The 57,671-nt window shown below is 36.2% G+C and carries 52 protein-coding genes and 1 other RNA gene (2 of these 53 running past the window's edge); 39 read left to right on the top strand and 14 right to left on the bottom strand.

The features are described 5' to 3' along the window. The 5 genes from FW781_RS02175 to FW781_RS02155 all read left to right on the top strand — a co-directional run. Positions 1-768, top strand: the 3' portion of a protein-coding gene (locus FW781_RS02175; protein WP_149385920.1) for a tetratricopeptide repeat protein. 267 nt of this gene lie to the left of the window's left edge; the window shows 768 of its 1,035 coding nt (coding positions 268-1,035); its start codon lies beyond the left edge, outside the window; its stop codon occupies positions 766-768. A gap of 222 nt (positions 769-990) precedes the next feature. Continuing rightward, on the top strand, positions 991-1,827 hold the full coding sequence (locus FW781_RS02170) for a 1,4-dihydroxy-2-naphthoyl-CoA synthase (protein WP_047429929.1): 837 nt from the start codon (positions 991-993) through the stop codon (positions 1,825-1,827). Between the two features lie 74 nt (positions 1,828-1,901). After that, positions 1,902-2,831: a 1,4-dihydroxy-2-naphthoate octaprenyltransferase gene (gene menA, locus FW781_RS02165; RefSeq protein WP_149385919.1), complete on the top strand. Its 930-nt coding sequence runs from the start codon at positions 1,902-1,904 to the stop codon at positions 2,829-2,831. Positions 2,832-2,848: 17 nt separating this feature from the next. Beyond that, positions 2,849-3,295: an SRPBCC family protein gene (locus FW781_RS02160; protein ID WP_149385918.1), complete on the top strand. Its 447-nt coding sequence runs from the start codon at positions 2,849-2,851 to the stop codon at positions 3,293-3,295. Positions 3,296-3,413: 118 nt separating this feature from the next. After that, on the top strand, positions 3,414-4,100 hold the full coding sequence (locus FW781_RS02155) for a metal-dependent hydrolase (RefSeq protein ID WP_149385917.1): 687 nt from the start codon (positions 3,414-3,416) through the stop codon (positions 4,098-4,100). Positions 4,101-4,216: 116 nt separating this feature from the next. Here FW781_RS02155 and ffs read toward each other — a convergent pair. Further along, positions 4,217-4,314, bottom strand: an RNA gene (ffs, locus tag FW781_RS02150) — signal recognition particle sRNA small type. 132 nt (positions 4,315-4,446) lie between these two features. Here ffs and FW781_RS02145 point away from each other — a divergent pair. The 12 genes from FW781_RS02145 (at position 4,447) to FW781_RS02090 (ending at position 15,630) form a co-directional block, all read left to right on the top strand. Continuing rightward, positions 4,447-5,049 (top strand): DUF4199 domain-containing protein, encoded by a 603-nt coding sequence (locus FW781_RS02145; RefSeq protein WP_149385916.1) that lies wholly within the window; start codon positions 4,447-4,449, stop codon positions 5,047-5,049. 16 nt (positions 5,050-5,065) lie between these two features. Next, positions 5,066-6,016 carry a glycosyltransferase family 2 protein gene (locus tag FW781_RS02140; protein WP_149385915.1) on the top strand — a complete coding sequence of 317 codons (951 nt, stop codon included), beginning with the start codon at positions 5,066-5,068 and terminating at the stop codon, positions 6,014-6,016. Between the two features lie 280 nt (positions 6,017-6,296). Next, the gene (locus FW781_RS02135) at positions 6,297-6,686 is read left to right on the top strand and encodes a lipocalin family protein (RefSeq protein WP_149385914.1); all 390 of its coding nucleotides are present in this window, start codon (positions 6,297-6,299) and stop codon (positions 6,684-6,686) included. A gap of 189 nt (positions 6,687-6,875) precedes the next feature. After that, on the top strand, positions 6,876-7,577 hold the full coding sequence (locus FW781_RS02130; RefSeq protein WP_149385913.1) for a GIN domain-containing protein: 702 nt from the start codon (positions 6,876-6,878) through the stop codon (positions 7,575-7,577). 64 nt (positions 7,578-7,641) lie between these two features. Beyond that, positions 7,642-9,357, top strand: coding sequence for a phospho-sugar mutase (locus tag FW781_RS02125; RefSeq protein ID WP_149385912.1), 1,716 nt, complete (start codon positions 7,642-7,644; stop codon positions 9,355-9,357). A gap of 16 nt (positions 9,358-9,373) precedes the next feature. Beyond that, positions 9,374-10,285 (top strand): tol-pal system YbgF family protein, encoded by a 912-nt coding sequence (locus tag FW781_RS02120; protein ID WP_149385911.1) that lies wholly within the window; start codon positions 9,374-9,376, stop codon positions 10,283-10,285. 22 nt (positions 10,286-10,307) lie between these two features. Further along, a complete protein-coding gene (locus tag FW781_RS02115; protein WP_149385910.1) occupies positions 10,308-11,561 on the top strand; it encodes a pyridoxal phosphate-dependent aminotransferase in 1,254 nt (417 codons plus the stop codon). A gap of 256 nt (positions 11,562-11,817) precedes the next feature. Then, positions 11,818-12,804 (top strand): phosphatase PAP2 family protein, encoded by a 987-nt coding sequence (locus FW781_RS02110; RefSeq protein ID WP_149385909.1) that lies wholly within the window; start codon positions 11,818-11,820, stop codon positions 12,802-12,804. Positions 12,805-12,942: 138 nt separating this feature from the next. Further along, positions 12,943-13,665 (top strand): 3-deoxy-manno-octulosonate cytidylyltransferase, encoded by a 723-nt coding sequence (kdsB, locus tag FW781_RS02105; RefSeq protein ID WP_149385908.1) that lies wholly within the window; start codon positions 12,943-12,945, stop codon positions 13,663-13,665. A 98-nt stretch (positions 13,666-13,763) separates the two neighbouring features. Beyond that, positions 13,764-14,426, top strand: coding sequence for an outer membrane lipoprotein-sorting protein (locus FW781_RS02100; RefSeq protein WP_149385907.1), 663 nt, complete (start codon positions 13,764-13,766; stop codon positions 14,424-14,426). Positions 14,427-14,461: 35 nt separating this feature from the next. Further along, complete coding sequence (locus tag FW781_RS02095; RefSeq protein ID WP_149385906.1) at positions 14,462-15,037, top strand: glutathione peroxidase; 576 nt, start codon at positions 14,462-14,464, stop codon at positions 15,035-15,037. Positions 15,038-15,114: 77 nt separating this feature from the next. Then, positions 15,115-15,630: a VOC family protein gene (locus FW781_RS02090; RefSeq protein ID WP_317133397.1), complete on the top strand. Its 516-nt coding sequence runs from the start codon at positions 15,115-15,117 to the stop codon at positions 15,628-15,630. A 97-nt stretch (positions 15,631-15,727) separates the two neighbouring features. On the opposite strand, the gene FW781_RS02085 is transcribed toward FW781_RS02090, so the two are convergent. Then, positions 15,728-16,384 (bottom strand): NAD(P)H-binding protein, encoded by a 657-nt coding sequence (locus FW781_RS02085; protein ID WP_149385905.1) that lies wholly within the window; start codon positions 16,382-16,384, stop codon positions 15,728-15,730. Between the two features lie 119 nt (positions 16,385-16,503). On the opposite strand from FW781_RS02085, the gene FW781_RS02080 reads away from it, so the two are divergent. Then, complete coding sequence (locus tag FW781_RS02080) at positions 16,504-16,857, top strand: MmcQ/YjbR family DNA-binding protein (RefSeq protein ID WP_149385904.1); 354 nt, start codon at positions 16,504-16,506, stop codon at positions 16,855-16,857. An 83-nt stretch (positions 16,858-16,940) separates the two neighbouring features. Next, positions 16,941-17,432 (top strand): YbaY family lipoprotein, encoded by a 492-nt coding sequence (locus FW781_RS02075; RefSeq protein ID WP_228720121.1) that lies wholly within the window; start codon positions 16,941-16,943, stop codon positions 17,430-17,432. Between the two features lie 16 nt (positions 17,433-17,448). Here FW781_RS02075 and FW781_RS02070 read toward each other — a convergent pair whose 3' ends face one another. Both FW781_RS02070 and FW781_RS02065 read right to left on the bottom strand, forming a co-directional pair. Further along, on the bottom strand, positions 17,449-18,495 hold the full coding sequence (locus FW781_RS02070) for an acyltransferase family protein (RefSeq protein WP_149385903.1): 1,047 nt from the start codon (positions 18,493-18,495) through the stop codon (positions 17,449-17,451). Continuing rightward, positions 18,479-19,405 (bottom strand): bifunctional riboflavin kinase/FAD synthetase, encoded by a 927-nt coding sequence (locus tag FW781_RS02065; RefSeq protein ID WP_149385902.1) that lies wholly within the window; start codon positions 19,403-19,405, stop codon positions 18,479-18,481. Before FW781_RS02065 ends, FW781_RS02070 begins: the two co-directional genes overlap by 17 nt. Positions 19,406-19,621: 216 nt before the next feature. Here FW781_RS02065 and atpD point away from each other — a divergent pair, with 216 nt between their 5' ends. The 3 genes from atpD (at position 19,622) to FW781_RS02050 (ending at position 22,407) form a co-directional block, all read left to right on the top strand. Continuing rightward, on the top strand, positions 19,622-21,130 hold the full coding sequence (gene atpD, locus FW781_RS02060) for a F0F1 ATP synthase subunit beta (RefSeq protein ID WP_149385901.1): 1,509 nt from the start codon (positions 19,622-19,624) through the stop codon (positions 21,128-21,130). A gap of 98 nt (positions 21,131-21,228) precedes the next feature. Continuing rightward, on the top strand, positions 21,229-21,510 hold the full coding sequence (locus FW781_RS02055; RefSeq protein WP_047374542.1) for a FoF1 ATP synthase subunit delta/epsilon: 282 nt from the start codon (positions 21,229-21,231) through the stop codon (positions 21,508-21,510). A 78-nt stretch (positions 21,511-21,588) separates the two neighbouring features. Then, positions 21,589-22,407: a hypothetical protein gene (locus FW781_RS02050; protein ID WP_149385900.1), complete on the top strand. Its 819-nt coding sequence runs from the start codon at positions 21,589-21,591 to the stop codon at positions 22,405-22,407. A 351-nt stretch (positions 22,408-22,758) separates the two neighbouring features. On the opposite strand, the gene FW781_RS02045 is transcribed toward FW781_RS02050, so the two are convergent. Together FW781_RS02045 and FW781_RS02040 are read right to left on the bottom strand one after the other, a co-directional pair. After that, the gene (locus FW781_RS02045; protein WP_149385899.1) at positions 22,759-24,948 is read right to left on the bottom strand and encodes a B12-binding domain-containing radical SAM protein; all 2,190 of its coding nucleotides are present in this window, start codon (positions 24,946-24,948) and stop codon (positions 22,759-22,761) included. Positions 24,949-25,070: 122 nt separating this feature from the next. Next, positions 25,071-25,832: a hypothetical protein gene (locus FW781_RS02040; RefSeq protein ID WP_149385898.1), complete on the bottom strand. Its 762-nt coding sequence runs from the start codon at positions 25,830-25,832 to the stop codon at positions 25,071-25,073. Positions 25,833-26,162: 330 nt separating this feature from the next. On the opposite strand from FW781_RS02040, the gene FW781_RS02035 reads away from it, so the two are divergent. The 8 genes from FW781_RS02035 (at position 26,163) to FW781_RS02000 (ending at position 35,406) form a co-directional block, all read left to right on the top strand. Then, the gene (locus tag FW781_RS02035; protein ID WP_149385897.1) at positions 26,163-26,750 is read left to right on the top strand and encodes a Crp/Fnr family transcriptional regulator; all 588 of its coding nucleotides are present in this window, start codon (positions 26,163-26,165) and stop codon (positions 26,748-26,750) included. Between the two features lie 173 nt (positions 26,751-26,923). Beyond that, positions 26,924-27,592, top strand: a complete 669-nt coding sequence (locus FW781_RS02030) for a hypothetical protein (protein WP_149385896.1) — start codon at positions 26,924-26,926, stop codon at positions 27,590-27,592. Positions 27,593-28,304: 712 nt separating this feature from the next. Next, on the top strand, positions 28,305-30,809 hold the full coding sequence (locus tag FW781_RS02025; RefSeq protein ID WP_149385895.1) for a PIG-L family deacetylase: 2,505 nt from the start codon (positions 28,305-28,307) through the stop codon (positions 30,807-30,809). A gap of 100 nt (positions 30,810-30,909) precedes the next feature. Further along, positions 30,910-32,601, top strand: coding sequence for a sodium:solute symporter (locus FW781_RS02020; protein WP_149385894.1), 1,692 nt, complete (start codon positions 30,910-30,912; stop codon positions 32,599-32,601). Positions 32,602-32,636: 35 nt separating this feature from the next. Then, entirely contained in the window at positions 32,637-33,155 is a 519-nt protein-coding gene (locus FW781_RS02015) for a DUF2911 domain-containing protein (RefSeq protein ID WP_149385893.1), read from the top strand. Positions 33,156-33,317: 162 nt separating this feature from the next. After that, positions 33,318-33,719 (top strand): hypothetical protein, encoded by a 402-nt coding sequence (locus FW781_RS02010; protein WP_149385892.1) that lies wholly within the window; start codon positions 33,318-33,320, stop codon positions 33,717-33,719. 112 nt (positions 33,720-33,831) lie between these two features. Beyond that, on the top strand, positions 33,832-34,539 hold the full coding sequence (locus FW781_RS02005; protein ID WP_149385891.1) for a prefoldin domain-containing protein: 708 nt from the start codon (positions 33,832-33,834) through the stop codon (positions 34,537-34,539). Between the two features lie 216 nt (positions 34,540-34,755). Further along, a complete protein-coding gene (locus tag FW781_RS02000) occupies positions 34,756-35,406 on the top strand; it encodes an NADPH-dependent F420 reductase (protein WP_149385890.1) in 651 nt (216 codons plus the stop codon). A gap of 87 nt (positions 35,407-35,493) precedes the next feature. Here the strand turns inward: FW781_RS02000 and FW781_RS01995 are convergent, their stop codons facing one another. The 3 genes from FW781_RS01995 to FW781_RS01985 all read right to left on the bottom strand — a co-directional run bounded on the left by FW781_RS01995 (position 35,494) and on the right by FW781_RS01985 (position 38,831). After that, the gene (locus FW781_RS01995; protein ID WP_149385889.1) at positions 35,494-36,372 is read right to left on the bottom strand and encodes a DMT family transporter; all 879 of its coding nucleotides are present in this window, start codon (positions 36,370-36,372) and stop codon (positions 35,494-35,496) included. Positions 36,373-36,437: 65 nt separating this feature from the next. Continuing rightward, positions 36,438-37,709, bottom strand: coding sequence for an aminotransferase class I/II-fold pyridoxal phosphate-dependent enzyme (locus FW781_RS01990; RefSeq protein WP_172625698.1), 1,272 nt, complete (start codon positions 37,707-37,709; stop codon positions 36,438-36,440). Positions 37,710-37,793: 84 nt separating this feature from the next. Continuing rightward, positions 37,794-38,831 (bottom strand): PLP-dependent cysteine synthase family protein, encoded by a 1,038-nt coding sequence (locus FW781_RS01985; protein WP_149385887.1) that lies wholly within the window; start codon positions 38,829-38,831, stop codon positions 37,794-37,796. 223 nt (positions 38,832-39,054) lie between these two features. Here FW781_RS01985 and FW781_RS01980 point away from each other — a divergent pair, with 223 nt between their 5' ends. The 3 genes from FW781_RS01980 to FW781_RS01970 all read left to right on the top strand — a co-directional run bounded on the left by FW781_RS01980 (position 39,055) and on the right by FW781_RS01970 (position 44,737). Further along, the gene (locus tag FW781_RS01980; protein WP_149385886.1) at positions 39,055-42,540 is read left to right on the top strand and encodes a glycosyltransferase family 117 protein; all 3,486 of its coding nucleotides are present in this window, start codon (positions 39,055-39,057) and stop codon (positions 42,538-42,540) included. A gap of 87 nt (positions 42,541-42,627) precedes the next feature. Further along, a complete protein-coding gene (locus FW781_RS01975) occupies positions 42,628-44,121 on the top strand; it encodes a hypothetical protein (RefSeq protein WP_149385885.1) in 1,494 nt (497 codons plus the stop codon). A gap of 94 nt (positions 44,122-44,215) precedes the next feature. Then, positions 44,216-44,737 (top strand): DUF1697 domain-containing protein, encoded by a 522-nt coding sequence (locus tag FW781_RS01970; RefSeq protein ID WP_149385884.1) that lies wholly within the window; start codon positions 44,216-44,218, stop codon positions 44,735-44,737. A 61-nt stretch (positions 44,738-44,798) separates the two neighbouring features. Here the strand turns inward: FW781_RS01970 and budA are convergent, their stop codons facing one another. From budA to FW781_RS01955, 3 genes are all read right to left on the bottom strand, one after another. Continuing rightward, entirely contained in the window at positions 44,799-45,542 is a 744-nt protein-coding gene (gene budA, locus FW781_RS01965; RefSeq protein WP_149387342.1) for an acetolactate decarboxylase, read from the bottom strand. Between the two features lie 96 nt (positions 45,543-45,638). Beyond that, complete coding sequence (locus FW781_RS01960) at positions 45,639-46,421, bottom strand: SDR family NAD(P)-dependent oxidoreductase (protein WP_149385883.1); 783 nt, start codon at positions 46,419-46,421, stop codon at positions 45,639-45,641. 71 nt (positions 46,422-46,492) lie between these two features. Then, positions 46,493-47,398, bottom strand: a complete 906-nt coding sequence (locus FW781_RS01955) for a helix-turn-helix domain-containing protein (protein WP_149385882.1) — start codon at positions 47,396-47,398, stop codon at positions 46,493-46,495. 158 nt (positions 47,399-47,556) lie between these two features. Here FW781_RS01955 and kdsA point away from each other — a divergent pair, with 158 nt between their 5' ends. The 6 genes from kdsA (at position 47,557) to FW781_RS01925 (ending at position 55,338) form a co-directional block, all read left to right on the top strand. Beyond that, entirely contained in the window at positions 47,557-48,366 is an 810-nt protein-coding gene (kdsA, locus tag FW781_RS01950) for a 3-deoxy-8-phosphooctulonate synthase (RefSeq protein WP_047385197.1), read from the top strand. Positions 48,367-48,409: 43 nt separating this feature from the next. Next, positions 48,410-50,647 (top strand): TonB-dependent receptor plug domain-containing protein, encoded by a 2,238-nt coding sequence (locus tag FW781_RS01945; protein WP_149385881.1) that lies wholly within the window; start codon positions 48,410-48,412, stop codon positions 50,645-50,647. Between the two features lie 213 nt (positions 50,648-50,860). Next, complete coding sequence (locus FW781_RS01940) at positions 50,861-51,268, top strand: GNAT family N-acetyltransferase (protein ID WP_149385880.1); 408 nt, start codon at positions 50,861-50,863, stop codon at positions 51,266-51,268. 211 nt (positions 51,269-51,479) lie between these two features. After that, the gene (locus FW781_RS01935; protein WP_228720120.1) at positions 51,480-51,860 is read left to right on the top strand and encodes an HYC_CC_PP family protein; all 381 of its coding nucleotides are present in this window, start codon (positions 51,480-51,482) and stop codon (positions 51,858-51,860) included. Positions 51,861-51,980: 120 nt separating this feature from the next. Beyond that, positions 51,981-52,454, top strand: coding sequence for a DUF3347 domain-containing protein (locus FW781_RS01930; protein ID WP_149385879.1), 474 nt, complete (start codon positions 51,981-51,983; stop codon positions 52,452-52,454). Positions 52,455-52,557: 103 nt separating this feature from the next. Then, entirely contained in the window at positions 52,558-55,338 is a 2,781-nt protein-coding gene (locus FW781_RS01925) for a multicopper oxidase domain-containing protein (protein ID WP_149387340.1), read from the top strand. A 172-nt stretch (positions 55,339-55,510) separates the two neighbouring features. Here the strand turns inward: FW781_RS01925 and FW781_RS01920 are convergent, their stop codons facing one another. Then, on the bottom strand, positions 55,511-57,544 hold the full coding sequence (locus tag FW781_RS01920) for a S9 family peptidase (RefSeq protein ID WP_149385878.1): 2,034 nt from the start codon (positions 57,542-57,544) through the stop codon (positions 55,511-55,513). Positions 57,545-57,617: 73 nt separating this feature from the next. Continuing rightward, a protein-coding gene (locus FW781_RS01915; RefSeq protein ID WP_149385877.1) for an FAD-dependent monooxygenase crosses the window boundary here: on the bottom strand, positions 57,618-57,671 show its 3' end. The gene runs 1,065 nt beyond the window's last position; only the last 54 of its 1,119 coding nucleotides appear in the window; its start codon lies off the right edge, out of view — the gene reads right to left on this strand; it ends in the stop codon at positions 57,618-57,620.

Below are 57,671 nucleotides of genomic sequence, written 5' to 3'. Positions count from 1 at the left end.
ATATATACAGATCTTGTTAATTCCGGATTTACAGGAGTAGAAACTACTTATACTGCAAAAGAGAAGAAAACAGGACAGGTAGTGAATCTTGATAAAGCAACTTGGGAGCTTATGAAGAAGAACTCTGACTACAGTGATTTTAAAACGGAACAGACAAAAAGTATAGAGTCTGATTTATATGAAACTCTGTCTTCATTGCTTCTTAATGCAAAAAGCCCGGAGGCTCTTACGATTATTGAAAAAGGATTAGCAAAGTTCCCGAATAATGCTAAACTTAAAGAAGCTCAGTCTACAGCATATCTTCAGTCAGGAAACACAGATAAATTCGTTTCAGGATTAAAAGAACAATTGGCTAAGAACCCTAATGATGCAACAAACTGGTATAACCTTGGGGTGATGCAGGCTAAAAATCCGGCTACTGTTAATGATGCTTTAGAAGCGTTTAAAAAAGCAATTGAACTTAAGCCTGATTTCTCTGACGCCTATCAGAACTTAGTGTATACAACTATTGGTGATGATGCTAAAGTAGTAGGAGAGATCAATGCATTGAGAAAAGATAAACCGGATGAAGCTTCTAAACTGATTGATGCAAGAAGAGAAAGATTTGGAAAAGCATTGCCATATGCTGAAGGATGGTATAAAGCAAATCCAAAAAGCATTGATGCCGTTTCTACATTAAAGGAAATTTACATGGTAACTAAAAATATGGATAAAGTTAAAGAAATGAAAGCTAAAGAAGCTGAGCTTAGTGCAGCAGCAACAAAGTAATCATTTGATAACCCAACTATAATAAGCCGGAACAGCAATGTTCCGGCTTTTGTTTTTTTAAGAAAACAGAGTCCTTTGCTCATTCTGAAAAACGCATCCTTACCCAATATCTACAAGCAGAAATTTTGAATGAAAAATTTCTGTTCTTTATTGAAATGATGGGTGAATTTCACACAGAGAATTTCTCTGTAATTCCGTATCTTTGAGAAAAATTTTTATAAGATGATCGAGTGGAAAACCGCCAAGGAATACGAAGATATTACCTATAAAAAATCTAACGGAGTAGCAAGAATTGCTTTCAACAGACCAGAGGTACGTAACGCCTTCAGGCCAAAAACAACTTCAGAATTATACGATGCTTTTTATGATGCCTATGAAGACCCTTCAATAGGAGTGGTACTGCTTTCGGGAGAAGGACCAAGCCCAAAGGACGGTGGATGGGCCTTTTGTAGTGGAGGAGATCAAAAAGCAAGAGGACATCAGGGATATGTAGGAGAAGACGGAAGACACCGTCTGAACATCCTTGAAGTTCAGCGTCTGATCCGTTTCATGCCTAAAGTGGTTATCGCGGTTGTTCCAGGATGGGCCGTTGGCGGAGGACACTCACTTCATGTTGTATGTGATTTAACGTTGGCAAGCGAAGAACATGCTATTTTCAAGCAGACAGATGCTGATGTTACAAGCTTTGACGGTGGTTACGGTTCTGCTTACCTTGCTAAAATGGTAGGACAGAAAAAAGCACGTGAAATTTTCTTTTTAGGAAGAAACTATTCCGCTCAGGAAGCTTTCGAAATGGGAATGGTAAATAAAGTAGTTCCACATGCTGAATTGGAAGATACAGCCTACGAATGGGCTCAGGAAATTTTAGGAAAATCTCCAATGTCCATTAGAATGTTGAAGTTTGCAATGAACCTTACTGATGACGGAATGGTTGGTCAGCAGGTATTTGCGGGAGAAGCCACTCGTTTAGCATATATGACGGAAGAGGCTCAGGAAGGAAGAAATGCTTTCCTTGAAAAAAGAAAGCCCAACTTCGGAGAAGATCAATGGATATCATAACATTAGTGATGAGTAATAAGTAATGAACAATATTTCTCATTACTTATTACCCATTGCTCATTACTTATAAATTTATGACGGATTGGATAAAAGCCGCAAGGCTAAGAACTTTACCGCTTTCCTTAAGCGGGATTATTATGGGAGCCTTCATTGCAAAATGGAGACTTTACGGAGAAGGCGGAACCTGGGACTGGAAGATTCTGGCGCTTGCTCTTTTGGTAACGCTTTTATACCAGATTTTATCAAATTATGCCAATGACTATGGTGATGGAGTAAAAGGTACCGATGCCAAAAGAATCAATGAAGCTGAAGCAAGAGCGGTAGCATCAGGAAAAATTACCGCTAAACAGATGAGAAATGCAGTGATTCTTTTCGCGGCACTATCTTTCATTGCAACTGTTGCTTTGCTGTATGTGGCTTTCATTCCAGACTATATGAATGAATTCTATATCTTCATAGGACTGGGAGTAGCAAGTATTTTGGCAGCTATCGGGTATACAGTAGGTAAAAAACCTTACGGATACATGGGATTGGGAGACATCTTTGTGTTTATTTTCTTTGGATTGGTTTCTGTATGCGGAAGTTATTTCCTCTTCACAAAAACATTCAGCTGGGATATGTTATTACCTGGAACAGCTGTCGGAATGATGAGTATGGCAGTTCTTAACCTGAATAACATGAGAGATATTGAAAGCGACAAACTATCCGGAAAAAACAGCTTTGCATTGAGAATAGGATTCAAAAATGCAATGATCTATGAAATGGTGCTGTTACAGCTTCCGTTACTGCTTATTCTTATGTTTTTAGGAATAAACGGATTTATGCAGGGACAAAATTACTACGTTTTCATCGTAATGATTCTGTTGTTCCCATTATCCAAACTGAGAAGGAAGATTTTATCCGTAAAAGAACCGAAAGAATTAGACCAGTATCTGAAACAGGTCGGGATTATGACTTTTGTAATGGCAATTCTTACGGCAGCCGGATTGAATTTATTTAACTAAATCTAAAATATTACATCATGAATTCTAATGCCTATGTTGAAGCTCAAATGCTTATCAGAAAACCGGTTGAAGATGTTTTTGAAGCATTTATCAACCCTGAAATAACCACTAATTTCTGGTTCACAAAATCTACCGGAAAATTAGAAGAAGGTAAAACAGTTACCTGGGAATGGGAAATGTACGGTGTGAAAAACGTAGTAAATGTACATCAGATCATTCCGAATCAGCTGATCAAGACAGAGTGGGGAGAACCTTCAGTAAATGTAGACTATGAATTCAAAACCATGGAAAAAGGAACTCTTGTTATTATTAAGAGCTATGGATTCAGCCAGACCGGTGAAGATCTGTTAAAAGAAATTAATGACAATACAGGAGGTTTCACGACGGTTTTAGACGGGTGTAAAGCGTATCTGGAACATGGGATTAATCTAAAACTGATTGAAGATAAATTCCCACAGAAATAATAAATTAAAGAAAACACGAATGGCACGAATGCTTTCACAAATGTCACTACTCTCATAGTGCTGTTTGTGAAATTATTTGAGTCATTTGTGTTTAATAATAATTGAAACTAAATTTAAAATGAAAATACAATTCTTAGGGCAAAATTGTTTCCTGTTCACGTACAAGGACAAAACGATTTTGAGTGACCCTTTTTACAATTACAAAAAAGCAGAATCAGGTTTTGATATCTCTGCTCAAAAAATTGATTACATCCTGCTGACTCATGCACATGGTGATCATATTGCCGATGTAGCAGAAGTATTGCAGCATTATCCGGAAGCGACCATTATTGGAGTACCAGAAGTATGTGGTTACTTCCAACAAGCTAAAAATAGAGATGATGTGAACTTAGGAGGATCGGCAAAAATCGATGATCTTAAAATTTCCATGGTTCCGGCTCACCATACAAGTTCTTTTCCTGATGGAAGCTATGGAGGCGTTCCTGTAGGGTATATCTTCAGACTTCCTGAAGGTAAGAATGTTTATTTGGCAGGAGATACAGGAGTAATGGCAGATATGGAGCTATTCCCGAGATTATACGGAAACATTGATCTTTCTATCCTTCCAATCGGTAGCCATTATACAATGTGCCCTAAAAAAGCTTCTTTTGCCGCAGCAGAGCTGTTAAAAACACCGAAAGTAATCGGATGTCACTTTGATACTTTCCCTGCCATTGAGATCAATCATGAAAGTGCATTGCAACATTTTGCAGATAAAAATGTAGAGCTTGTTTTACCAAAACTAGGCGAAACGTTTGAATTTTAATCAATAACTGAACCGGAGGTAATCTGAAAATTAGAAAAATGAAAATGATGCATATAGTATTAAAAACAAAAAAAGATAATTATCAAATTACCTCTCTTCTTACTTTAAACCAAAAAAAATGGCAAGCTACCTAAATCACACCGCTACGACCGATTACCTTTGCTGCGTTCCCACCCTGGAGGATTCTCAGGAGCTGGTTGTTTAGGACTTGCCGTTGCAAAGGTAGGAATATTTTATAAACTTCAAAACTTTATTAAAGAAAATTAGTTGAAAAAATGCAGTGGTAAAGCTAAATGCCTGACATTTAGAGGGAAAATTTTCAACTTTTTTTTCTAAAAATTTAAATATGACGAAAAGTCCATCAACACTAGGAATTATACTTTTTATCGCTACAATGATCGTTTTCTTTGTAGTGTACACTTTTTTCTCAGGAATCAATTATTTTGATATCTCTTTGAAAGCCAATGCTTTTGTTTTGCCTCTTCTCTATGCAGGGGCTGCTTTCTGGTCTGTAAAATCTTACTGGAACAACCATAAAGTTGTAAAATTCAAAGAAGCTTTCAAAAGAGCATTTGTTCCGATGTTTGTCGGAGGAATTCTTTCCATCTTCAGTATTTATGCCTTTTTAAACTTTGTAGATCCGGCGGCCAAAAAGCTGCTGAATTATCAATATGTTCAGAGACAAAAATCAGAGTTGGATACCGAATATACCTCTGCAAGAAAGATTCTGAAACATCAGAAAGATATTGATGAGCTGGATCAGAAGTACACAGAAAGGTTGCAAAGCTTCACTCCGGAAGCGGTTAAAGGAAAAGATATGCTTACCGCAAGTCATTTTTCAGGATACTTTGCAGCAATTCTTATATTTTACGTAGTTTTGTCGGTGTTTTTCGGAGCGTTTTTCCGAACAAGAACGATACATCAGCCCGAAGAAACAAATCAAGCCTAATTTTTATTAAATTTAAATGAATTTATCTATAGTTATTCCGTTACTGAACGAAGAAGACTCTCTGGAAGAGCTTTTTTCAAGAATTGATAAAGTATGCACAACCAATGATTTATCTTATGAGATCTGGTTTGTAGACGATGGAAGTACGGATTTGTCGTGGAGTATTATTGAGAATATGAAAGTTCAGCATCCTCAGATCCACGCTATTAAATTTTCCAGAAATTATGGAAAATCTCAGGCCCTTCATGCTGCCTTTGAAAGAACAAACGGAGATGTGGTTATTACCATGGATGCAGATTTACAGGATTTTCCTGAAGAAATTCCGGAACTGTACAATATGGTGATCCATGATAATTATGATATCGTTTCCGGTTGGAAAAAGAAGCGTTTTGATAATGTAATGACGAAAAATATTCCGTCAAAACTCTTCAATGCAGCGGCAAGAAAAGTTTCAGGAGTTTATCTTCATGACTTCAACTGTGGCCTGAAAGCTTACAAAAGACAGGTGGTAAAATCCGTAGATGTATACGGAGATATGCACCGTTATATTCCGGTACTTGCTGCCAACGCAGGTTTCAGAAGGATCACGGAAAAAGAAGTACAGCATCAGGCAAGACCTTACGGAACTTCAAAATTCGGTACGGAAAGATTTGTAAGAGGTTTTCTGGATTTGATAACCCTTTGGTTTGTAAGTCGTTTCGGAGGAAGACCAATGCATTTCTTCGGAGCAGTAGGAACTTTAATGTTTATTGTTGGTTTTCTTTCAGCACTTTGGCTGGGAATTTCAAAACTGATTGATGTTGCAAGAGGAATTTATGGACATTTAATTACGAATAATCCCTGGTTTTTTATTGCTTTGACAATGATGATTTTGGGAAGTCTTTTATTTGTAGCGGGATTCTTAGGAGAAATGATTATCAGAACAAACCGTGAGCACAAGAATTATAATATTGATGAAGTGATATAATTTAAACACTAATGGCGCAAATGTTTCACAAATGACACTATTGGTGTTTGTGATATTAGTATAAAATTAATGTTATTAGTGGTTTTAGTTTAAACACAATGACGCAAATATTTCACAAATGATACTATTAGTGTTTGTGATATTAGTGTATAAAATTAGTGTACTTAGTGGTTTTAGCTAACTGCTAATACACCACAATTAATTATAAAAATTCATCTTAATAAATAAAAGCACTCTAAACAGGGTGCTTTTTGTAATTTTATAAAAACTTTTAACCTTCATGTTTAAACTTAAGTCCATTCTTTTTTATTTTCTTTTACTTTTTGCAGCTTCCTGCTCATCCAACAAACTTATAGGTTCCTGGGAATTTATTGATATCTATGATGGAGAGATCCGCCAGGCAGATTCATTGAAAGCGAAGACAAACAATTCCAGATACGGAACAGGAATTCTTACTTTTTATCAGGATAAAACTTTCAGTTCGATGGGGAATAGCGGGACTTATCAAATTAAAAATAATCTTTTAAAGATGAAATACTCGGATGCTGAAAACACAGTATCAATGAAGATTTCTAATGTAAGTAAATATGACCTGCTTTTATTTTCAATGAGCGGAAGTCCTAAAACCTGGTTTTACAAAAAAGTTAAAGAAAGAAAAAATAAGAAATAGTCTTTTTCCGGAAGGTAGAAAATTGAAAATTATCAGGTATTTTATTGTCAAAAGACAAAGATTTTTAGAAATTTTAATCCTATTTTTGTTCAAAAGAATATTGAAAGTCCTCTGAGAGACATGAAAAACCTTTTATAGATTTTCAGTAAAGATTGTTATGGTTATAATATAGAATATTTAAAATTAAATATGAAAAAAGTTGTATACACATTGATGCTGATGGCAGTAGTTTCCTGTGGAAAAGTTTCTCCGAAAGGGAATATTGAAAAGAAGGATGTGGATGTTCCCGAGTTCGTAAACCTTGATCTGGAAGGGAAATTCCGTGTATTTTATGCCAAAGGACCTAAGAATTTTGTAGAAATAGAAACCTATCCGAATGTTGCAGGCAATCTGGATGTGGATGTAAAAGACAAAACACTTTTCATTAAAGAAAAAAGAGGTACCAAAGGAGTTGATTTTTATAACGTAACGATTTATTCAAAATATAACCTGGAAAAAGTAGCTGTTTCTGATTCTGTGGAAGTGAATATTTCAAGTGAAATCAAAACTGACAATTTCAGACTTACCATGAAAAATAATGCAAGCTTTATGGGGTCTGTCAACACCAGAAGAGCAGAGGTGGAAATGCATAACAGAAGCCGTGCAAATTTTTTAGGATTAACAAAAGAAGCAGTTGTAAAAATCTCAGATACAGCAAGTTTGATTGCTCCGTATTGGAAAATCACCAATCTGAATATCGATTCTAAAAATGGAAATTATGCAGAAGTAAATGTGAAAGATTCCTTGAAAGGAAATATTCAGAACACTGCAAAATTTGTCTATTATAATGATCCAATCAGAGCGTTCAAAATTGATAAAACGACAAAAGTCGAAAACAAAAAGCTGGATTAAAAACAGCATTATTTAAACTAGAAACTAGGAACTTTACAAACTATAAAAGAACAACAATACAAATATGAATACACTAGAAAAAGCGAAACTTTGGTTAAGTGATACCTTCGATAAAGAAACGAGAGATGCTGTACAGGCTTTGATCGACAGCAATTCCCCCGATCTGGAAGATTCTTTCTACAGAGAACTGGAATTCGGTACAGGAGGAATGCGTGGAATAATGGGAGTAGGAACCAACCGCTTGAATAAATATACATTGGGACAGGCTACTCAGGGACTGGCAAATTATATGCTGCAACAGTTCAAGGGTGAAGAAATTAAAGTGGCCATTGCTTATGATGTTCGTCATAACTCAAAAGAATTCGGAAAACTGGTAGCAGATGTTTTAACGGCAAACGGAATTAAGGTATTGCTTTTCAAAGATCACAGACCCACTCCTGAACTTTCTTTCACCGTTCGTGATAAAAAATGTAACGGAGGAATTGTACTGACAGCTTCTCACAACCCGCCGGAATATAATGGTTACAAGGTATACTGGAATGACGGAGCACAGATTGTTCCGCCTAATGATGAAGCCATTATCAACGAAGTATATTCTGTAAAATTTGAAGAAATTAAATTTAACGGAAATGATGATCTGATCGAGTGGATCGGAGAGGAGCAGGATGATGTATATATCGATGCCTGTATTGAAAACTCTACCTATCAGAATGTTGGAAAAGAAAATTTAAATATAGTTTTCACCTCTATCCACGGAACTACCTATACTACGATTCCTAAAGCGTTAGAAAAAGCAGGATTCAAAAAAATAGATCTTGTGAGAGAACAAATGATCCCAAGCGGAAATTTCCCTACTGTAGACTCTCCAAACCCGGAAGAGCCTGCAGCATTGGAAATGGCAATGGATCTGGCAAGAATTACCAATGCTGATATCGTTATCGGAACAGATCCGGATGGGGATAGATTAGGTATTGCAGTAAGAAACCTTGAGGGTGAAATGCAATTACTGAACGGTAACCAAACCAATACCATCCTTACATATTACATTCTGAATGAATGGAGAAAACAGGGAAGAATTACAGGAAAAGAATTTATAGGTTCTACGATTGTAACTTCAGATATCTTCTTTGATATTGCTCAAAAATTCGGAGTTGAGTGTAAAGTAGGTCTTACCGGATTCAAATGGATCGGAAAAATGATCCGTGAAGCAGAAGGAACACAGAAATTTGTATGCGGTGGTGAAGAAAGTTTCGGATTTATGACCGGAGATTTCGTTCGTGACAAAGACTCTTGTGGAAGTATTCTTGTAGCCTGCGAAATTGCTGCATGGTGTAAAGCCAACGGAAAAACAATGTATCAGTACATGATCGAGATTTATGAAGATCTTGGAATGTATTATGAAGGATTAATCAACATTGTAAGAAAAGGAAAAGAAGGCGCTGAAGAGATTGAAAATATGATGAAAAACTTCCGTGAAAATCCTCCAAAAGAACTGGCGGGATCATTAGTGGAAGAAGTCAAGGATTTCAAAGAACAAACAAGGCTTACCATTTCTACCAACGAGAAAAAAGTAATGAATGATATTCCAAAGTCTAACGTATTGATCTATTACACACAGGATGGAACAAAAGTTTGCGTAAGACCTTCAGGAACAGAACCTAAAATTAAGTTTTATGTTTCTGTAAAAGATTCTGTTACTTCAGAAGCAGATTTCAAAGATAAATTACAATCATTGGAAGCTAAAATTGGAGCTGTTAAAACAGATTTGAATCTGGATTAATTATCTTAAACAGCTGATGATCAAAAAAATAATAGCAGTATGCTTACTGTCTGCAGCCGTAGTTTCCTGTAAAAAGGAAACTGCAGTTTCAGATACAAAACCGAAAAATGACACGATTGCGGTAACAGGAACCAAAGAAGATCAGTACAAACCGATAGATACAGCATGTTCTCCCTCTTATAAAACTGAGGATCACATCACATCCCTTCAGTGGTACCAGACAAAAATCGAAAAAGAACTGGCTGGAAACAGTCCGGAACAGAATGACAAAGTATACGAAGATTATTTAAAAATAAGAGGAAAGTATACAGAATGTCTGATGGGCCTCCATGCTGATGTTTTAGATAAATACGTGAATTATTATAATTACGATAAGGATCAGTATAATCTTCCGGATAACGTTAAAAAAATAGCCTCAGAACTCAAGAAAGCAAATCTTGAATTCAGGGAAGTAGGGGAAGGAATGACCGAAATATGGACTGTTCCCGGATATTATTCTTCTCTTTTTAAGAATAAAGTGACTCAGGATTATGATGTCTATATTTCACAAACTGATAAAGAAAGTGAAACCAATTATGCAGCAGATGCAGGATTGATGATTACCTGGGAACAATTGGGTGACAGACTGATATTCTGGGAAAATTTTATGAACAAATATCCTGACAGCAAGCTGATAAAGAGGGTAAAACAGGATTATCAATACTATCTGTCTGATTATCTTTTAGGAATGGATAATACTCCTACTTATGAAAGAGATCACGACAAAGGAACAGGAAAACTAAACGATGAAAACAGAGCGGAATTCAACAGGATTATCAAAAAATATCCAAATTCCGGTACAGCAAAAAAAGCAAAAGAAATAATCCTTCTTTTTGATGCGCAAATGCCCGTAGATCAGATAGATGAGAAGATCAATGGAGAACGATAATATAAATTTAAAATAAGAAAAAGTGAAAGTTTCAAAATTAGCAGCGAACCTGATCGGTTCTGAAATTGTAAAAATTGGTAACGAAGTAAATGACCTAAAAGCAAAAGGAGCGGAAATTGCCAATCTTACTATTGGTGATCTGAATTCTAATATCTATCCTATCCCGGCATTGCTGAAGGAGGAAATTCAGAAAGCATATCAGAATAATCTGACGAATTATCCGCCTGCAAACGGACTTTTATCTTTAAGAAAAGAAGTTTCCAAAGACCTTAAAAAAAGATGGAACCTGGATTATTCTCCAGAGGATATTCTGATCACTGCAGGATCAAGACCTTTGATCTATGCGGTATACAAAACCATCGTAGACGAAGGAGATAAAGTAGTTTATCCTACACCATCATGGAACAACAATCACTATGCTTACCTTACTTCTGCCAATGCTGTAGAAGTAAAAACAAAACCTGAAACTAACTTTCTTCCGACAGCAGATGATCTAAGACCTCACCTGGATGGAGCTGTATTATTAGCACTTTGCTCACCATTGAACCCTACAGGAACAATGTTTACAAAAGAGCAGCTTTCAGAAATCTGTGAATTGGTAATCGCTGAAAACAAAAAAAGAGGGGCAGACGAAAAACCGTTATACTTAATGTATGATCAGATCTATTCTTGTCTTACTTTTGGTGCTGAACATGTAGATCCTGTTTCTCTTTTCCCTGAAATGAAAGATTATACAATCTATATCGACGGTATTTCAAAATGTCTTGCAGCAACAGGAGTACGTGTAGGATGGGGATTTGGCCCTGCTCATATTCTTGATAAAATGAAGGCGCTTCTTACGCATGTTGGAGCATGGGCACCAAAACCTGAGCAGGAGGCAACCGCTAAATTCTATGAAAATTCAGAAAATGTAGATGCTTTCGTTGACGATTTTAAAGCTAAACTTGAAGAAAGCTTAAAAGTTCTTCACAACGGAGTTCAGGATTTAAAAGCGAAAGGACTTACTGTTGACAGTATTGAACCAATGGGAGCGCTTTACCTTACTATTAAACTAGACTATATCGGAAAAACGAAACCGGATGGGGCTGTGATTGAGAACTCTTCAGACCTGGTATTTTACCTGATCAATGAAGCGGGAGTGGCTTTAGTACCATTCTCAGCCTTCGGAGAAGACAAATCTGAACCTTGGTTCCGTGCTTCTGTAGGAGGATTGGCTACAGATGAGATCAAAGTAATGCTTCCAAAACTGGAAAGTGCTTTGAACAATTTAAAGTAACCTTTACATAAAAATATATGCTTCGACTCTGTCCGGCATGACATTATTAAAATCAAATATATATTAATCGTGTCAGGCTGAGCAGAGTCGAAGCTTTTTAAATGCAACATGAAGCTTCCTCGAAAATGATATATTACATTAGTTTAAAAAATTAAATAAATATTAAAAGTTAGGCAGCCACATTGTACAACACTCATCTAGGAATTACCTTTGAGACTTTTACACACCTGAATATAATAAAGTCGAAAATTGTACGATGAAAAAACTGAGATTTCTACTCTTACCAGTTTCAATACTGGTATGCTCACAAGAGGTTGACACACTGAAAATAAAAGAACTGCCCAAGGAATCTGAGCTTTCAAAAGTACAGACTTACACTTTGAAAGACGGTTCTGTCAGAACTTACCCCAAGCCCAAATTATTGGATTTTGTAACGAAATTACCCAGAAACTTTATCAATACAAATAAAGATTTTGTTGCCAAAGATCATGCTTATTATCTTGGAGGGGCCGTTGCAGCTACTCTGATTCTCTTGCCATTTGATCAGAAACTGATTGACAATTCCAGAGAGTTGGGAGAAAGATGGGGAATGGATAAAGATAATAACTACAACAAAATAGGAGGTGTTTTTAAAATTCCGAAAGATATTGGCTCTACCTTATATCTGATAGGAAACGGTTCCACACTGGTCTTACTGGGCATTGGTTTTGGAACGTATGGTTTGATTAAAAATGATTACAGGGCACAGGCTACAGCCAGTGGTTTGATGGAAAGTTTAATTCTTTCCGGAGTTTTCACCCAAACCATTAAAAGAATTACCGGAAGAGAAAGCCCTTTTATTGCAGAGATCAACGGAAATAACGGAGGGGCATGGAATCCTTTTCCAAGCTTTTCAGCATTCAGCAAGAATACCTCGAATTATGATGCAATGCCGTCCGGACACTTAACAACCTTTATGGCCGGAATTACCGTGATTGCAGATAATTATCCGGATGCAGTATGGATAAAACCGGTAGGATACACCTTAGCAGGAGCTTTATGCTTTCAGATGATGCAAAGTAAGGTACACTGGGCTTCAGACTATCCGCTGGCACTATTAATGGGATATTTTATTGGAAAAACAATATCAAAAAGCCGGTATACTTCATCAGAGGGAACCATCGGAAAAACAAAATATAATCTCAATTTTACAGCATCCCGCCAATGGGAGTATAATATGGTAGGTGTAAAACTCTCTTTTTAAGCTGCCGAAATCTCTGTTTTGTAGAGTAAATAAGATACTTTTCACTACATTTGGTCTCAATATAAAAGGAATATTACAGCTTTTGAAAATGCTGAAATGAAACCTGTTGAATTAAAGAAAATTACTAATTTTTACTGAATGAAAATAATCGCTGTCATCCCTGCACGTTACGAAGCAAGCCGCTTTCCAGGGAAACTAATGCAGATTTTAGGAGAAAAAACCGTTATCACCACCACTTATCAGAACGTAGTGGAAACCGGGCTGTTCGATGAAGTATTCGTAGCAACAGACTCTGAAATTATTTTGGAGGAAATCGTGAAAAATGGTGGAAAAGCCGTTATGACAGGACAGCACGAGACTGGAAGCGACCGTATTGCCGAAGCTGTACAGAATATAGACTGTGACATCGTGATCAATGTTCAGGGGGATGAACCTTTCCTTAAGCTGGAACCTTTACAGCAGCTGATTGAAGTCTTTAAACATGATGATCAGCAGGAAATTTCTTTAGCTTCCTTAAAAATACAGCTACATGAAAAAGAAGAGGTCGAAAACCCGAATAATGTAAAGGTTATTACAGATAATAATAATTTTGCGCTGTATTTCAGCCGTTCCGTAATTCCTTTTCACAGGGAAGTTTCCTATGATATAAGCTATTTTAAACATATTGGGGTATATGCGTTCAGGAAAGAAGCACTGTTGCAGTTTTCAAAACTGGAAATGAAACCATTGGAAATATCCGAAAAAATTGAATGTATCCGTTACCTTGAATACGGAATGAAGATCAAAATGATAGAAACCAATTTTGTAGGAGTAGGCATTGATACACCGGAAGATCTGGAAAAAGCCAGAAAGCTGATTTAAAAAATGTTGGTGCAAAAAAGCAAATTTGGAGATTCGCTCTTTCTCCTTTTTGCAATTTCATATAAATCCCCCTATATTTGAATTTATAAATAAAATTAATGAAGAAGTTACTATTAGTATTTGGATTGATATTTTCGCATATGACATTTGCGCAGACCGCAAAGGAAATTATAGACAAAAACATTGAATTATCCGGAGGGTTAACCAATTGGAAACTTTTAAATTCAGTATTGCTTCAGGGAAAAGTAGTACTGGGAATCAAAGATGAATATCCGATAAAAATCTATCAGCAGCGTCCAAATCTTACTAAAACATTGATTACTACCGGCGGGAAAGAAACTGCCATTGAAGGTTTTGACGGTACCAAGGGATATGCAATGAACTATGCCGCCAATAAACTTCAGGAATACCCTGAATATGTACCGGAAAGTTTTGATAACGACTTCATTGACTGGGAAAATAAAGGTTTTGATGCCAGATACCTTGGAAAAGAAAAAGTAGGAGATATCTACTGTCATAAGGTGGAGCTTACCAAAAATGTGAATAAGAATATGTATTATTTTGATACGAAGACTTATATGCTTTTAAAAGAAGTGAAAAAAGATGAAACGCTGATATATTCTGACTATAAAAAAGTAGGAAATATTATTATGCCTTTCAGAATTGAATCTTCCAGTACCAAAAAAGACGGAGATTATGTGATGTTACTGAACAAAGTAGAAATCAACAAAGTTTTTCCGGCTAACATTTTTAAGTTTTAATTCAACTGCAGCCCGGCTGCATAAAATGATAAAAAATGAAAAATATTTTTTTACTGCTGCTTTCTTGTATAGCATTCCTGCAAAGCTGCACCAATCAAAAAAATGAAATTTCTAAAGCCAAAACCATTGAACTTATGGGAAAAACAATATATGACTTCAAAGTAGAAAGTCTTGACGGGAAAGAAATCAATTTTGCAGATTTCAAAGGAAAGAAAATCCTTATTGTCAATACCGCTTCAGAATGTGGATTTACACCTCAGTATGCTGATCTTGAGAAAGTATATGAGGAATATAAAGATAAACTGGTTGTAGTAGGGTTTCCTGCCAATAATTTTGGAGGACAGGAGCCTGGAACCAATACCGAAATTGGCGCTTTCTGCCAGAAAAATTACGGAGTGACATTCCCTTTGGCCGCTAAAGTCTCTGTGAAAGGAGATGATACCGCTCCCATCTTCAAGTATTTAACAGAACAGGAATTAAACGGAGTAAAAAACACAACCATTCTTTGGAACTTTACCAAATTCCTGGTTGATGAAAACGGAAAGCTGATTGATTCTTTTGTAAGTACTACAAAGCCTACTGATGAGGCGATTACAAAATATCTGAAATAAAAAGAAAAAAAGTATATTTTTACAAGTGGGTGTTTACATCCACTTTTTTTATTTTTACAAACAAACAATGATTTCTTATGAAAAAAATAATTTTTACCCTTTCTATTCTGGCTGCCTTTATGTCAGGATTTGCTTTTAAAGCCGTTACAGAAAATAAATCTGATGAAACGAAAAGAGTAACCGGTATCGGCGGAATCTTTTTTAAATGTAAAGATCCTAAAAAGATGAGAGAATGGTATGAAAGCCATCTGGGGCTTGCGACCAATGAATACGGAGCTGTATTCGAGTGGTATCAGGGAGCAGATCAGTCTAAAAAAGGATTTAGCCAATGGAGTCCTTTCAGTGAAAAAACAAAATATTTTCAGCCTTCTGAAAAAGACTTTATGATCAATTACAGAGTTGAAAATCTTGAAAAACTGATCGAGCAGCTTAAAAAAGAAAATGTAACCGTTGTTGATAAGATGGAGACCTATGAATACGGGAAATTTGTCCATATTATGGATATAGAAGGAAACAAAATAGAACTTTGGGAACCTAATGATATTGAATATGAAAAGCTGGGGCAAAAAATGGGAAGTAAAACCACAAAGTAATTTTGTAATAGGTAGCAGGAGTTAGGGCTTAGGTTTTAGGAGATTAATAGCAAAGTCAAACCGCATTACCCCTAATCAAGTACCTTTAATTTTTTAATTATTCATTAGTCTTTTCCGCAAAACAGAAAATATTTCCAAGCTTTATACTGGAGTACCCGTTGCTTTTTATTTTTGAAGATTTGATCATTGCTTTTGCCAGAATATTGGTGGGGAGCGGTTTTTGGCTTTCCAATAACCCAAGTTTATTGGCAAACTTTATAATCCTGCTGCCAAGAACTTCTCCGGTTCTTTCAGAATTGGTTCGTTCAAGCATTCCCGGTTTGAAAATAGTGATCTTATTGAAATGCAGCTGCTTTACTGCTTCTTCCAGCTCACCTTTCATTTTGGAATAGAAAATTTTGGATTTCGGATTGGCACCATAGGCCGATACCAGGATATAATCTTCCACATCATTATCTTTTGCAGCTTTTGCAAATTCAAACTGATAATAAAAGTCTACTTTCTTCTGGGCTTCCTTACTTCCTGCATCCTTTAAAGTGGTTCCCAGACACGAAAATGCCACATCTCCATTCACCATATCTTTCCATTCTTCAGGTTTTTCAAAATTCACAATATGAACTTTAAGCTTTTCATCCTGAATATCAACCGGCTTTCTAACAAAAATATCTACTTCATCAAACTCTTTGTCATTCAATAGCTGATTAACAAGGTCTTTTCCCGTGGCGCCTGTAGCACCTATTACCAGAGCTTTCATAATAATTGTGATTTTGTGAAATTATTTCTTTCTTAAATTTACTAAATTTGAACTAAAGATTAAAGAATTATATCATTTAATCATTACTAATTACTGATCACTCATTACTTATATCTGATATGGATGCCAACGAAATTTTAGATTATTGTCTTGCGAAAAAAGGAGTTACGGAAAGCTTTCCGTTTGATAATGAGACCCTTGTATTGAAAGTAGACACCAAAATGTTTTTACTGATGGGGCTTGAAAGACAACCCTTATCTATTAATGTAAAAACAGATCCCGAATGGAGTGCAGAGCTCCGCGAGCAGTATCCTCAGATCACAGGAGCTTATCATATGAATAAGACCCATTGGAATTCTGTAACAACAGATGGTTTGAAAAGAGATTTGATCTTTAAACTGATTGACCATTCCTATGATTTGGTTTTTAAGTCCCTGACAAAGAAGGCTCAGAATGCGGTAAATTCTTTATAAAAGAATAAAAATAATTTAAGGTATGGAATTTGTTATCTATGGTCAGTGAAATACATGATTAATAGTAACAAAATAAAGAACAAATGAGAAATCACCTTTTATTATTCGTAGCAGCAGGTACATTGATGCTGTCAAGCTGCACTAAACCAGTAAAGAAAAGTACTGCTGAAAATCAGGCTTCTGCTGCCTCAGCTTCAGAAGCTCCATCTGATAATCTTAAAATAGAATTTTCAGGAACAGAGAACTTTACAATTAAAAATCCAAAACTTAAAGTAAGCTTATACGGATTGGATGAGAAACTGGCAGATGCTCCCGCCACTTTAATTACAGAAAAAGAATATGAGCAGAAATCTGTACCGTTCACTATTGATCTGCCAGTACCAAAGGATGCTGTAAGCAAGATCAATCCAAAACCTGCAGGACCTGCGAAATATTATGTAACAATAAGCTGGGATTCTGACGGAAACGGAAAAGCGGATGAAAAAGGGGATGTTTTTATTGATTATGACAAACAGTTTCCTGATGTGAAACTCAATAGTGAACCTCAGAAAATATACTTAAAAGTATTGAAATAAATAAAAAGGCTATTCATCACTGAATAGCCTTTTTAGCAAATAAATCTTTGTATCCTAATGCTTTCTTTTCAATCAGGTGCCAGGAAATATATCCCAGAAGAATTGAAAGCGGTAATGAAAATATAAAAAGCATAACCGTGTCAAGCTTTAAAAAATACATGAGCGCCTGCTGTATCGGAAAAGAATAAATATAAATTCCGTAAGATGTATCTCCAATTACTTCTCCTACTTTATTGAGATATCGGGTAGATTTCTCACCAATAATAATAACCAGTAAAGGCAGCGTAATATAACAGGTATATTTGAAGATATTTAAATATAAACTGATGATAAGAACAATCAAGGAAAGCAGAATGATGATGTTTTCAGTTCTTTTATTATTAATATTCAGATAAGTCAATACCATACCCCCTGCAAAAAAACACATCAGATTATAAAAATGAGTACTTACGAGCCCCATTTTTACAAACGCTCCATATAGAAAATAAGGCTGAAAAATAGTTAAGATATAGCTTGATATAAATAACAGGATAACAACAGTTTTTAAAAAAGCCTTTTTACGGATGAAAAATAGCAAAGAGACCATTACATACATACTGAATTCGTAGCATATTGTCCATAAACTTCCATTGATGCTGTGTTTGTAAGGATTGTTTTCAAAAACGCCGTCAATACCTTTCTGCCTGAAGAATAAGGTCATATTTTGAGGAATATAAGTGTAAACGGATTTATTCTGTAAGTAAGGAACGGAACTTTCATAAACTGCAGGTGCCAGCAAAACCGTGAGTAAAAGGACCACAATTAAGGCAGGAAAAAGTCTTAAAAGTCTTTTCCAGTAAAAATCAGAGAGACCTTTGCAGCGCAGTAAACTTTTAAAAATTAAATATCCGGAAATAATAAAAAAACCATGAACTCCAAGATAAGAGAATTCCATCTGGCTATTGGTAAGTTGTGATAAAGGATCTCCTTGAGTATCTCCGGAAAGAGCATAGGAGTGGGTAATAATAACAAGACTTGCAAAAATAAGCCTTAAAAAATCAAAATTATTACTCCTTGAAATCATACTCCTGTGTTAATTTTTTATCTTCATCAAGTCTTTCAATCAATTTTTCAAGACCTTCAAATTTGATTTCATCATGAAGAAAATCTCTGAAGCTTACTGTAATTTCTTCATCATAAATATCTCCGTCAAAATCAAGGATATAAACCTCCACCGTTAATTTCTCTCCATTTACCGTAGGGTTGGTTCCTACACTCAGCATTCCTTTATACTGGTTGCCTTTTACAAATACTTCCACAATATAAGCTCCTTTTTTAGGTAAAAGCTTAATTGATTCTGTATCAATATTGGCCGTTGGATAGCCAATTGTTCTTCCGATTTTCTTCCCATGAACTACCGTTCCCGAAACAGAGTAGGAATATCCCAGCATTTCGTTGGCATCCTTAATATTTCCTGTTAAAAGGGCATTACGTACTTTCGTAGAGCTGATATTGTTTTCGTGAATATTGATTGCTTCCATTTGTTCCACATCAAAATCAAGCTCTTTGGATAATTTCTGAAGAAGTTCAAAATTTCCACTTTTGTTTTTTCCGAAAGAATGGTCGTATCCTATAATAAGGTATTTAACGTTGAGCTTATCAATTAAAATCTGACGTACAAATTCTTCTCCGGTTAAGTTTCTGAATTCTTCATCAAATTCCTTCAGGAACAGATTATCAATACCATATTTCTCAACAAGCTGTTTCTTTTCTTCCAATGTATTCAGAAGTTTTAAATCTTCATTGGGGTTAAAAACAAACCTTGGATGCGGCCAGAAAGTAAGGATCGCGGTTTCCAGATTGTTCTCTGTACCTACTTTAGTCAGTTCATCAATAATGCTCTTGTGCCCGAGATGAACCCCGTCAAACATTCCTAAAGACAATGCTAAAGGCTTCTGTGAGGAATAATCTGTAAAATTCTTGAAAACTTTCAAAACGGAAAAATTTGACTGCAAATATAGAAATAATGTGCCAATGTATCAATATAACAATGGAGTAATACCTATAACCTGACTATTGCTGCACCGATTCTTGGTTATATGGTTATAATACTAAAATAATCTATTCTCAAAAGCATGATAAAAATCTTTTTTTTACCAATTGCGGGTTTATGAAGAATCACTATATTTGCACCAAGAAAAAATTTAGCAATGGCAAACCAAATTAAAGGTAAAATTTCTCAAATTATTGGTCCGGTAATCGACGTTGTCTTCACAGATGTGGAAGCTGTTCCAGCAATCTATGACGCGTTAGAAATTACAAAAGAAAACGGTGAAAAAGTAGTTTTAGAGGTAGAACAACATATTGGCGAAGATACAGTAAGATGTATCGCAATGGACGCTACTGACGGTCTTAAAAGAGGGCAGGAAGTAATTGGATTCGGAAATCCTATTATGATGCCAATCGGAGAGGCTGTAAACGGAAGACTATTCAACGTTGTTGGTGATGCTATCGACGGACTTCAAGATATTTCTAAGGAGGGTGGTCTACCAATTCACAGACCAGCTCCAAAATTTGATCAACTTTCAACTTCTGCAGAAGTTTTATTTACAGGTATTAAAGTAATCGACTTAGTTGAGCCTTACGCAAAAGGAGGTAAAATTGGTTTGTTCGGTGGTGCCGGTGTAGGTAAAACAGTATTGATCCAGGAGTTGATTAACAATATTGCAAAAGGACACGGAGGTCTTTCTGTTTTCGCCGGAGTAGGTGAAAGAACGAGAGAAGGAAATGACCTTTTGAGAGAGATGCTGGAATCAGGTATTATCAAGTATGGTGATGATTTTATGCACTCTATGGAAAACGGAGGTTGGGATCTTTCTAAAGTAGATTTAGAAGCTATGAAAGATTCTAAAGCTGCATTCGTTTTCGGACAGATGAACGAGCCGCCAGGTGCAAGAGCTAGAGTAGCACTTTCTGGTCTTACATTAGCTGAGTACTACAGAGACGGTGGAGAAAGCGGACAAGGTAGAGATGTACTTTTCTTCGTAGATAATATCTTCCGTTTTACACAGGCTGGTTCTGAGGTATCTGCACTTCTTGGTCGTATGCCATCAGCGGTAGGTTACCAACCAACTCTTGCTTCTGAAATGGGTGCGATGCAGGAAAGAATTACTTCAACTAAAAATGGTTCAATTACTTCAGTACAAGCGGTATACGTACCTGCGGATGACTTAACTGACCCGGCTCCTGCAACTACGTTTGCTCACTTGGATGCAACTACGGTACTTGACAGAAAGATTGCTTCATTAGGTATTTACCCAGCGGTAGATCCATTAGCTTCTACTTCAAGAATCCTTGCTCCGGAAGTTATCGGTCAGGAACACTATGACTGTGCTCAAAGAGTAAAAGAAATTCTTCAAAGATACAAAGCTCTTCAGGATATCATTGCAATCCTTGGTATGGAAGAACTTTCTGAAGAAGATAAATCTGTTGTATACCGTGCAAGAAAAGTTCAGAGATTCTTATCTCAGCCTTTCCACGTAGCAGAACAGTTTACAGGTATCCCAGGATCATTAGTAGATATCAAAGATACGATCAAAGGATTTACTATGATTATGGATGGTGAATTAGATCACTTGCCAGAAGCTGCTTTCAACTTGAAAGGAACTATCGAAGAAGCTATCGAAGCAGGACAAAAAATGTTAGCTGAAAACGCTTAATAATTAGACATAAGATTTTTAGACATGAGATGAGAGACATATAATGTTTGTCAAAAATCTTTTAATCTTCAATCTTTTAATCTTTTAATCTAAATTAAATGAATATAAAAATTTTAACACCAGAATACGTAGTTTTTGAAGGAGAAGTAGACTCAGTATTGTTGCCTGGAAAAAATGGTGAATTTCACATCATGAAAAACCACGCAGGAATTGTTTCTTCTTTGATCGGAGGTAATGTAAAGCTTTATGCTAATTCTATTGATGAGGCTTTTGCTAAAAACTTTACCAAAGAAGCTGGAAAAGACTCTGTTTTTGCTTATGCTATCAAAAGCGGTGTTGTAGAATTTAATCATGATAAAGGAATTATCCTTTGTGAATAATTAAATGAAAAGCTAAATATATTTTCAAGAAAGTGTAACTTTGTGTTACACTTTTTTTATTTGTAAAAGTCTGATTGTATGAAGAGAGGCATAATCATATTCTTTACAGTTCTGGGTGTTTTCCTCCACGCTCAGAATATCAAGACCAAAAGAGGAATTATCAATCTGGACGGCATTCCGGTAGCGAAACTGTCTAACAAATCCAGCGAATATACGTTTATGGATCTGAAGGAGACCCCGATGTATACTATAAAATTCATTGATAAAAGTATCGTTGATTCTGTTCGGGACAGCTATATCAGTATCAATAGAGTATATAACAGGGACAAAACGATTGAAATTGATTATTCATCACCTTCAGCGTTCTCCGGTGAAGAAAAATCAGCAGTTTTTACTTCGGTAAAAGATCTTAAAATCATTGATAATAAAGGCATCAATGTGAAAAACCTGGATGAGATCTTTTCCAATGTTCCCAAAAGAAAACTGGACAGCAAAACCAAGGATGCTTACACGATCAGAAAGAAAATAGATAAGATGAATATTGAGGTCAATAAAGTGGGAGAGATCTTAAGTAATGGTGTTCCGGTGGGATATTTTACCAATCTGCCTGTAAGTTTCGGCTCACAGGATATAATTATGGATAAAACACCTATAGATATTGAGATCTATGATGCCAAAAGCAAACTTATCGGGAGATATATTACTACCACAAAGCAATTAAAGACAGCAGGCGGAAAATCTTTTACCATTTACAAGGAAATGTCCGGCAGAGCTTCAATCCTGAAATTTCCAACCTACAAAGCACTTGCAGAACGCATGGCTATTATGGATCCTAATTTTATTAAAATACAGGAAAAAGTATCTGTGGGTGCCGTTTCAAAAGAAACTCCTAATTAATGATCTAATTAAAGAAATATATTTTTTATATTGTATCAATAGAAACGGGCTTTAGCCCGTTTTTTTATTATAGATGATATTCATTTGGCTTTAGCCAAAACTTAAAAAATTAGTTAGTCATTTTCGGAGATTTGCTTTAATAACCACCCCGTCAAAAATTCTCTGAATTTTCGCCACCCCTCCAGAGGAGGGGAATATTTTGCCATTTTATTCTATGATGGTAAGAAATTCCGATATATGTTTTTTGCGATATATGATGATCCTGTCAAAACAGGTTTTTATACGTTCAGAAAATAAAATTCATGGAAAATTTCTCAATTTCAAAAATCCCTGAGAAAAAATTGAAAATTTTTATAAGCTTAAAATCACTCCATTTTCCTTCAGTTGCTGCATGGGTTTTGAGAACCAAAACAGTTCAAAATCTTCAAAACTTTCTTCAAATTGACTCTTAAGTTGTTGAATAGTAGGTTTTTTTGAGTTTTCAATAGAATTCTCATCCAATATATTTATCAGCCATTCTGCCTTTTCCTGTTCCAGTTCAACCTTCACAATATTGGTTTTTAAGTGGAATGTAAGTACCGTATATGTACCGGAGTATTTCTTTTTATTTTTTATGCGATTCTCAGCGATTACATTTTTGGTCAGAAAGACAACTTTGGAGTTGAGCTTCAATTGAAACTGGCCATCTTCTAAAAGACAGTCGTGAATATAATCCGGATGAATAGTTGTTCTCGGAATTTTAAAATCAAACCATTCCTGAAGCGGCAATTCAAAATTCACTCCATGCATAAAATTGAACAAAGATTTTTTTAATCCGAAGCTGAACTTATTATGATCAATTCCGGTTGTATCCTGAAAGTCTATATCATTATTGGCAAACAGAATTTCCTGTTTTACCGGAATTACTCCAAAATCTTCAGGCTTCATTCCTACAGGAGAATGGGCAGTCATTGCAAACTGATGCCAGAAACCACTTTGAAGAATTCCCATTTCAAACATCTGCCTGATCATTTCTAAAGAATCAACGGTTTCCTGAACGGTTTGGGTAGGGTAGCCATACATCAGATAAGCATGCACCATAACTCCGGCTTCTGTAAAATTTCTTGTTACATTGGCAACTTGTTCTACAGAAACTCCTTTGTCAATTAATTTCAGCAATCGGTCACTGGCCACTTCAAGACCTCCGGAAACAGCGACACATCCTGAAAGTTTCAGGAGATAGCATAAGTCTCTGGTGAAGCTTTTTTCAAAACGGATATTCGTCCACCAGGTAACGACAAGATTTCTTCGGAGGATTTCCAAAGCAACCTCTCTCATCAAAGCAGGTGGTGCAGCTTCATCCACAAAATGGAATCCTGTTTCACCCGTTGTTCTGATCAGTTCTTCAATTCGGTCTACCAGAATTTTAGCAGAAATAGGTTCATAGATCTTGATATAGTCTAAAGAAATATCACAAAATGTACACTTTCCCCAATAGCACCCATGGGCCATCGTGAGTTTGTTCCATCTTCCGTCGCTCCATAAACTGTGCATGGGATTGGCGATTTCGATAACTGAAATATATTGATCCAGTCTTAAATCCGTATAATCCGGAGTACCGATGTCAGCTTGTTTATAGTCGTGTCTTTTCGAGTTATTCTTATAAACAACTTCCTGATTTTCGAGAAGAAAAGTTCTTTTAAATTCACCTTCTCCATTGGAAATTTCTAAATTTTGATGAAGAAGTTCAATAGGAAGTTCACCGTCATCTAAGGTAATAAAATCAAAAAATTCAAAAACTCTCTGATCTTTAATTTCTCTTAATTCAGTGTTGGGGAAACCTCCGCCCATCGCAATTTTGATGTGAGGATGATTCTTTTTGATCCATTGTGCACATTTGAAAGCAGAGTACAGATTGCCGGGAAAAGGGATTGAAAAGCAAACCAGTTTCGGCTGAACTGTTTCTATTTTTTCACGAAGAATTTTTAAAGTAAATTCATCAATAAATGTTGAGCCTCCAGATAATTTTGAATACAGTTCATCAAAAGAATTGGCACTTTTTCCCAAACGTTCCGCATATCTGCTGAAACCAAAATCAGCATCAATATTTTCAACAATATAATCTGATATGTCTTCTAAATATAAGGTTGCCAGATGTTTGGCTTTATCCTGCAGTCCCATATTTCCAAAAGCAAATTCCATATCATCCAGCTGGTTGAAACGGGAAGCTTCAGGAAGAAAGTTCATACTGCAGATCTGTCTTGCCAAAGTGGGCGTTTTGTCCTGTAAAAACAAAATAACCTGATCTATGGTTTTGATATATTCTTCTCTTAAGGCGTAGATTCTCTGAGAATTTTCAGAGGTATCCTTAAGATCAGTTTTTTTGCTGAAAACCTTCTGAATTCCGTCTTTTGAGAATAATTCCAAAATAACATCAATCCCCAAATCTACCTGATAACCGGAAATATTTTTGGTATTTAAAAATCCTTTAATATAAGCCGTTGCAGGATAAGGAGTGTTAAGTTGGGTAAAAGGCGGAGTAATAAGAAGCAGGTCTTTCAACAGAAATTTTTTGCAAAGTTATTCTAAAGTTTTTTTAGAAAAAAATTTTTTCTCCTGATAATAAACAGTGATGAAAAGTCTTTAGAGTTCTGGTGTATGACAACCTGTTTCTATGGGATGAATCAAAATAAGTTCGTCGGTTTAACAAATAAGGCATCCGGAGGATTGGTATCAATAAAGTTTAAAAAAGAATCTTCATCAAAATATCCGTCTTCGTCAAGAATTTCAGGATTCAGCAGTCCAATTTCACTGGGTTTTTCCAGGCTGATATTTTCGATGAACTTTCCGGTTTTTCCGGTGATTTCGTTATGAAAACTAATTAAATATCTGGAATATATATTGCCTTCTGCAACCGTATAATGTCCGTTTTCTGCAATCAGAGAAGTCATAATACTTCCGTCGATGTACGTTTCATTATCATTGCCTGATGCTCCGAATAATACTTTGCTGGTCACATTTCCGGAACAGTATAGTGAACCGTTGATGATAATATTTTCTGCCTGTATGTTACCTGCTGCAATAAGAACGATGTAGTCTTCAACAAAAAGGGTTTTGGATAAATGAATATCCTCTTCTATAAAAATGATTTTATACCCCTCGTTTTCATCAGTAATCAATTCAAGGGAAGTGCTGTTTTCGTTTTCTATAAGGACAATCTCCGGAGCATCACTTTCATTATTAATGTGAAGGGAAGCATCTTTTATTTTTTCTGCGGTTTCATCATCCAGCATTTCAAGAAACTCGGCAAGACTTTCTTCATCTAAAGAGCTTTCATTGAAGAAATTGTTTTCCAGCGCTTCATGAGCAGTGGTATAGAGATTTTCGGATTTTTCTTTGAGTTTTTTGTATAATTGATCTTTGGTGAGTTTTTGTAATTCTTTCATCGGCTTTTAAAAGTATATACATTAGTCTGTTCAGTGGGGGAAACACCTGTTAATAGACAGATGCAATATAATCAGATAAATTTTGTTACACCAGAAAGTAAAGTATTTATTTTTTCAAAAATTTTTCTTATAGATGAGTTCTTAAATTCAAATAATCTACTTTTTGAGCTCCTGTATACTGTTGTATGATTATTGATATAAAAAAGAACATGGTTGAGTCTGTATTTTGATATTGTTTTTTGAAGCTCTTCATATGTGTATCCGTTCGGTTTTTTTTGATATATTGTTATAGTGATTTATTCAGAATTTATATAACAAGTTTTATTTACAATGTCAAAAGAAACCATTCCGCTTGTAGAATATTTTAAAGGCTATATTCCGCTTTCAAAGAAAGAAATTGAGGTGTTGAATGAACGTTTTGTTGAAAGGAGAATCAAACGAAAACAGTTTATTCTGAAAGAAAATGAAGTGTGTCAATATTATACATTTGTCGTTTCAGGATGTTTAAAAATGTACAATATAGATGGTAACGGAGAAGAGCACAATCTCCAGTTTGCAGCAGAAAATGACTGGATTGTGGATATAGACAGTTTTCATAATAAGAAACCAAGCCAATTGTATATTGCGGCTCTTGAAACGTCCACTGTTTTGCAGATTGAGAAAAATGACCTTTGGTATCTTTATACTTATTATCCCAAATTCGACAGGAATTTCAGAGTGATTATCGAACAGAAATTCATCGAGCTCCAAAATCGCGTACTTCAGAATATAAGTGCAACAGGAGAAGAAAAATATGAGTTTTTCCTTAAACATTATTCTCAGCTGGCCAACAGGCTTCCCAATACACAGATTGCTTCCTATCTTGGAATTACTCCGCAATTCTTAAGTAAAATCCGTCAGCGGCGGATCAAAAACTGATGATTATACGCTGGAAAAAGTGTTTATAAAGAATTAATTAAAAAATTACATCAGATTTCAATATTTTGAGAAATAAATAAGTATTTTAGAATAATTTACTCATGTTAAATAAAATCGGCTCTGTTTGCATTTTGCGTTCTACAGCATGCCTATGAACAAATATAAAAAGGACAATGCCAATACATCATTTACCTCCGGACGGAGGCATGTTATATAAAGAAACAGATATGGCTCAGTTTTTTCCTGAGCCGTTAAATGCAGTGACAGCTGTATTTTTTTTAGCCATAGCCATTTTTTGGACGCTTAAAATGAAAGGTAATTTTAAAGAATATCCTTTTTTAACCTACTGTTTGGTTTTATTATATATTGGTGCCATAGGGGGAACTGTTTATCATTCATTCAGACAATGGCCGGTATTTATTATGATGGATTGGCTGCCCATTATGCTGCTCTGCCTGTCTGCCGGATTTTATTTTATCGCTCAGAGTACCAGATGGTATTATGCTGTTGTACTGGTTCTCATATATGTATTGCTCATGTTTGGATTAAGAAACTGGATTTTGATAGATAATCCATCTCTTTTTATCAACCTAAATTATGCAATCATGGCCTCATTTGTAGTTTTCTCGGTATTGCGTTATTTGATGTATACCCAATGGAAAGCTGGCAAATGGGTAGGATTTGCTGTATTGTCATTTGTTTTTGCACTGACCTTCCGTGTCGCTGATAAATGGGAATGGTTCAGTTTCGGAACCCACTTTTTATGGCATACTTTCGGGGCGATAGCAACGTTTTGTATGTTTAATTATATTTATCTTACGCGGAATGTAAATAGATTGTAGGTGGATTTTACTTTCTGTTGTGTGCAGTCTCCTGACTTTGGGTTGGTTACTGAGAAATTTTTTATATAGGTGTATATTCTTGGATTAATTTTAATGTTGCTGCATTTATGAAAAGAAGTCTTTGGAATTCTTGTAATGCATGTTGAGGCAATGTTGTTTGACCAACTAATTTTAGAATTTCATTATTTATTGCTTAATATCCCCGAAGTCAGCTGATTACTCAAAATTAACATTAAGAATACCTTCGATTTGTTTTGGTAGATTAGATATTTGTATTTTATATTCAATTTTAAATGGTTTCGCTTCTTTAATATCTTCATATTTTAGGAATATAGGAGATAAATCATATTTCTGATTATGCTTTACTGTTTTTGTATGAAAGTGCACATTATTATTATTTAATATTTTATAATCAACATCATAACTATAGTGATATAATTCGGATTGAGGAAAATATGGCACTAAATAATCTATGCTACTGAATGAGTTGTAGGTATTTTCTGACGCAAATCTTACATTTTTGAAACTGTTGATGGTAACTTAAAAAACAAAAGTGTTTAAAAAGCTGTTGTATCTCTTTTGTGGTTTAATAAAAAATATTAATAGATAATGAGTAATAATGTTTATTTTATTTTATGAAATCCAGACTCTGATTCTTTTAAGTTTGAAAGAAAGATGATTTACTTATATTTGCCTCGCAAAGCAAATTAAAATGTTCAAAAAAGTAATCCTTGTATCTATCCTTGGCTTTAATACGGCTTTTTGTTTGGCCCAGCAGGTGCGGCCTTCCAAATCCTCTGAAATTTACCGCGAACTCAAAACGCTTAAACAGCTGCCTAAAGTTTTATACCTTGCAGCTCATCCCGATGATGAAAATACAGGATTACTTTCCTGGCTCATCAACGACCAGAATGTAGAAACAGGCTATTTGTCTTTAACCAGAGGTGATGGTGGTCAGAATTTATTAGGGACGGAGCAGGGGGCTGCATTGGGTTTAATCAGAACACATGAGCTTTTAGAAGCAAGAAAGTTAGACGGTGCCCAACAGTTTTTTACCCGTGCGATAGATTTCGGGTTCTCTAAAAATACAACCGATACCTTTAAGCAATGGGACGAAAACAGCATTATCGCTGATGCAGTTTGGGTCATCCGTAAATTCCGTCCAGATGTTATCATTTGTCGTTTTCCTCCTACTGCGGCAGCAGGACACGGACAGCATGCGGCTTCGGCTGTGGTGGCGGAAAAAGCTTTTAAGCTGGCAGGTGATAAAACGGCTTTTCCAGATCAACTAAAATATGTGAATGTATGGCAGCCAAAACGCGTATTGTGGAATACTTTCCGATTTGGCGGAGTCAATACGACTGCTGAAAATCAACTGAAAGTTACCGTTGGGCAATATGATGCTCAACTGGGAATGGGTTACGGTGAGCTCGCAGGATTAAGCAGAAGTTTACATAAAAGTCAGGGTGCGGGAACACAGTCTGTAGCTGGCATCAGAACTGAATATTTTGCCCATGTTACTGGTGAGCCTGCAAAAGAAACACTTTTTGACGGAGTCGTTAAAACCTGGACTTCAAAAGGAAATGCTGATATTGACCATTCGTTAGATGAAATTATTTCTGCTTTCAATTTCAATAATCCGGAACGTAGCCTGCCTGCATTGCTTGCATTGCGAAAAAAGATTCTGGCGCTGCCTGATGCAGACCTAAAAAAGGATAAAATTAAATCTATTGACAATATCATTTTAAGCTGTGCCGGATTTATGGGCGAGGTAGTTACCAATCAGGCTGAAGCTGTTGCCGGAGACCATTACAATTTCAGGTTAAATCTGATTTCAAGAGCAGAAAATCCTGTTGTTTTAGAAAATGTAAAATGGTTAGGTCAGTCAGAAATCGTCAACAGAAAATTATCAAAAGATTCTTTAATTACCATTCAGCATGACATTCAGATTCCTGCAGATGCAGCACTCACGGAGCCTTACTGGCTGGTAAAACCCGCTACGAATGCGGCAACTTTCTCTGTTCCGAATGATACTTTAGTTGGTTTGCCTGAGGCAGAATCACTACTTAATGTTTTGCTTGATTTAAAAATCGGTTCGGAAAAGCTTCAGGTTAAGCTTCCTTTGTCTTTCAAAAAATTAGATCCGGTGCGTGGTGATGTTGTCGAAGCTTTGCGCATTGTTCCTGCACTGGAACTGAAATTTACACAACCGGTTTATTTAGTCAAAGAAAATGAAGATTTACATTTGAGTTTAAATTGTAAGGTAAATTCTAACAAACAGTACAGCAACGGTATTCTCAACCTGATATATAACGGAGAGAGATTAGGAAGTGCTGATGTAAATTCGCTCAAAGGGAAAGACACTACCATCGAATATATTATTCCGAAAAATAAGCTTGCCTCCATACATTCGGATCGTTTGCAACTGGATGCAAATTTTGTGGCAGACGGAGTAACTTATAATAAAAAGCAAGTATTAATTCAGTACCCGCATTTACCCACCTTGCAATATTTTGCGCCCGCAACGGTAACCGTAATGAAAGGTGATATTCAGGCAGCGGTTAAAAAAGTGGGTTATATAGAAGGTGCTGGTGATTTCATTCCTGATTTTCTGCGTATAGCAGGTATTCAGGTAGATGTCCTGAAGGACGAAGATTTTTATGGCAGCGTAAATGAATCCGGCGGAAACGGCAGTCAAAACAAGCTATTACAATATGATGCCATCGTAATGGGTGTTCGTGCTAATAATACAGAGAAAAAGCTGGGCCGCTGGATGCCTTTTTTATGGTCTTATGCAAAAGCTGGCGGTAATCTGGTAATGCAATATAACACCAATCAGGATACAACTGTTGACAAATTGGGGATTTACAATTTCAGTATTGCCAATAAGCGGGTTACCGAAGAAAATGCTGCAGTTACGTTTTTAAATCCAAATCATAAAGTACTGAACTTTCCGAACAAAATTACTGCAGATGATTTTAAAGGCTGGGTACAGGAGCGTGGCGCCTATTTCCCTGCTCAATGGGATGCAGCGTATGAACCGCTTTTTGAAATGCACGATACAGATGAAGAGCCTCTGCAGGGATCAACTTTATATGCGAAATACGGGAAGGGTAATTTTATTTATACACCACTGGCATTTTTCAGACAGCTGCCTGCGGGAAATGTTGGGGCGGCACGTTTATTTTTTAACTTTTTATCTGCACAGAAAAACTGATGAACAAGCAACTTAAAAATTGGAATATATGGTATATACTATTAGCCGTTGCATTAGTATTCCAGATTGTATTTTATTATTGGTTTACTAAATTCTGGGCATGAGTACTATAGATTGGACAGTTTTGATTTTTACACTTGTTGTAGTGGTGGTTTACGGCGTATTCATCGGCCGTGGCCAAAAAAGCAACGAATCTTACCTGAAAGCAGATAATAAAATGCCCTGGTATATTGTGCTTTTAGGTATTATGGCTACCCAGGCAAGTGCCATTACATTTCTTTCAGCACCGGGCCAGGCTTATACAGACGGGATGCGTTTCGTTCAGTATTATTTTGGTCTGCCTTTGGCAATGATTGTCATCTGTATCACTTTTATTCCGATTTTTCAACGTTTAAATGTTTACACTGCTTATGAATATTTAGAAAACCGTTTTGATAAGAAAACAAGGGTACTCACTTCACTGCTTTTTCTTTTTTCGAGAGGATTGTCAACAGGAATCAGCATTTACGCTCCGAGTATCATCTTAGCAAGCGTTTTAAACTGGAATATTTATTTAACCAATGTTTTAACAGGTGGTATCCTGTTGATTTACACCTATATTGGAGGTGCAAAAGCGATTGCTCACACCCAGAAACTACAGTTTCTCATTATTCTGGGAACTATGGCTTTTGCAGGCTTTCTGCTTATTCAGAATATGCCGGATGGAATTGGTTTTAAAGATGCGCTTTATCTGGCAGGGAAATCAGGAAAGCTCAATGTAATCACCACAGAATTCGATTGGAAAGATAAGTACAATATCTGGAGCGGGCTCATTGGCGGTTTTTTTCTCGCACTTTCTTACTTCGGTACCGATCAGAGTCAGGTTGGGAGATATATTACCGCGAAAGACAATACCAACGCAAAAATGGGCCTGCTGTTGAACGGATTGGTTAAAATTCCGATGCAGTTTGCTATTCTCCTGATCGGAGCATTGCTTTTCGCTTTCTTTTCTCTGAAACCTGCCCCGATCTATTTTAACGAAAGATCTTATCAATATCTAAAGGAGGCACAGCCTGAGCAGGCAGCGGATTTTGAAAAAGAGCATCAGGATTTACAAATAAAATTTAATGCAGAATCGAAAGAAATTCTAAGGTTGAAAGAAACTCATTCTCCCCAACTAAAAAAAACAATTCAGGATTTTAAAAACACACAAACCCAGGTAAAAGCACTTCACGGAAGGGTAGAGGAAGCCATCAATAATTCAAACTATAATGCGGAGAAAACGGATACCAATTACATTTTCCTGTATTTCGTAAAAAATACTTTGCCCGTAGGAATGATCGGTTTACTGTTTGCCGTTATTTTTCTGGCCAGCTGGGGTTCCATTTCTGCGGCGCTGAATTCCCTTGCCGCCTGCTCATTAAAAGATGTTCATTTGATATTCAGCAAAGAAATTCCTGATGAGAAAACCGAATTGAAGTATAGCCGGCTGCATACTTTAGCCTGGGGTATATTCTCAATTGGTGTTGCCATGTTTGCCACTCAGATGGGTTCCCTTATTGAAGCAGTTAATGTATTGGGTTCTCTTTTCTACGGTCCGATATTGGGGATTTTTCTTGTCGCATTTTACTATAAAAAAATTACAGGTTCCAATGTATTTATTGCTGCAATTTTATCAGAAATTACGGTTATTGCCGTTTATCAGTTTGATATCGTTTCTTTTCTTTGGCTTAATGTAATTGGGGCAGCAGCGGTCATTATATTTTCGACAATTGGGTTATTGTTTTATAAGCCAAAAGCAGTAAATTCGTAAACGGATAAATAAAAATAACCAAATAACAAAATATTATGAATACAATGATTAAATCTGCTACCATGATTTTTGCTGCAATGACAATTTCAGTAAATGCATTTGCACAGGAAACTAAAAAACCTGCCAGCCCTCCGGCTACTGCTACGGGGAAAATTAAAGATGCAACCATTACCATTGCCTATAGCAGTCCCTCTGTTAAAGGACGTACAATCTGGGGTGGTTTAGAAGCTTATGATAAAGTTTGGCGTGCAGGTGCTAATGAAGCCACTACTTTTGAAACGGATAAAGATATTACCGTTCAGGGTAAAAAACTGCCTGCAGGTAAATACAGCTTTTTCTTAATTCCTAAGGCATCCGGAACCTGGACTGCCATTTTCAACAAAGAGCCAAAACAATGGGGTGCTTATAAATATGAGGAAGCTAAAGATGCTTTACGAGTTGATGTAAAAACAAAAGCTTTACCAGCAACACAGGAAACTTTAGTTTATAAAGTAAACAGTAATGGTTTCACAATGGATTGGGATAAAATTTCAGTTCCTGTAGAGATAAAATAAATTTAAATATAAGAAATTAAAATCCCGGATTAACGGGATTTTTTTTGTTTAAATTAGAGGGATTTTCAATACGTGAGGTGTGCTGTCACCAGCTAAGGAATGTTATTTTATTAATAACCTTAAAATTGGAAAATATAATATTGAGATTTATCCCATTTAACGATGACAATAAGCAAGAAAAATAAAAATAGAACTTCTGTAGACGGTAAAGAATATCTATGGTGGGTATTTGATGAATATGACCAGACAGAATTTGATGGGATACAAATTAAAGCTGTATGCTCTGATCAAACGCACTTTATAAAATATGGATTGCAACAAGAAGAAGATAATCGCAAAGTTGTGCTTGCTTTGAAAGATTATGCCAAATTAGTTCATCTTTCCTCACCTCCAAAATTTGAAAATGATAAAGGAATAATTACTAAAAGCGGAATTAACAAATTGGTAAGATGGTGTAAGCAAGATGTACATCAAATTCAATACGCATTGGATGGGAATAGCAATAACCTGACTGAAATAGAGAGACAATTATTGCTTAAAGACCTACAGAAAATAATAAAGTAATGTAAATAAGCTTACTTTTCGGAACAGCTAATCTCAAAAAAAGATTAATGCAATGCATGGATTTACATGTAAGCAGAAATATTAAGTAAAACAACTATATTAAATAACAATTATGAAAAAAACAATTGCTTTTTTTACTATTCTTTTATCCGTAATTAATATTCAGGCTCAGGAAAATATTGATTTATTGACTTACGAAAACACTCAGGATATTAATTTTTTCAGCACTATTAAAAATGGCGCTCAGGTTAAGGAATATATAACAACGAGTAAAAATAGTGTGAAGGTGGGTGATACTTTAATATTAGGATCTCCTACCTCTGAAGAACTGAATACAAGAACTTATTCAGGGAGTTATGGAAATAAGGCAAGAGGCGGTATTGCACAATCAAGAAGTACTTCAAAAAAAACGTATGAGTTTATACAAATGGGAAGACCAGCTGGATTTGGAAGTATTATGTCTGCTGTGGGTGGTGATGCACAGAATATGGCAGATAACAGTTTAAAAAATACGAGAGTTATTGTCAGCGAAATAAAAACATATCATAGAGGCAGTAAAAATAAACCTCTGTATGTAGTGATGGTCCTGGGAGAAATAAATGGCAGAGCTTTTGGAATAAATAAATATTTAAGCGTAATGGATACCGAATTAGGGATTGAGTCTGGTGAAATTCTTTTAAAAAACAGAAAAATGACCAGAGATGAAGCGATTGCAAAATTAAAAGAAGCGAAAGAACTAGTGGAAATTGAGATGATGAGCAAAGAACAGTTTGACGAATTAAAAAAAGAACTCGCTCCGATTATTAACAGTAATAACTAAGAATAATATTTGTGCTAATAAGGGTTAGCAATAGCTGGGCTGAAATTTTATAATCCATGTTTGTGTTTTGTTGCAATTAAAAATCGATGTTTCTATGAAACTAGTTTAATGTTTTACCTTACCATTTATCAAGATGAGTTCTTAAACTAGTTTGCCCTTTTTTGAATGGCTTTCCTCCTAATTTTGACCCAGATAAATAATTAAAAATCAAAAGAAATGGAAACATTAAAAAAAGTGGCCGTAATCGGTCTTGGGAATATTGGAAAAGCAATCGCAGGGGATTTAATCAATAACAGCCATGAGGTGATTGTAGCATCAAGAAACAATGAAGAGTCTGCGGACTTCGCTCAGCAATCCAAAGGTTTTGCCCAAAGTATGGATATTGATCAGGCGATCAATACGGCAGATATTGTGATACCGGCAATATGGTTTGGCGCTTTTAAGGAATTTTTCAATGATCATGGGGATATGCTGAAAAACAAAATTATTGTTGATGTATCCAATCCTATTGCTCCGGATGGAAATGGAGGATTTAAAAAGATTATCGGAGAAAAAGAATCTGCGGGAGAGCTTAACAGAGCTGTACTTCCTGAAGGAGCCAGGCTGGTAAAAGCATTCGGAACGTTAGGGGCTGCAAATCTTGCCGGAGCCTCCAATGGAAATCCTGAAAAAGCGGTATTGTTTTATGCTTCGGATGATTCATCCATTGATAAGGATATTGAAAAAGTGATAGAAAATGCAGGATTTGATCCTTTAAAAGTAGGAGGGATTGATCAGTCCATTCGTATTGAAGTTTTTGGAGACCTGCATGAATTTGGTGCATTGGGAAAAACGGTGAACCTTTCTGAAGCGAAGTCAAAGTTATAGAAAACATTTGCTTAAGTATACAAAAGCCGGATTTCTCCATGAATCCGGCTTTTGTATTATTTTTATATATCAGTTTAAATTTAATTTCTAGACATGTCCTATCTTTTTTTGACTGCCAATCACATTCAGGGTAACTCCGAAAAGAATTAAAGTAATTCCGATAAGCAGATTAGAGGTAAATTTTTCATGAAAGATCAATACACTAATAATTACGGCAACAACCGGTTCCAAAGCTCCCAGAATAGCTACAGGAGTAGATCCGATATATTTGATGGCAAATACCAGACAGAGGCTGGAGATAACCGTGGTGAGAAATGCAAAAACCAGAAAGCTTATGAAAATCTCTGTAGATGGAATAGCAAACGATTCATTTGCCATCACCGCTTTGGTCATAAAGAACATGGATGTAAAAAGCATGGAATAAAAAGTTAGCTTAAATCCGGAAACTTTAATATTTGATTTGTTAACAATCACCATATATAAAGCATAGAATAGTGAACTGACCATTACAATACCCAATCCTGCAAAATTGATTTCCAGCCCTTTTCCTTTTAAACATAAAACAATGACTCCAGCGAAAGCAAGTAATAAAGAAACTACAGATAATTTGGAGAGCTTCTCTCTGTAAAAGAAAAACATGATCAATGCTACAATAACCGGATAAATGAATAAAACGGTAGAGGCAATTCCTGCAGTAAGAAAATCATAACCTAAAAACAAAAAATCCGAAGAAAGAGCATAGCAGGTTCCAAGCACAGCCAGAATGAATGCTTCTTTTTTATTGATTCTAAAACTTTCCCTGGAATACAGCAAATATCCTCCCACCATTAAAGCTGAAAAGAAAAATCTGTAAAACAGCGTAATATCCATTGAAAAGTGTACCTGCTTGATAGGCAGGATAAAAATCGGAATCAGACCATATGAAACAGCCGACAGAATTCCCAGTGCGTAACCTCTAAGCTTCATTTGTTTTTAAAGTTATTAAACAAAAAAGCCACTGAATCAATCAGTGGCTTTTTTTATTTTTATGATTAAATCGGTTTAAAACTTAATCCTTGTTCCTGCAGTAATTTTTGCTCCTGCTCTTTATAGTAGCCACCTACTAGTTTGTCATGAATCGCTTCAAACGCAGCCAGAGTTTCATTAATCTCTGCATCTGTATGAGAAGCGGTAGGAATTAATCTTAAAAGAATCATTCCCTTCGGAATGACCGGATATACCACCACAGAAGTGAAGATACCGTAAATCTCTCTTAAATCTTTTACCAATAGAGTAGCCTCTACCGGAGTTCCCTGCATCATTACCGGAGTTACACAAGTATTGGTGTCTCCAATGTTGAATCCTCTTTCTTTTAGTCCGTTTTGCAGTTTGTAAACATTCTCCCAAAGTTTAGCTTTAATCTCTGGTCTAGTTCTCAAAAGCTCCAGTCTTTTTAATCCTCCGATTACCATTGGCATCGTAAGAGATTTTGCAAAAATTTGTGATCTCAGGTTGAATTTCAGATATCTGATGATTTCTTTGTCACCCGCAAGGAATGCTCCGAAACCTGCCATTGATTTAGCAAACGTGGAGAAGTATACATCAATCTGATCATTACAGTCCTGCTCTTCACCTACACCGGCACCTGTTTTACCCAGTGTACCAAAACCGTGTGCATCATCTACCAATAGTCTGAACTGGTATTTTGATTTAAGATCGCAGATCTCTTTGATTTTTCCCTGCTGACCTCTCATCCCGAAAACACCTTCTGTAATCACAAGAATACCTCCTCCTGTTTCTTCAGCTACTTTAGTGGCTCTCTGAAGGTTTTTCTCAAGACTTTCCATATCGTTATGCTTGTAGGTAAATCTTTTACCGGCATGAAGTCTTACTCCATCCACGATGCAGGCATGAGAATCCATATCATAAACAATTACATCATTTCTGCTCACCAAAGCATCAATGGTAGAAACCATTCCCTGGTAGCCGAAATTCAATAAGTATGCTGATTCTTTTTGTACGAAGTCTGCCAATTCTCTTTCCAGCTGAAGATGCTGATCTGTTTCACCAGACATTGCTCTTGCTCCCATTGGATAGAACATTCCATATTCTGCAGCCGCTTTTGCATCCGCTTCAATTACTTCAGGATGATTACACAATCCTAAATAGTCATTGGCACTCCAGAAAATTACTTCTCTACCCTGAAATTGCATTCTAGGGCCAATAGGTCCCTCTAATCTTGGGAAAATAAAATAGCCTTCACCATAATCTGCAAATTGTCCCAGTGGTCCTGGATTTTCTTTTATTCTTTCAAAAATATCCAACATTGTATCGTAATTTTTAAGTAATAAAGCCTTTTTTGTCTGAACACGCAAAAGGCTTTAATTGTATCGTGATTTTATTCGTTTTTATTTGATAAACTCCGTTTTGAAAACTTCGTCATAATTGTGAACACAGTTGTTGACAAATCCCTGCTCGGCCATCCATTTGTCACTGTATACTTTAGTGATGTATCTGGAACCGTGGTCAGGATATATTAAAACAATCAGGTCATTTTCTGTAAGCTCATGAGACTGGGCATACTGGATTAATCCTTGCGTTACAGCTCCGGTGGTATAACCTCCCATGATAGCTTCTTTCAAAGCAATTTCGCGGGTTCTGTACGCAGACATCTCATCATTTACCCTTACAAACTCATCTACCTTGTCGAAAAGCAGGGCTGCAGGGATCAGGTTTTTACCCATTCCCTCAATCTGATAAGGATGTACATCTTCTTTATGGATTTCTCCTGTCTCGTGATAGCTCTTCAATATAGAACCATCTGCATCCACACCAATGATCTTGATATCCGGATTTTTTTCCTTCAAAAACTTGGCAGAACCGGATAGCGTACCACCAGTTCCTGTACAGGCAAAAAGGTGAGTGATCTTACCCTGTGTCTGTTCCCAGATCTCCGGACCCGTCGTCTGATAGTGCGCATCAATATTAAGCTCGTTAAAATATTGATTGATGTAAATAGAATTAGGAGTTTCCTGGGCGATTCTTTTAGCAACTTCATAGTATGATCTCGGATCATCTGCCGGTACATTGGCTGGGCATATATACACCGTAGCTCCCAATGCTTTCAGATAAGCAATTTTTTCAGGTTTTGTTTTATCACTTACTGCAAGAATACATTTATATCCCTTAATGATACATACCATCGCAATAGAAAACCCGGTATTCCCTGAAGTAGTTTCTACCACTACAGAATCTTCTTTTAAAAGGCCTCTTTTCTCTGCGTTCTCTATAATATGAAGTGCGATTCGGTCTTTGGTGGAATGTCCAGGATTATATGATTCTAACTTGGCATATACGGTTGCTGGAATATCTTTTGTAACAGTATTTAGCTTCACCATCGGAGTGTGTCCTATTAGGCCAAGAATATTATCGTAAACATTACTCATTATTTGTTATTTTCAATAAAAATCTGACTGCAAAAATACAAAAAAATAAATAATTACTAAACTTTTGTTTGGTTTCTAGGGCATAGTTTTGTAAAAAGTCATTTTCTTATTTACAGTTTTGACACGTCTATAATCGCAAATACTACGCCAAAATTTTTAAATTTTGTTAAAACCCGCCTAAAATAAGATAAAAGCCTTATTTTCGCATAATTGATTTAATACTATGAAAAATTGGACTTTTAGGCAATGGAACACCGTTTTAGGATGGGTGATTTTCGTCATTGCGTTTTTCACGTACTTGTCCACCATAGAACCCAATTTCAGTTTTTGGGATTGTGGCGAGTACATTTCTTCTGCAGTAAAACTTGAAGTAACGCATGCTCCCGGAGCTGCTTTATTCCAGATAGTGGGTGCCGTGGCAGCCATTTTTGCATTAGGGAAGGGCGAAAATTATTCTATCATAATCAACGCGATGTCTGCATTGTTCAGTGCGCTGACTATTTTATTTTTGTTCTGGACGATCACACACTTTGTGAGAAGACTTCTGAACAAAGATTTTGAAGAAATTACAAAACATCAGGAAATCTCTATTTTATTTGCCGGAGCGGTAGGAGCACTTTGCTTTACCTTTTCAGATACATTCTGGTTCTCAGCAGTAGAGGGAGAGGTTTATTCTATGGCTTCTATGTTTATTGCACTTTTGGTCTGGTTGATCACCAAATGGGAAAACGAATACAAAGCGGGAGACAGTGAAAGATGGATTATTCTTATTTTCTTCGTTTTAGGACTTTCTGTAGGAGTGCATATGATGGGTATGCTGGCAATTCCTGCAGTATGTCTGGTATATTATGCGAGAAACTATAAGTTTACCTGGAAAAATTTTATCTGGGCAAACCTTATTACATTGGGAATTTTGATTATTGTTTTCAAAATTATCTTCCCTTTGATTATGACGATGTTTGGAAGACTTGAGATTTTCTTCGTAAATGGTCTTGGACTTCCTTTCCACTCCGGAACAATTGCCGCTTTTGTTTTAATGGTAGCGATTTGTTATTTCTTAATTAAATATGCAAGAAAAGCAAAGAAAAACATCTACCAGACTGCAGCATTATCTGTGGTTTTCATGATGATCGGATTCTCTTGCTGGATGGTTATTCCTATCAGAGCCAATGCTAATCCGCCGATGAACCTTAATGATCCTGATACTGCGATTGGTATGCTGGATTATTATAACAGAGAGCAGTATGGTGACTGGCCTACAATCTACGGACAAAACTATACAGCATTCCTTGATGCTAACGGAATTGAGAAAAATGAAGACGGAAGCTTTAAGACACAAAAAACCGGAGAGATCTACGAAAAAGATGAGAAAACCGGAACGTACAGAAAGACTGGAGACCGTTTCAATTATGTCTTCAATAAATCTCAGGTAAGCTTAATGCCAAGAATGTTTAATGAGGATAAGGATGTAATGGCTAATTATATTTCAATGTATGGAGCTCCTGATTTTACATTCAATTATGCTAATGAAGATGTGGCAGACAATCCACAGGCCAAGCAGATCTTTGACGAACTGAGAACAAAATATGAAGACAAGTCAATCACGGCTGCAGATTATCTGAAAGTAAAACCTTATAACCTTATCAATGTTCAGAAACCTTCATTTCTTCAGAATATGGAGTATTTCATTTCTTTCCAGAACGGATATTACTTTGTAAGATACCTGATGTGGAACTATGTAGGAAGACAGAATGACCTTGAAGGAAATATGGAAAGTACAAAAGGAAACTGGATTTCCGGGATTCCTTTTATCGATAATGTAAATGTAGGAAATCAGGATAAAATGCCTGCTAAATTCAAGAATGAAAGTACGGTAAAATTCTTTTTCCTTCCATTAATTTTAGGTTTAATTGGATTCTTTTTCCAACTAAACAGAGATTTCGGGAGATTCTATGCATTGTTATCATTATTTATTTTAACAAGTGTCGGGATTGTTTTCTATACAGGGGTAAAACCTTTTGAGCCGAGAGAAAGAGATTATGCAATGGTAGGTTCATTCTACGCATTTGCGATCTGGATTGGTATGGGAGCAGGAGCAATTCTATGGTTCCTGCAGTCTAAAATAAAATCAAACGGGGCTAATATTGCTTTGGGAGTGGTTTTATTAGGCGTTCCTTTCATGATGGGTTTCCAGAACTACAATGTTCATGACAGAAGCAACAGATATACAGCATATGATTATGCATATTCAGTTTTAAAATCATTACCGAAAAACGATATCCTTTTCGTTTACGGAGATAACGATACGTATCCGGTTTGGGCAATTCAGGAAACAGAAAGATTCAGAGATGATGTGAAAGTAGTAAACTTTACCCTTGCTTCAACGCCTTGGAACCTTGACCAGATAAAAAGAAGAACTTACAACGCTATGGGAATCCCTAGCCAGCTGACCCATGAAGATTACAGAGATGGTGTGAATGACCAGATCTATATGATGAAGAAAGAAGATTGGGAGGGTGTTTTCTCTATGCTGAAAGAGCAGGGAGCTCCGGAAACAGAATTCCAGTCTTTCAGAAAGTATCTAACTCAGGATTCTTTAACATTGAAAGAAGCGATCAATTTTATTAAGTTCAAATCTCCTGAGAAAGATGAATTGTTGAAAATGTATTTTGGAGAAGAGAAATTTGAAAAATATAACATTCTTCCGGTAAATAAATTCATTCTTCCGGTAAATAAAGAAAATGCCTTAAAAGCAGGAATTATCAACAAAGAAGATCTTCCAAACGTTGCGAATCAGATCATGATTACTTACAAAGGAAATACATTATATAAGAACAACCTTATTTTGATGGATCTTTTGGCAAACTTCGACTGGAAGCGTCCAATCAACTTCTCATCAGGAGGTATCTATGACAGTGAGAATATTTTCTATCTGAACGATTACCTTCAGTTTGATGGATTTAGTTACAGATTAATTCCTATCCAAACGCCTCCTACAGCTGATGGAGATATGGGAAGAGTAGACACTAATTCTCTTTATAATGTTGTGAAAAACTTCAGATGGGGGAACTTCAAAAACTTAAATGCTCACTTTGATGAAACAGCTACTTCCAATATTATCAGCTATAGAATGTCAGCGAGCAGAGCAGCAGCTGCACTTGCACTAAACGGCCAGAAAGCTAAAGCATTAGAAATTCTGGATCTTGCAGCAAAAGAAATTCCTGCTGAGAAATATAACGATCCTCGTTCATTAAGTTCAATCGTATCAGGATACATTATTGCAGGACAGGAGCAGAAAGGTCTTCAGCTTGCTGAGGTTCTTAAAAAAGGAATCTTTGAAGAATATGATTATTATTTAAGCCTTTCCAAAGCAGATCAAAGCTACCTGAGAAGACAAATGAGAACAAAACCTATGGAATATTCTCTTGTAGTAGCGGCTGTAACGGATGCTTACACGAAGATCGGACAGAAAGAAAAAGCATATGCTTATCTGGTGAAATCTATAGAGCCTATTGATAAGAAGTTCAATGTATTTGTCAAAGATCTTCAGGAAATGGGCAAAGAAAAGGCGATGAAAGAGTCTGAAAATGTTCAGCAGATCACGCCATTCTATCAATACTTATTTGATGTGATGGAACCTTATGATTCTACTTATTCAAAAGAAAAAGAAAATCAGATAACGACAGCAATTATCAAAGCAACTAAATAAAATACTTAAAACGGGACTTCGGTTCCGTTTTTTTATTATTGGGATTCCTGAATATTAAGATTATATTTGTGAAACTAAAAATACATAATGGCTGAAACAAAAAGTAGCAGGTTCCCTATCTATGCCGTAATTGCTACAGTTGCTTTTAAACTTCTTTTTTTACTGACACATTATATCCAGGAGGATGCGTTTATTACGTGGAGAGTGGCTCAGAATCTACTGGATTACGGAGTAATCGGGTTCAATGGAGATGCTAAAATTTCTGCATCTACAACCCATTTTTATGTTTTTGTATCTTACCTTTTCAATCTTGTTTTTGGAAAAGAAAACTTTATTGAACCTCTTTTGATTTTTAATTCTATACTGTTTACAATAGGAACTTTGCTGCTTTCCCATTTGGTTCTTAAAAACCCGTGGCATAAGGCAATCTTTATATTTTTGATCGGCATTTTACCGCCAGCCATTAAAATTTCAATTCTCGGAATGGAATATGGAATCCTGTTTTTCCTCGAGATGGCATTGTTATATTATGGTTTCCATAAAGGGAAAAAATGGATGCTGACACTTCTTCCGGTGTTAATTATGTTTACAAGAATTGATACTGTGATATTCCTGGGAATTGTATTTCTCGTAGATCTATTCTGGAACAGAAAAATCAGATGGAATTATATTTTTGGAGGCATTCTGGGTGTTCTATCCACGGTTGCTTTCAACTGGTTTTACTTTGGAGAATTGGTTAATAATACCATTACAGCCAAAAAACTGCTCTATAGTGAGAATTTTACGATCCAGCAGCATATCGGCTACTTTTTTAAGAGCTTCGGAAACTTCTGGGGAATGCTGAAAGTTCCCGGAAATTTCAATCCTATGACGGTTGTAATATTGATTTTTGAACTGCTTTGTTTTATTTATCTGATCAGACAAAGAGAAAAAAGAAACTACTTCTTATGGATGATCTTTATTTTCGGATGGGTAAAACAGATTATTTTTATTTCTCAGAAAAGCTTGTTCGACTGGTACTACTGGGTGCCTCAGCTTTTGCTTTTTGTTCCTGTTCTTATTTTTGTGCTGGAACAGAAAGAGAAGAGAAACCTATGGCTGTCATTGCTTGTTATATTCTATATCTTCCCAATGTTTGTTTTTCAGACTGTTCACTGTATTGCAACAGGAAACGGGGAGTGGAACTACCGAAGAACGATTGGAACATTTTTAAATCAGTATGAAAAGGATAAAAATCAGTGGATACTCTTGGAACCGGCTGGTTATGTACCTTATTTTTCAGGATTAAAAACAATTGATGAGGTTGGATTGGTAGATAAGCAGATTCAGGAAGAAATTAAGAAAGATAAAGTGAACTACTGGATCAATACGGTAAAGACAAGAAAACCAAAATACCTTCTTTCTTACCAGAATCTATATGAAGGAAACAGTGAAAATTCATTGTATTATCAAACCCATTACAGGCTTTTAAAAGAATTCAGAGTGAAAGACCATCTGAAAAGTGATAATAAAATTCTGGAAAAAATTTACAATCTGAAACCTTCCGGAACAGACTATAATTTGTACATTAGGGTTGATTAAAATATTTAAGCATTTAAAGATTTAAAAAATAAGGAACTCCCTTAGCTCACTCCAAACCCTGCAACCTATTATCTAATCCCTAATCCCTGAAAAAATGAAATACTGTGCTTTTCTCCGAGGTGTCAACGTAAAAGGAACGAACATGAAAATGGCTGATGTCTGTCAGGTCTTTAAAGATGCCGGTATGACTGATGTGGTTTCAATATTAGCGTCAGGAAACATTGTTTTTTCTTCGGATAAAAATACTCAGGATTTAAAGGTGATTCTGGAAAAAGCAATGTCAGATCACTTTTCTTATGAAGCTTTTTTATTTATCAGATCTAAGGAAGAAGTTGAGGTTTTCTGGAATAGCGTTCCCTTTGAAAAAAAAGACGATCTTCATATTTATTCTTTCGTAGGAATGCCGGGTGTGGAAAAGGTCCTGATGGAGGAGTTTCAAAAAGCTGCCCGGTCTGAAAATGAGAAGGCGGAAATTGTAAATGATATATTTTACTGGCAGGTTCCGAAAGGCAATACCTTAGATTCGACTTTCGGGAAAGTATTAGGCAAGAAAAGCCTTAAAGATCAGTTGACAAGCCGTAATATCAATACGTTTGAAAAAATTTTGAAAAAATAAAAGTTTCATAGGTATCTTTTAAACACACCTATAAAACCTTTTTCTCTGAACAGCATTGATATTATTTTCCTTGCTCCACCCGTTTCAGGGCTTCATTGTCTTTTGTATTGAACTGAAAATTCTGAAAATCTTTATCTTTAGGTATTTCAAGCTCAAAACCATCAAGTTCTGCAAGCTCTATTTTCAGGTTTTCACCAATAAAATCCAGGATATGTCCGCCCTGTTTCCTGTCTGTGGAAAGGAAATGAAAATGGAAGTCTTTTACATTAATTCCGTTCAGATATTCCGGGATATAATATCCTATCATTACTCCTTCTGTGTGAGTGAATTCAAAAATTTTTTGCTTATCGAAAATAGATGTTAAAGTGGGAAAAGGTTCATTTTCTACGGGTGGGAATGCTCTTGTTTTCACAAGGTTAAACTTTCCGGTTACTTTAACGGCATATATTGAATTCTTATTAAGGAGTTTTTTGGATATTTGCTGTAAAACGGATGCCCTGTCTGCTTTCTTTTCAATAAAGAGAGTCGTTTCAGGGCTGAAAAATGTGACAAATGATAAAGCTGTTTTAAATCCGTCTTCAGGTTCCACGGTGATTCCCGTTGCTTTAGTTTGGTATACTTTTCCGTCCATTATGGTAAGTTCTCCATCCAGCATATCAGGAGCTCCCAGTCCAAAATTACCTTTTGATTTTAAATCTTTCAGGGATAATGTGCCCTTATAAAGTCCGCCAACAAATGCATCGGCAATCCCGTACTGATAAAGCCGGTTATATACTATTGAATCTTTTTTGTTATCTGGTATCATCTTTTTTGAAATTGAAAAGTCACTTGTTTTCTGCTGTGAATATCCCAGAATAAAGGACATTAAAAAACATAATTTTTTCATTTTTTTTTGAATTGTTTACCGTTGTCCGCCAATAGCCAGTCCTCCGTCTATCAGAATACTTTCACCCGTTACAAAAGAAGCTGAAGGGCTGCTCAGCCAAAGCACGAGTTCGGCTACCTCTTCAGGAGCAGCAAAGCGCCCGATGGGAGCATGTTTCTTAAAAGGCTCTGTTGCCTCTTCGGCATTTTCTTCAGGAAAGAACCGGTCAAACATAGGAGTACGGATATATCCCGGCTGGATATTATTGATCCGGATGTTTTCAGGAGCCGTTTCAATGGCCAAAGCTCTTACTAATCCGTCTAATGCAGCTTTACTTGCAGAATACACACCGGAACCTGCAGATGCTCCTCTTGCCAGCCAGGAAGAAGTATTGACGATGACTCCGCCTGTTTTTTGTTTTTTAAACTGCTGTATCTCGTATTTACAGGACATCCAGACTCCTTTAGTATTGATACTCATTACGCTGTCGAATTCTTCTTCAGGAGTTTCGTCAATGGGCAGGAACTTTCCCTCAATCCCTGCATTATTAAAGGCAATATCCAGTTTTCCAAAGTGTTTTACTGTTTCATTGATAAGATTTTGAATTTCATTAGTTTTTGAGACATCAGTCTGAATAAACAGAATGTCAGAGCTTATTGACCGTAGTGTTTCTAGTGCTGCGTTGCCCTGTTCCGGTCTGCGCCCCGCAATCACTACTCTTATTCCTGATTTCAGAAATAATTTTGCTGTTGCCAGTCCGATACCGGTTGTTCCTCCTGTAATGAGAGCTACTTTTCCTTTTAAAATTTCTTGTGTCATTATTTATTGATTTTGATGACACGAAGTTCGGTTCTGGTAATCAAAAATAATTATGCGAAACAAGCTGAAAGTTATGAAATGGAAAGAATATTTTTCCTGAATTGAGCAGGAGATTCTCCCACCTTTTTTTTAAAGAAAATAATAAAGTTTGAAGAATGCTCAAATCCCAGACAGTAGGCTATTTCGTTGATATCCCAATGGCTGAACTGCAGCAGGGACTTTGCTTCATTCAGAATACGTTCAGCAATCCATTCGGTAGTGGTTTTACCTGTAGTATCCTTTAACGCTTTATTCAGGTGGTTTGTATGGATATTAAGCTGTGTAGCAAATTCATTGGCATTTTTTAATGAAAGTGCTTTTTCCGGTGAATCGATAAAGAACTGATTTTCCAGAAGCTTAAAAAATAAGTTGCTGATCCGCTCTGAAGCATTGGGATGTCTGTGAAATGTTTGGGGAGGCTGCATTTTCATGGCCTCGTGCATAATGATCCGGACGTAGCTTTTGAGGAGATCATATTTATTAGGGTAATCGGATTGCTCTTCTTTAAGCATATTTTCGTATACAATCTTTAAAAGTTGAATGCTCTCATCGGCCGGAAAAAATACATGATCTCCTCCCGCTTTGAACAGGGGTGATCCTGCAAGGCTTTCATTTTTTAATGCAGGCAATACAAACTCTTCTTTAAAAAGGCAGAAATAACCTTCCTGTTGTATAGAAGTCGGTTCCCAGGAATAGGGAATAAGCGGGTTGAGAAAAACAATACAGGGCCTGTCGATTCTGATGAACTTATCTGCATAGCTCAATATACCGGTTCCGCCTGAAATCATTGATATTTTATAAAAATCTCTGCGGTACACGGGTTCCAGACGAGTGCTGCATTTAAAACTTTCCCTGCGGTATACATTGAACGGGCTTATATTGTTAGGCTCTTTTCCATGCAAAGCATAGAATTCCGTCAAAGTTTCTTTTGCTTTCATTATATAAAGTTATGAAATTCAAATGTATTTTATAAAATGGCAGTCCTAAAAGATAAGTAACTGTTATTGCAAGAAAATCAACAATAATGAAAGTCTTAAATAATTTCGAGTTCTGAAACTTTCTCAGTATTTTTACTGAACTTTTTAATTACAACAAAATGATTCAGTATTTAGATAATATTTCGCACAAAGATTCAAAGAACTTTTTCCTTATTGCCGGACCTTGCATTATTGAAGGGGAAGATATGGCATTGAGAATTGCTGAAAAAGTAATCAATATCACAGATAAATATAATATTCCCTATATTTTCAAAGGAAGCTTCAAAAAGGCAAACAGAAGCCGTGTAGATTCTTTCACAACTATTGGAGAAGAGAAATCTCTTGAAATCCTTAAAAAAGTAGGAGAGACGTTCAATATTCCTACAACAACAGATATTCATGAAAATGAACACGCAGCGCTGGCAGCACAATATGTAGATGTTCTGCAGATTCCTGCATTTCTTGTTCGTCAGACTGACTTATTAATCGCGGCAGCGAAAACAGGAAAATGTGTTACCCTGAAAAAAGGACAGTTCCTTTCACCGGAAGCTATGAAATTTGCTGTTCAGAAAGTAACAGATTCTGATAACCAGAAAGTAGCCATTATTGAAAGAGGAAATTCTTTCGGATATACAGACCTTATCGTTGATTACAGAGGAATTCCTACGATGAGAGAATATGCTCCCGTTATTTTAGATGTTACCCACTCTTTACAGCAGCCTAACCAGAACTCAGGAGTTACGGGTGGAAGACCAGATCTTATCGAAACTGTTGCTAAAGCAGGAATTGCAGTAGGAGCAGACGGAATTTTCATAGAAACACACCCTACACCGGAAACCGCATTGTCTGATGGTGCCAACATGTTAAGATTAGATTTATTAGAAGATTTGTTACAAAAATTGACAAGAATTAGAGAATCGATTTTGTAATTGTTAAAAAAACATTAATTTTAGAAATTCTAAAACATTTCTTTTGAAAAAACTAGTTTTACCGCTAAGCCTTATGGTCCCGTTTCTGATTTTCTCCCAACAAAGAAAAAAGGATACAGCGACCACTAGAGTAACCGATATAGAGGAAGTTGTCTTCCAGAAAAAATCAACAGGAAGAACCAACGACCTTACCAATGTGAGAATTTCAGCAAAAGAAGCAAAATCTGTAGCTTCTATCAACGGTGGAATTGAAGGATTGCTTAAGACTCTTCCTTCCGTAAACTCCAATACCGAGCTGTCATCCCAATATATGGTTCGTGGTGGAAACTATGATGAAAACCTTATCTACATCAATGATATTGAGATCTACAGACCTTTCCTGATCAGAAATTCACAACAGGAAGGGATGAGTATCATCAATCCGGATATGGTTTCTACTGTAAATTTCTCAGCAGGAGGATTTGAAGCCAAATATGGTGATAAAATGTCTTCTGCTTTAAATATCTATTACCGTGAACCTGAAAAATTTGAAGTTTCAGGAGAGGCTAGTTTGATTGGAGGCAGACTGACAACTGGTCTGGCTTCAAAAAATAAAAAATTTACAGCCCTATTTTCCGGAAGATACAGAAATACCAATCTTGTTCTGAATACCTTAAAGGAAGATACGGACTTTAACCCCACGTATTGGGATTTTCAGTCTTATCTGAATTACCATGTCAGTGATAAATTCTCTATGTCATTCATCGGATATTACTCCAAGAATGATTACGAAATGATTCCTAAGGCAAAAAGTGTTACTTTCGGAAGTCTTCAGCAGCCTATTACAGTAAATATAGGATATGCGGGTAAAGAAAATGACCAGTATAAAAATATGATGGGTACATTTTCCATGAACTATAAGCCGGCTGATAAATGGAAGCTTACTTTGGATGCTTTTGCGTATCAGAACAGAGAAAGAGAATATTATACCATACAGTCAGCATATGAGCTTCAGACATTTGATCCGGTAACACAGCAGCCTGTAACCTCTTTTGATGTTGGCGGACAGATAGAACATGCAAGAAACGATTTGTTTGTAAGAACATACGGAACACAGTTCAGAGCTAAATTTTCTCCTAATGTAAACACCGACTTTGAAGTTGGATTTAAATATGAGAAAGAAAATCTTAAGGACTTTACCAATGAGTGGAAACTTGTAGATTCTGCAGGATACAGTCTTCCAAGGCCGGAAGTGATTGATCCGAGAACAGGGACTACAGGAGACCTTAAGCTTGCTTATTATATTGCCGGACAAAATAATATTGAGCCTACAAGACTTTCTGCCTATGCACAGTATTCACAGAAGTTCTACTGGGGAGCCAGCAAAGTATTCGTGAATGCGGGAGTACGTGTGGCCAACTGGAGTTTCAATAAAGAAACAATATTTTCTCCGAGAGCTCAGTTTGCTATCAAGCCGGATTGGGAAAGCGATATGTTGTTCAAAATTTCAGGAGGTATTTATTATCAGTCTCCTTTCTATAAAGAAATTAAAGATTTGGACGGTAATTTTAACTCTAATATAAAGTCACAGCGCTCTATCCAGGTAATTCTTGCCAATGATTATGAGTTCCAGATGTATGACAGACCATTTAAACTGACTACAGAACTTTATTATAAGAAAATGGATAATCTGATTCCGTATTATATGGATAATGTGAGGATCCGTTATTCCGGGCAGAATAATTCCAAAGGATATGCATATGGTATTGATACCAGGCTGTTTGGAGAATTTGTACCTGGTGTAGATTCTTGGCTGTCTGCAAGTTATGCCAGAGTGTATGAAAATATTGATGGAAGAGGAGATATTCCGAGACCTACAGATCAGAGATTGAGATTTGCCATGTTCTATCAGGATTATATGCCAAGCTTTCCGTCTATGCGTGTGAACCTTACTTTGGTCTATGCTATGGGATTGCCTACAGGAGCTCCTGTACTATTCAACAGCAACGGACAGCCGGATTTTGGTTCAGCTTATAATTACCAGCAGACACTACCTGCTTATAAAAGAGTAGACTTAGGATTAACAAAGGTATTTATTGATCCGAAAGAAAAGAATAAGAGATCCGGATTCTGGGGTAATTTTGAAGAGCTGACATTAGGAGTTCAGGTTTTCAATGCATTCAACATCAACAACACGGTAGCAAACCAATGGATCACTGACTATAACAGTAATTATATGTATCCTGTCCCGGTACGTCTTACAGGGCGTTTCTTCAATGTGAAGTTAGAATTTAAACTGTAAAATCCATTCAATCAGAATCATCTGCGAGAAGATAAAAATAAAAAATCCTCTGAATTATTTTTCAGAGGATTTTTATTTGCCTGAATGTTGTAACTAAGGTTTCTCAGATATGGATAACACCTAATTTTCAAAATGTAAAATTTAATAACAATTGATTGAAAGGTATATATTATATTGATGGAATAGGTAAATTTGAAGGTTAGTAGAAATGTTATGAGCAATATCATATTTAAAATAAACGAAAAAATAGAAATTAAAACCATTAAAGATCTATTTTTCATGTCCAATTATTTACCAATTAGCAATATGAACGATGACTTTCGTTTACAAAAAATGTTTGACAATGCAAATCTTGTTGTATCTGCTTGGTCAGAAGATAAATTAGTGGGTATTGCCCGGTCATTATGCGACTTTAGCTATTGTTGTTACTTATCTGATATTTGTGTAAACAAAGAATTTAGGCATTTAAATATTGGAAAAAGATTAATTGAAATAACAAAAGAACATGCAGGAAAAGAATGTAAAATAATTCTCCATTCTTCAGAAGATGCATCCAATTTCTACTATAAAATTGGGATGAAAAGAATTTCAGAAGCATTTATAATTCAAAGAGAATATTGAAATGAAAAAAGTGGCAATTGAGGAGCCAATTGAAAAAAATCTGTAAAGAATTGGAATAATTTACTGAATGTTCACCTACGTTCATTTTTTTTGATATTGCAGTGGATATATAGGATTTTAGTTGAGATTTATTCTGTTTTCCGAATTTTATAACAACATTACCAAATTTTATAACAACGGTCTCAGAGATATTTTTAATTTTGTCTTATCAATGAAAAAGATTCTTGCCATATTGTTTTCTATTTTCTACTTCGGGTTTTCTTCCGGAGCAGCTTTTAGCATTCATTATTGCATGAAGGAATTTGTTTCTGTAAGTCAGAAAACAGATGATATCTGCGCTAAATGCGGTGTTAAAGACAAAAAAGGGTGCTGCAAAACAGAGATCAAAATAGTAAAAGTAGATGATTCACAGAAGTCTGATTTCCTTAAGATTGATTTTTTAAGCCAGATTTCAGAAATCCCTGTGCAAACTCAGTTTGCTGTTATTGATAAGTCTTTTTCAGCCACCAAATTTGCTCAAATACAGATTAATGGACCGCCAGAATACCGGCCGGTACCTATCTACATCAATCATTGTAATTTTAGAATTTAGAATCCGTCTGTCGTTTTCTGTATCATCAATTGTATACGGTTACAGGCGACATGTACTGACGCATTTACTGGTGCGTTACCCATTATCTTTATTAAAAAATTAATTCTAAAATTTAAAACAATGAAAAAATATATCATCACAGCAGCTTTATCTTTATTCTCAATTATTTCACTATCAGCACAGTCTAAAAAGGATGCTCAGGTTTCCAAGCTGTATCAGAACTATATCGCAATCAAATCAGCATTAGCTTCGGATGATGCCGATAAAACTTCAAAAGCCGCAACAGAATTCATTAAAACAGCTTCAACTATTGATTATAAAATGGTTTCGGAAGGTAACCTGAATATTCTTAGAAAAGATGCTTCTGCTATTTCCGAAGCGAGAAATATTGCCGCTCAAAGAGAAACCTTTTTCAATCTTTCCGACAATATGATCGCTTTAACGAAGCAGTTCAAACTTTCTGAAAAACCAGTCTATGTACAATATTGCCCAATGGCAGACGGAAGCTGGCTGAGCAATGAAAAACAGATTGTCAACCCATACTACGGGAAATCTATGCTTTCATGCGGAAGCGTAAAGTCAGAGATTAAATAATCAGTGTATTGTTCTTTAAAATAATAAGTTGTATAGCTTAAGTTATAATTAACTTTAAGTTATACAACTTCTAAAACTTCGAAATATTATGAAAAAACTAATAATGTTTCTGGTGCTTTTATTCTCTGTTTTTACTTTCGCACAAACTACAAAAACGTATTATACCTGTCCGATGCACCCTGAAGTGGTGTCCTCAAAATCTGGAGACTGCCCGAAATGCGGAATGACTCTGGTAAAAAAGACAAGTGTTATAAAACCTAAAATAGCTGCAAAGCCTGAAGTGAAACCTATTCCTAAAACAGAGAAGAGGGCAAAGCCTGCAGAAACAAATATAAATAAGGCAGAAGTTGAGAAAAATAGAAAGCTTCAAAAGACAAATAAAATAAAGGAAACAAATAAGATTGGGCAAACAAAAGTGATAAAGCCTTCTGTTCAATCAGAAAAAAAAGCTGTATCACCAGTTAAAACTCAAGCTCAAATTTCCTATACCTGCCCGATGCATCCTGAAGTAGTTTCCGATAAGCCGGGAAAATGCCCTAAATGCGGGATGGATATGGTAGAAAAGGAAGATCATTCTCATTTAAAGGCTGAAAATCCAAATGAGAAGAAATCTATTTTAAAACGTAATTCTGAAAACGGAAGAATTACTTTCGGTGGAAAAACAGTTCGTTATGATCTGTATGTAAAAGATACCATTGTCAATTTCACCGGAAAAAACAGGAGAGCTATTGCGATTAACGGAAAGCTTCAGGCTCCGACTTTATATTTTACGGAAGGAGATACAGCTGAAATTTACCTGCACAATATGCTGAATGAAAATACCGGATTGCACTGGCATGGGGTAATTTTACCCAATGAACAAGACGGAGTTCCCTATCTTACCACAAAACCGGTAACGCCGGGAGAAACCCACTTATACAAATTCAGAGTTTCCCAAAACGGAACGTATTGGTATCATTCTCATGAAGCCCTTCAGGAGCAGATAGGAATGAATGGGATTCTGGTTTTCAAGAAAAGAGAAGGTGAGCCCAAAACAGAATACAATGCTGAGATTCCGGTATTGCTGGGAGACTGGAGTGATGATGATCCAATGCAGATTGCAAGAAGACTTCATATGGCCAATACAGACTGGTATGCTGTAAAGAAAAATGCAGTACAGAGTTACTGGGAAGCCATTAAGTCCGGAAATTTCGGGACAAAAACATTGAATGAATGGAAAAGGATGGAAGCAATGGATGTAAGTGATGTCTATTATGATAAATTTCTGATTAATGGTACTCCCAGTTCAGATTATTCCAATCTAAAAGCTGGAGATAAAGTAAGATTGAGAGTCGCCAACGGAGGTTCATCTACCTATTTCTGGCTGAATTATGGTGGAGGAAAAATAAAAGTAGTCGGAAATGACGGAAATGATGTGGTTCCGATAGAAGTTGACCGTTTGATTGTCGGGGTTTCCGAAACCTATGATATTGAAGTCACGATTCCGGAGAATAAAAGCTTTGAATTCAGAGCGACTTCAGAAGACAGAATAGGACATGCTTCCCTTTGGCTGGGTTCCGGTGAAAAGGTAGAAGCTCCCAATCTTCCAAGATTAATGCTTTTTGAAGGAATGAAAATGATGAACGGAATGATGGAGATGAGCGGGAATATGAAACCGATGAATATGACCATGGGAAATCAAATGATGGATATGAATGAAGTGATGTACCCGGAATTATCTGAAAATCAAAGAAAAACTACAGCAAAGCATATCAATGAGATGATGGGAGTGAAAACGGAAGAAGACAAAAAAGAAGATCATTCTCAACACTCAGAAATGGATATGAAGGAAGAAAAAACAATTAAGAGATTGTCTTACAATATTTTAAAATCTCCTGAAAAAACCATTCTTCCGACGGATACCATTCGTGAAATGAAATTTACGCTGGAAGGAAATATGAACCATTATCTGTGGACGCTGGATAATAAAACTGTAACAGAAACAGATAAGATCCTGATAAAAAAGGGAGAAATTCTTAGAATTAAACTATATAATAATTCTATGATGCGTCACCCGATGCACCTTCATGGTCATGATTTCAGATTAATCAATTCAAAAGGAGAGTATTCTCCGTTGAAAAATGTAGTAGATATCATGCCGATGGAAACCGTAACGATAGAATTTGCAGCGAATCAGGATGGCGACTGGTTTTTCCACTGTCATATTTTATATCATATGATGGCAGGAATGGGAAGAATCTTCAGCTACGAAAATTCAAAACCCAATCCACAGCTTCCAAACAGAAAATTAGCCTGGAAAAATTTTATACAGGATAATACAATGACCAGTTCTATGGCGATGCTGGATGTTGCAAGTAATAAGATCCATGCAGAAACAATGACGATGTTCGGTCCGAGATGGGCAAACCTTAATGAGTTTCATTCCAACTGGAATTTTGATCATTTTGAAGGAAGTGCAAAAGTAGGACGCTTCTTAGGAAAATTCCAATGGGCGCTTCCTTATGCAGGAGTCAGAGTTCAAAAAAATCATGAGATTATGGAAAGACAGATGGCAGAGGATATGGGTATGGATTTTCATGGTAAAAAAAACTGGTTCGGACAGCAGAAAGCTTCAAAAAACAAATTTGCATTCATGATGGGTTTGCAGTATGTACTTCCCATGTTGATTACCGCTGATGCAAGTGTTGACCAAAACGGAAAAGTATTATTGGAGCTGAGTCGTGAAGATATTCCACTTTCCAGAAGACTGAGAGGAAATTTCAGTGTTAACTCTGATGGTGAATTCTCAACAGGAATGAGGTATATTCTTCAAAAATGGTTATCTGTTTCCGGAAACTATGATAATGAAATGGGCTGGGGTGCTGGTGTTACTTTAACGTATTAAATAAAACTAAATTATATTCAAAAAGCTGTCTCATGGAGGCAGCTTTTTTTGATCAGATAAATGTTGGGTTGTATTTAACCAAAGGATAGTGATTTTAATGATTAATTCTAGGATGTAAAGAAAAGCCACCTCATTTTCACGAGATGGCTTTATATAATTGATACAAATGCTTTTATTTAGAAGCACCTGCGGTTTTTTCACTTTTCGCCGGAGTATAAGTCACCTTTGAAATATCAACTGTCATTTCCTTCAGACGTTTTGCCACATTTTCAGGCATTTCTTTCTGATATCTGCCTCCAATTACTTCAGCAAGGAATTTCTCCGTTTCAGCGTACATTGCCATGCTGTTCACCGGCTTACGGAATCCATGGCCTTCATCATCGGCAAGGATGTAATTTACCTTTTTACCTTTATCGCGCAGCGCAATGACAATCTGATCCGCTTCAGCCTGCTTTACTCTTGGATCATTAGCTCCCTGAACAATCAGTAACGGCTTGTTGATCTTGTCTACACTGAATAACGGGCTGGCATCATGCATACGTTTTTTACCTTCTTCGGTTTTAGGATCACCTACCATTCCGTACAGGAAAGCGCGGGCAGCTTCCCAGTAAGCAGGAACAGAATCCAGTAAAGTAAAGAGATTGCTTGGTCCTACAATATCTACTCCTGCAGCATATACATCCGGAGTAAATGCTAAACCTGCGAGTGTTGCATACCCACCGTAGCTTCCTCCCATGATCACCACTTTGTTTTTGTCTGCAATTCCCTTATCAATCAGGTATTTTACGCCCCACGTAATATCGTCCTGCATCAGTTTTCCCCACTGAAGATCTCCGCCGTTCTGAAACTTTTTACCATAACCGCCGCTCGCTCTGAAGTTAGGCTGTAAGACGGCATATCCTCTGTTAGCTAAAAACTGTACCGTTGAATTGTAGCCCCAGTAATCTCTTGGGCCTTTCGGACCTCCATGAACCAAAACAACAACAGGAACATTTTTGCCGCTTGATCCCACAGGTAAAGTCAGATATGCCGGAATTTCAAGTCCGTCACTGCTTTTATAAGAAATAGGAGTCATTGCAGCCAGATACTTTTCTACTTTTTTCAATTCTGTTCTTGGGGTATACTGGAAAATCAGCTGTTTTGTTTTTGCATCAAAAAAATATGCTTCAGAAGCATATTTATCACCTCCAACTGCAACTAAGAATTTAGAATAGTCATTGGTAGAGCTTGAAAAATTAACTTCTCTTCCTGGAAATTTACTTTGCAGAAATTTATAATTGTCTTCCCACGTTTTGTCTTTCCAGTAATACTCTGTTTTATCTCCGGTGTAAGAAGTATAAATCATTTTTCTGGTATTTCTGTCCAGAAACAGTCCTCCAAAATCTACTTTATCTTTAGGATCGCTTTCTATTTTTGTAATCTGCTTAGTTTTGGGATCCATCAGGAATAAGGTTGATTTATCAAGATTCCCTTTGTTGGTTACCAGATAGAATTTAGAATTATCTTCGTTCCAGTTTGAGATGTAAGCGCTTTCCGTTACCAAAGTCTCATAAATAGGAGTCAGTTTATCTCCTTCCTTATAAAAAAACTGGGTAGTTCCTTTATCATCCGTTTTGGAAAGGACTCTCAATTTTTCATCCCAGTCAAAATCATAACTTGTGATGCGGTCTGTGTTTTCATAAATCTTTTTCAGCTCACCTGTAGAAATTTTCAATGAATATAAATCATGCCATGCCTTATCACGGTTATTTAATCCCACCATCAACAGATCAGGATCTTTTCTGCTTACCATGTAGATTTGAGCCGTTACTTCTTTAAGCGGAGTTAAATTCCTTGATTCCGGAACTCCGGTGGTTACTTTTGCCATGGGATCTACAGCAAAAATATTCATGTTTTCATCACCATTACCATCTTTTACATAAAGAATATACTTTCCGTCTTCTGACCAGAAATATCCGTTCATCGGGCGTTTGCTGTCTGTGAGCGGACGGGCTTTTTCAAAAGGTTCATCAATCTTTTTTACCCATATATTCATAATACCTCCATATTCTTTCGTAAAGGAAATCCATTTTCCATCCGGGCTCAACTGTCCTCCGGAAATTTCCGGGTTTCCAAAAAATAATCCTCTGTCCAGTACCGGGACTTCCTGTGCTCGTGCTGTATGTACTCCTATGAATAAGAGCAATACGTAAAAGATTTTTTTCATGTTTTTAATTTTAGTTGTTATTAATAAATCGAATAATTTTTTTTTAAATTTTATCTTTTCTTAAACCGGATTTCTACATTTCCAGTTCTATGATCTTTTTAGCCATCTTTTGATTGATCCTTTCAGG

Source organism: Chryseobacterium panacisoli (genome assembly GCF_008274625.1).
GTDB lineage: Bacteria > Bacteroidota > Bacteroidia > Flavobacteriales > Weeksellaceae > Chryseobacterium > Chryseobacterium panacisoli.
This window is presented reverse-complemented; position numbering and strand designations above follow the sequence as displayed.

What these genes read in the sequence shown, in the direction of transcription:
- FW781_RS02170 (WP_047429929.1), top strand. Translation starts at nt 991, where the DNA reads ATGATCGAGTGGAAAACCGCCAAGGAATACGAAGATATTACCTATAAA.
- menA (WP_149385919.1), top strand. Translation starts at nt 1,902, where the DNA reads ATGACGGATTGGATAAAAGCCGCAAGGCTAAGAACTTTACCGCTTTCC.
- FW781_RS02160 (WP_149385918.1), top strand. Translation starts at nt 2,849, where the DNA reads ATGAATTCTAATGCCTATGTTGAAGCTCAAATGCTTATCAGAAAACCG.
- FW781_RS02155 (WP_149385917.1), top strand. Translation starts at nt 3,414, where the DNA reads ATGAAAATACAATTCTTAGGGCAAAATTGTTTCCTGTTCACGTACAAG.
- FW781_RS02145 (WP_149385916.1), top strand. Translation starts at nt 4,447, where the DNA reads ATGACGAAAAGTCCATCAACACTAGGAATTATACTTTTTATCGCTACA.
- FW781_RS02140 (WP_149385915.1), top strand. Translation starts at nt 5,066, where the DNA reads ATGAATTTATCTATAGTTATTCCGTTACTGAACGAAGAAGACTCTCTG.
- FW781_RS02135 (WP_149385914.1), top strand. Translation starts at nt 6,297, where the DNA reads ATGTTTAAACTTAAGTCCATTCTTTTTTATTTTCTTTTACTTTTTGCA.
- FW781_RS02130 (WP_149385913.1), top strand. Translation starts at nt 6,876, where the DNA reads ATGAAAAAAGTTGTATACACATTGATGCTGATGGCAGTAGTTTCCTGT.
- FW781_RS02125 (WP_149385912.1), top strand. Translation starts at nt 7,642, where the DNA reads ATGAATACACTAGAAAAAGCGAAACTTTGGTTAAGTGATACCTTCGAT.
- FW781_RS02120 (WP_149385911.1), top strand. Translation starts at nt 9,374, where the DNA reads ATGATCAAAAAAATAATAGCAGTATGCTTACTGTCTGCAGCCGTAGTT.
- FW781_RS02110 (WP_149385909.1), top strand. Translation starts at nt 11,818, where the DNA reads ATGAAAAAACTGAGATTTCTACTCTTACCAGTTTCAATACTGGTATGC.
- kdsB (WP_149385908.1), top strand. Translation starts at nt 12,943, where the DNA reads ATGAAAATAATCGCTGTCATCCCTGCACGTTACGAAGCAAGCCGCTTT.
- FW781_RS02100 (WP_149385907.1), top strand. Translation starts at nt 13,764, where the DNA reads ATGAAGAAGTTACTATTAGTATTTGGATTGATATTTTCGCATATGACA.
- FW781_RS02095 (WP_149385906.1), top strand. Translation starts at nt 14,462, where the DNA reads ATGAAAAATATTTTTTTACTGCTGCTTTCTTGTATAGCATTCCTGCAA.
- FW781_RS02090 (WP_317133397.1), top strand. Translation starts at nt 15,115, where the DNA reads ATGAAAAAAATAATTTTTACCCTTTCTATTCTGGCTGCCTTTATGTCA.
- FW781_RS02085 (WP_149385905.1), bottom strand. Translation starts at nt 16,384, where the DNA reads ATGAAAGCTCTGGTAATAGGTGCTACAGGCGCCACGGGAAAAGACCTT.
- FW781_RS02080 (WP_149385904.1), top strand. Translation starts at nt 16,504, where the DNA reads ATGGATGCCAACGAAATTTTAGATTATTGTCTTGCGAAAAAAGGAGTT.
- FW781_RS02075 (WP_228720121.1), top strand. Translation starts at nt 16,941, where the DNA reads ATGAGAAATCACCTTTTATTATTCGTAGCAGCAGGTACATTGATGCTG.
- FW781_RS02070 (WP_149385903.1), bottom strand. Translation starts at nt 18,495, where the DNA reads ATGATTTCAAGGAGTAATAATTTTGATTTTTTAAGGCTTATTTTTGCA.
- atpD (WP_149385901.1), top strand. Translation starts at nt 19,622, where the DNA reads ATGGCAAACCAAATTAAAGGTAAAATTTCTCAAATTATTGGTCCGGTA.
- FW781_RS02055 (WP_047374542.1), top strand. Translation starts at nt 21,229, where the DNA reads ATGAATATAAAAATTTTAACACCAGAATACGTAGTTTTTGAAGGAGAA.
- FW781_RS02050 (WP_149385900.1), top strand. Translation starts at nt 21,589, where the DNA reads ATGAAGAGAGGCATAATCATATTCTTTACAGTTCTGGGTGTTTTCCTC.
- FW781_RS02040 (WP_149385898.1), bottom strand. Translation starts at nt 25,832, where the DNA reads ATGAAAGAATTACAAAAACTCACCAAAGATCAATTATACAAAAAACTC.
- FW781_RS02035 (WP_149385897.1), top strand. Translation starts at nt 26,163, where the DNA reads ATGTCAAAAGAAACCATTCCGCTTGTAGAATATTTTAAAGGCTATATT.
- FW781_RS02030 (WP_149385896.1), top strand. Translation starts at nt 26,924, where the DNA reads ATGCCAATACATCATTTACCTCCGGACGGAGGCATGTTATATAAAGAA.
- FW781_RS02025 (WP_149385895.1), top strand. Translation starts at nt 28,305, where the DNA reads ATGTTCAAAAAAGTAATCCTTGTATCTATCCTTGGCTTTAATACGGCT.
- FW781_RS02020 (WP_149385894.1), top strand. Translation starts at nt 30,910, where the DNA reads ATGAGTACTATAGATTGGACAGTTTTGATTTTTACACTTGTTGTAGTG.
- FW781_RS02015 (WP_149385893.1), top strand. Translation starts at nt 32,637, where the DNA reads ATGAATACAATGATTAAATCTGCTACCATGATTTTTGCTGCAATGACA.
- FW781_RS02010 (WP_149385892.1), top strand. Translation starts at nt 33,318, where the DNA reads ATGACAATAAGCAAGAAAAATAAAAATAGAACTTCTGTAGACGGTAAA.
- FW781_RS02005 (WP_149385891.1), top strand. Translation starts at nt 33,832, where the DNA reads ATGAAAAAAACAATTGCTTTTTTTACTATTCTTTTATCCGTAATTAAT.
- FW781_RS02000 (WP_149385890.1), top strand. Translation starts at nt 34,756, where the DNA reads ATGGAAACATTAAAAAAAGTGGCCGTAATCGGTCTTGGGAATATTGGA.
- FW781_RS01995 (WP_149385889.1), bottom strand. Translation starts at nt 36,372, where the DNA reads ATGAAGCTTAGAGGTTACGCACTGGGAATTCTGTCGGCTGTTTCATAT.
- FW781_RS01985 (WP_149385887.1), bottom strand. Translation starts at nt 38,831, where the DNA reads ATGAGTAATGTTTACGATAATATTCTTGGCCTAATAGGACACACTCCG.
- FW781_RS01980 (WP_149385886.1), top strand. Translation starts at nt 39,055, where the DNA reads ATGAAAAATTGGACTTTTAGGCAATGGAACACCGTTTTAGGATGGGTG.
- FW781_RS01975 (WP_149385885.1), top strand. Translation starts at nt 42,628, where the DNA reads ATGGCTGAAACAAAAAGTAGCAGGTTCCCTATCTATGCCGTAATTGCT.
- FW781_RS01970 (WP_149385884.1), top strand. Translation starts at nt 44,216, where the DNA reads ATGAAATACTGTGCTTTTCTCCGAGGTGTCAACGTAAAAGGAACGAAC.
- budA (WP_149387342.1), bottom strand. Translation starts at nt 45,542, where the DNA reads ATGATACCAGATAACAAAAAAGATTCAATAGTATATAACCGGCTTTAT.
- FW781_RS01960 (WP_149385883.1), bottom strand. Translation starts at nt 46,421, where the DNA reads ATGACACAAGAAATTTTAAAAGGAAAAGTAGCTCTCATTACAGGAGGA.
- FW781_RS01955 (WP_149385882.1), bottom strand. Translation starts at nt 47,398, where the DNA reads ATGAAAGCAAAAGAAACTTTGACGGAATTCTATGCTTTGCATGGAAAA.
- kdsA (WP_047385197.1), top strand. Translation starts at nt 47,557, where the DNA reads ATGATTCAGTATTTAGATAATATTTCGCACAAAGATTCAAAGAACTTT.
- FW781_RS01940 (WP_149385880.1), top strand. Translation starts at nt 50,861, where the DNA reads ATGAGCAATATCATATTTAAAATAAACGAAAAAATAGAAATTAAAACC.
- FW781_RS01935 (WP_228720120.1), top strand. Translation starts at nt 51,480, where the DNA reads ATGAAAAAGATTCTTGCCATATTGTTTTCTATTTTCTACTTCGGGTTT.
- FW781_RS01930 (WP_149385879.1), top strand. Translation starts at nt 51,981, where the DNA reads ATGAAAAAATATATCATCACAGCAGCTTTATCTTTATTCTCAATTATT.
- FW781_RS01925 (WP_149387340.1), top strand. Translation starts at nt 52,558, where the DNA reads ATGTTTCTGGTGCTTTTATTCTCTGTTTTTACTTTCGCACAAACTACA.
- FW781_RS01920 (WP_149385878.1), bottom strand. Translation starts at nt 57,544, where the DNA reads ATGAAAAAAATCTTTTACGTATTGCTCTTATTCATAGGAGTACATACA.